Genomic DNA, 57,671 nt, shown 5'->3' on the forward strand with positions numbered 1-57,671 from the left:
TCCAAGGTCCAAACATCATTTCTTAATTCACCATCAAATCCCCCGATGACCCAGATATTACTGTCAAACACAATCGAGGTATGTGAAGATCTTTCGGTAAAGGGAACGGCTGAAGTAGGTTGAAGCCAATTCAGGCTATCAAAGCTATACCAAACATCTTTTTTTAATTCACCAGCAAAGCCTCCTATTACCCATATTCGGTTATCATAAACGACCGTAGTATGGTTATACCTTTCTAAAAAGGGGCTGCCGATGTAGCTTCCACCCAGTCGGCTCCATCGCTGCTGAACCAAACATCGTTTTCATAAATTGGGTTGAGACCGCTTTGAATCAATCCGCCTAAAACCCAAATTTTGTTGTCAAAAACAACACTGGTATGGTGTCTTCTTTGTTTGAATTGGGCGTTAGGCGTTGCTTCTTTCCATTGTTGACCGTCTGAGGAATACCAAACATCGTTTTTTGGCGACGCATCATGATCACCCGCAATGATCCATATCTTGTCATCGAATACTACAGAGGTATGGTTTTCTCTTTCGGAAAAAGGTGCGGAAGCCGTAACCAATTCCCAATCGACACCATTATTGCTCACCCAGACATCGTTAAAAGGGAGTTCTGCCGCATTGCCATCATAACCTCCGATGACCCATAGCCTATCTTTAAAAACCGTGATTGTATGACCCCTTCTTTCCGGAAAAGGATTCGTGGGAATAACCTCTGTCCACGTAACTCCATCAGAACTCTTCCAAATATCATTTTTCCAATGCCCATCATAGCCCCCTATTACCCATAATTCGTTATTAAAGGCCGTCGCGGCATGTCCGCTTCTTGCTGTAAAGTTGGCTTCATTGTTTACGGCTTCTGCTGGAAAATTCAGGGTTCGCGTGGTAAATTTATGAATGGCACTTTGTGAGGTTTTACCATCGGTATCCTTAGCGACCACTTTCCAATAATAGTCCGTCAACAAGTGCAACCTGTCTGTAATTTCAAAGGATGCATCATTAATATCGCCTTGAAATAAGGTGGTCGGGTTTACCTCCGATCCCAAATAAAGATCATAGGTAACCTCTCCCCCTTTAGGATTTTTGGCAGATTCCCAACTTAGGGTCGGGGTTACATCAACATCTTCTGAACCGTCGGGCACGTCAATTAAATCAAAACTCAGCGGCGGTTCGTTTTGAAGGGCGATTTGCACAGGTGGGGCGTCATCGTTTTTTTTGCAGCCCATGGAAAGGCCCAACAAACCTATTCCGATTATTACCATACATTTTTTCATAACTATTTTAATTTTTAGTTGCTGATTAATCCAAGGGCCATACCTCACTTTTAGCGCTGTTACTGCTGGTAAGAATTTCTTCTCCAATGACCCAGATCTTGTTATGGTGAACAACGGCAGTGTTAGGAGGTCTTCTTTCCAAAAAAAGACCTGAAACAGGTGCTTGTGCCCAATGGGTCCCATCATGACTATACCATACCTCATTTTCGAAAGGGGCCTCACCTTGGTTACCTAATCCTCCAATAATCCATATTTTGTTATCAAAGACCGCTGCTGCATGCCAACCCCTTTCTGAGAACTCGGCTGATTTTGTGGCTTGTGTCCAATGAACACCATCGGTACTTGACCAAACCTCATTCCTTTTACCTCCGGATTCAAATTCCCCGCCAATCACCCACATTTTATCATCAAAAATGACTGAAGCATGGCGACTTACCACCGAGAATTCTGCGGAGGCTGTGGCCATTTGCCATTCAAAACCGTTACTACTATACCAAACATCGTTTTTGAAACCGTTCGCATCTTTCCCGCCAATCACCCACATTTTGTTGTCATAAACCAAAGTAGAATGACCTTTCCTTCCAGAAAAAGAGGCATTATCGGTTGCCTCGTCCCAATTGATACCATCGGCACTATACCATACGTCGTTTTTCTTTTCCCCTACCATTTGTCCTCCAATAACCCATATCTTATTGTCAAAAACAGCCGAGGTATGAAGAATTCTGTCGGAAAAGGCAGCGTCCTTTGTTGCTTCTACCCAAGTAGCGCCATCACTGCTGTACCAGACATCACTTATAAGATTTTCAGTAACAGGATCTTCTCCGCCGATGATCCACATTCTATTGTCGTGAACCACAGAAGTATGTTGCGATCTTGGCGCAAAATCCGCTATGGGAGTTACAGGCTCTTCAGGGATGTTTAGACTACGTATTGAGAACTTCTGTATAGCACTTTGCGAAGTTTTTCCGTCAACATCCTTGGCAACGACCTTCCAATAATAGTCCGTCAGCAGGTGCAGCCTATCGCCAATTTCAAATGAAGTATCATTAATGTCGCCTTGAAATAAGGTGGTCGGGTTTACCTCGGTTCCCAAATAAAGATCATAGGTAACCTCGCTCCCCTTGGGATTTTTGGCAGATTCCCAACTTAGTGTTGGGGTCACCTCTACACCTTTTGCTCCATCCGCCACCTCGGTCAATTCAAAACTTAAGGGAGGCTCATTTTGAAGGGCGATTACCATGGGAGCGCTGTCATCCGAGCTGGAACAAGATGCGATAACAAAGACCAGATAAAGGGTACAAATTTTGTAGGTGCTTTTCATTATTTTTTAAGTTTTAGAATGTGGGAGAAATGAACCCTCCACAAGTTTTCAAGCGAAGGGTTTTATAATCTAATCCGGAATATCAAAGTGTGCTGCGATTTCTTCATAGGTCATTTTTGAGAAATCAATTGTAGCCGATTTGCCGCTAACTGGCATTCCGTAGGGGATGACCACATACCTGAACATACTTAGTTCTGGAGTGCCCAATACCTGATTGTTGGTCTCCCTTATCATAATTTTCAAAGTGCCCGGCTCGTCAACGGCGACCAAATAACTCTCAATGGTCGAAGTATTAAAGCGAGTTGTCGGCAATAGGGAAAATTGCCCGCCGGTCGTTTTGCCATAGGCCAAGACCAGTCCGGTATCGATGATCTCTTGGGTTATTTCGGGGGCATCGATAAAAAATTCGGCATAATCATCGTTTACAATGCCCCAATCGGCTTCGTACCAAAGGGAATAGATGATATTTACCGATCCTGTTTCCCCTTTTTCACCAGTTGCCCCGTTCAGGCCGTCTAGGCCATCGGCACCTGTTGGACCTTGCGGCCCAATGGGGCCGATCGGCCCGTCTTTTGTGCAGGCATATATAAGGCTTGCCACCAACAAGAAGCTAAAAAATCGCTTAATCAATTTGATCCTTGTTTTCATACCATTTTTTTAAGTTTTTGAATCTGAGGAAACCAACCCTCCACAAGTTTTCAAGCGTAGGGTTTTATGCCCTATTCCGGAATATTAAAGTGTGCTGCTATTTCTTCGTAACTCATTTTGGTATAGTCGGCCGAGGAAGCAGATTTTCCAGCGGAGGGAACGCCGCCCGGAATAGCTACCCAACGATATTGTTCGATGTAGGTTCCATCTCCAGCTGCGCCGGCGTCAAGCGATTCGACCGTAATTCGAAGGGTATCACCATTTAAGATCAAAAAGGAATAGATTTGTTGTCTTGTCCCTGAAAAGGTAATTGGTAATTGGTAGACGTAAGTTTCAAAAGGCGCTATGACTATTCTTCTTCCAAATACAAGTACGACTCCTTCACTTAAGACGGAAAATGTGCCATCAGGAAAGTCTACGTCAAATGAATCGTTCGGTAGGCCAATGGCATTGCCGAGTTCGGTATTGAACCAATTTGAATAAATGACATTCGCTGTGCCGGTTTCGCCCTGTTCCCCTGGGGATCCGTCCTGCCCGTCCGCTCCGGTTGGCCCTTCATTCCCTTCATTCCCTTGCGGCCCTGATGGTCCAGGTTCGCCAGTCTCCCCTTGAGGCCCTGCAGGCCCTTGTTCGCCTTGGGCCCCTTGTGGACCGATGGCTCCATCTTGGCCGTCTTTTGAACAAGCCAGCAGAAGAAATGTAATAAAGAATAGACAAAAAAAACTGCGGATAAATCTTATTTCTGTTTTCATAACTAATTATCTTTTAGAATTAATACTTTACAAAAAGGGGGAATATCAATAGACCTTTAAATTTGGGTCTTGAAAGAATTGCGACGAAAGGGAAGACGGTACTTTCTCAATCTTGAATACCAAAATGTGCGGCTAGCTCCTCGTAGGTCATTTTATAGTAGTTTATAGAAGATGCTGCTTTGCCACTTGTGGGGTTGCCCCCGGGTATGATGACATATCTAAATGCATCATCTATGAATAAATTGTCCAGGTCATCTCCATTAATTTCAGAAACACTAATTTCTAGGCTACCTGGGTCATCAAAAGTGAAATGATACGACTCATCTGTTGAAGTATTGTGCAAAGTAACGGGTAAAGCAAAAACTTGCCCATCGCTATCTCTGCCATATACAAGAATAGCCCCGGAATCAATAACTTCCTGAGTGATTTCAGGAGCATCTATTGAAAAATTGGCATTTTCGGTAGCTATTGGCTCATTAAACCCCGATGTTATCCAAGGTGAAAAGATTACGTTTGCCGTACCTGTTTCACCATCAGCCCCATCAGAACCTTGCGGTCCGGCCGGACCTTGTTCGCCCTGTGGCCCTTGTGGGCCGATTGCACCATCATTGCCGTCTTTAGAGCAGGCCGTTATTAGGCATGCGATAAAAAGAACACTAAAAAGTCTTTTTGCAATTTTCATTCTTGTTCTCATAACTATAAATTTTTAATGATTACGATTTTATACTATTGGGCTTTTGCCCATTTTTGGGGTTTGTTTTATTTTTAAAAATATGTAGTGCTTCGTGTATGTTGGTCTGGACTCTTTATTCAGTAATGTTGAAGTAATCGGCAAGTTCATGATAGGTCATCTTTTGATAATCTTGCATTTTACCTGATTTAAGCGGCAATAGTTTTTCGCTGGGAACAATTACAACCCTGAATTCAGCGCCCGCCGATGGACGAAAGAAAATATCTTGTAATCCGGACAGGTCCAAGGATGTTACCCTCAAGCGGGGTATAATTCCAAGCGCAACAGGGATAAATTCTATTATATAACTTTCTGCATCTTGGGGCATGGTCACTGGTAGAGGAAAAATATTGTTTCTCCTACCATAAACCAGGATGAGGTCTTTCTCTAAATCCAGATAACTGTTTTTGATAAGGGGCAGATTCCAGATTTCAGAGCTGTTCAAACTACTATTTGGAAATTGGGAGGTAATCCATTTTGAGTAAAGCACAGTGCTGTTTCCCTTTTTCTTTGTTTCGAAAGTCAAAAACGTTCCTTCCTCGATTTCTTCTGGTTGCGTTTCTTCTTTGGAGCAAGAGAGCGTTAAAATCAATATAGATATACCTGATATGAGTCTGATAATTTTCATGGCAATTGAATTTTAAATGGATTAATAACCCAAATGTATTCACGAACAAAATGAAAGAACTTCAGATATGTAACAAAGTACTTCTGAAATGTAACAAGAGGCATATTTAGCTTTCCTGAAGGGATTGTAAGTATTCCGAAGGGGTTTTTTTATAGGTCTCCTTAAAGCAGGTCATAAAATAAGAAGGGGTATTAAAACCCGTGGAGTATGCCACTTCATTTATGGTGATATCGGAGGTCTGCAGTAGTTGTTTAGCCAGTTGCAATCGTTGCGACCGTATGAATGCCGAGGTAGATAGGCCGGTATACGTCAATAACTTTCTATGCAACTGCATCCGGCTCATCCCGGCTTTTCGACTAAAGGCCTCGGAATTGAAGGAAGGGTCGGGGAGGTCTTCGTCTAAAATTTCCTGAATTTTGATTAGAAAAACTTCATCCGTGGGAGTAACAGCTACATCCTTAGGTCTCAAAAGGAATTCTTTGCCATACCGGTTTCTCAACGCTCTTCGAGTAGCTATCAAATTGGAAATACGCTGTTCTAAGATCCGCATTTTAAAAGGCTTGGTAATAAAGTCATCAGCTCCCGAAGCCAGACCCTTCAGTTCATTTTCTTCACTGGTACTTGCAGTCAACAAGATAATGGGTATATGACTCGTTCTTTCATCGGTCTTTAACCTATTGCACAATTGTATGCCATTGTACAATGGCATTCGTATATCGGATAAAATAATATCGGGTACCTCTGAAAGCGATATGGCTAGTCCTTCTTTCCCGTTTTCAGCTTCAAGCACGCAATATTCTTTTTGTAATGCTTGTTTCACAAAAGTGCGTATTTCCGTATTGTCCTCTACAATTAATAGGATAGGAAGATTTTCATTTGGTGCCGGTTTGTCTTTCGGATGAAGGTTCGAGGATTTATGCAAAACGGGAACATCTAAAAGAGTATCGTTTTTTATAACAATATCCTCATCTTCAAAGGTACCACGACCCAAAGGAAGGCTTACGCAGAAATGAATGATTTCGTTTGTTTCTAGCTTCGCTTCAATGTGCCCGCTGTAAAGTCTGACAAGATCCTTTACCAATGACAATCCTACGCCCATGCCCTCGTAAGATGAATCCCCTTGATAGAACCTTGTGAATAATTTTTCGATTTGTAGCGCCGACCTATCCCGCACGGTATTTTTTAGGTGGATTTCAACACAATTTCCAACCCGTTCCGCGATGAAGGAACAAATTCCATGCTCTGGGGCATATTTGAAGGCGTTGGAAAGTAAATTGGTAATTATTTTTTCCAGGATGTCCTCGTCGTACCACACCTTACCGATTTCTCCAACATGAAAAGAATACCGAAGCTGCCGTTGTTCCGCCTTGTATTCAAAAGCTTGGCATATAAGATGCAGAAACAGGTCTAAGTTGCCTTCGATGATCTGTAAACGAAGTTTACCGTTCTCCAAAGTTGCCAACTGCAATAGCTGATCTACTAAACAGGTCAGTCGTGTAGCATTTCGTTGAACCGTTGAAAGATCAATGTAGGCTTGATCAGAAATAGTTCCGTCCCTTAGCCTTTTCTCAATGGGCCCCGCAATTAGTGTCAAAGGGGTTTTGAACTCGTGTGCTATATCTGTATATACTTTTGATCTAAAATCGTTTAACTGTTTCAATCGCTCGGCTTCCTCTACTTTCAATCTCAGATTGAACCGCATCTTCCATCTCCATTTTAAATAGCGATAAATCCCCCATAGGGAGGCTATGAAAAGCAATATATATATGGCTTTGGCAATTTGACTAAGGTACCAAGGAGGGGCAATGTATATCTCAAGGCTGGCTATGTTTTTGTTGTTCGGAATACCGTCATAGAGTGACTTCACTTTGAGGGTATGTTTTCCATACGCAACTTTGGTAAAATAAGCTGTTTGCAAATCGGTTTTTTTCCAAGGGTCATTGTCAAGCGTATAACTGAATCCGATTTTTTCTGGGGCAATAAAATCCATTGCTGAGAAACTAACCGAGAAATCGTTTTGGGAGGACTCTAAGTTGACGCCATCCAAAAAAGGAATTTGTGATGGGGTAAAAGAAGTGTTGGCAGAGGCACTATTCACCTGAAAGTTTGTAATATTGGGAAAAGTGGAATCTTCTTTCGCGAAGGGCTTTGATAAATCTATTTGTTGCACTCCTGCGTCTGTACCCAATAACATATTTTTTCCCATTTCATCAAAGTGCCCCGAACCGTATAAAAATGCATTGGAGATTAATCCGTCATTGGTGGTAAAATGACGCAACGTTTCTTCTTTTTCGCGGTAAACATAAATTCCGTCATTTATGGTAGTGATCCAAAGGTTCTGGTCACTGTCCTTATTTAATACCATTACCTTTTTGTCAAAGAGACTTCCTTGATACCGCAATCTGCAAAAGTTATCAGTTTCCTCTACGTATTTTGCCACACCAATGTCGGTTCCAAACCACAATTGACCTTGATGGTCTTCTTCGACCGTAATAATAATATTGGAGGTTAGCGAAGTGTCGTCTTCACTTATATTCCTATAATTAATGAGCTGCGGAGAACTTGATTCGGGGTGGCTATTTGAAATATTTTCAATCTTATAAATGCCATCACCGGACGTAATAACCCATAATCGGTCTTTTTTATCTAAGTAAATATTGATGATCTGTATCTGGCCAACGTTAATTCCCTCATCCAAAGGGACGAGGTCAAAGACTTGTTTTTGCTTATCATATATGTATAGGCCGTCCCAAGTGCCAACCCATAATCTTCCCTTACGATCAGTGGTTATGCCGAATACGCCTTCAATTGTATCTGGACTTATTGGTAGTAAAAGTGTGTCGAGAGGTCGGTTATTCCAGATGCTTAATATTTCCGTTCCATATGTTCCTGCAAAAATCGTATCTCCGACCGCGATTACCGACTGAATTGATTTGTCCTCGATAATCGAAGTGATTTGGCCTTCGTTAACACTGAATAATCCGCCAAGTCCTCCTATGTAGAGGTTTTCACTTTGCTTTAAAATGGATCTGGCATGTAGTGCTATCGTTTCGGATAAAAAGGAAGCATTATATTTCTTTTCTTTTAGTAATCCCTTGTCTGTTCCGACCCATAAAGTTCCTTGTCGATCTAAAAAAATAGATTCAATTTTTTGAGTCCGGGTATCGAAATCGATGGGCACTTCGGTTAATTGAAACAAGGAGGGATTAAATTTGAACAAGCTGGTCCGTGAGGCCATAAAATAATCACTTTTTCCGTTTGATGTGAAGTGGATGATGGCATCTTCCAATTCAATTTCTTCCACAATCGCTTGATCCTTGAAAAGGAGAAGCCTGTCTTGAAATCCGACCAGAGTACCTAGCTCAGGAATGTACTGTAAAAAGTAAATGTCTGAATCAAAGGTTTTTACATGACTAATACTTAAATTATCAAGGTCATACAAAAATAGATGTCGTGTGTCGGACAACCATAGCGAATTATCCATAAAGGCCATGCTAGATAAAAGACCACCAATGCTCAGACCCACCGACTCGTTGCTATTGATATCGTACAAATGAAAACCTTTATCCGAAACACTTAGAACTTGATTTTCTGAAACAGTTTCTACCCTATATGATTGTTTGCCCTGGGTAGGGCGCAGTGAATCTTCTTCAAAATTTAAAAAGGTCATGTCCTTAGCAGAGAATTTCGATATCCCCCCGCCGTAGGTGGCGAGCCAATAGGCGCCATTTTTATCGATGGCAATATCACGAATCCAATTTGCAGCTGGGGACTGTAGTTCTTCCGGCGAATTCCTAATGACTTCGAATTTGTAACCATCATAACGGTGAAGTCCGTCTTGGGTGCCTATCCAAATAAAGCCTAGCGAATCTTGTGTTATGGAGGAAATCCACTCATTAGCGAGGCCATCGCCCAACTTGGCGAAAGCCATTTGCTGACGCTCTTGTGCGATGGCCAAGGCGCAGGAGTAAATAAGAAATGTGAAACCAAAGAATAGGCGCATAGCAGTGTGAAAATTAGGTTCATTGCGATGTTATTTAAAGGCCATCAACAGCATAAATAATGCGATGGCCATCATAGCAACGAAAATCAAATCGGTGCCCTTGATATTCTTGATAATCATGTATTTTGCTTTTTCCATTATCAAAGATTTTATAGTGTTACTTGAATTTGCCACTATTGAAAATTAGTTTTCAGTTCTTCCAAAAGAAATATTTAGCATTGCTGGGCATTTTTGAAACGACCTTATGTTTTTTAGTTTTAAACTGGTCTGTTCCGTAGTTTTCAATAATTTCAGTTTTTATGAAGTTCAACCCAGGTTTAAAATCTAGGTCATATTCTTCCGTAGTCTCCTTTTCTTCTCCCGAGAAGGTTGCTCCTGTTCGTTTTTCAAAGACCCTCGTCGTACAGGCATTTTCGGTATAGGCCCAATACAAACGATATCCTTTATGCCCCCGATGTAAACAGCACGGAGCGGCCATATTGTATGCAACCTCAATGGCATTGCCCATATAGAGATGCCCTATAATTTTGTCTTTTTGCATGACCGGCAGGCTGAAATGGGAACGAAAAGGGGTATTGGGATTTGAATGCTCGATTTTTTCACGATCGATAGTGTGCATTTCAGGAATGAGCAGTTTTTCTATGGTACCATTGGTAGGAATATTATTAGGTAAATTATTGAGGTTTACTTGGCCCGTACCGCTGATATTACAGACCACAATTCCCGAAAGCACTATATTTGCGGCTCCGAACTTCCAACCGATCATTTTGCAGTTGGTATCGCTAGCCGTTGCATTGCGCCAGTAGAAATCACGATTGCTTTCCTTCACCGCTATCGCTTTTTCTTTTTCCTTTTTTGCTCCTCGCCCATCTCCTTTAGCTGATCTATAAAGCCTTCCATTCCGGCTTCGTTCATCAAACTATCCAGCATCTTTTCCATTTTTTCTTCCTGACTTATTTTTTCTTCCTCCGTCTGACCGTTGACGACGAATGAGAATAACACCAATAGACAAGAGGCCAAGATTATTTTCATTTTCATTTTTCTTGTATTTTATGGTTGCTCAATGGATATAGGATTATAGATTTCTAGCTATTGTATTTTTAACACCAACTCTCCCTTTTTTTAGAAATTACTTTGGCCTTGGCATTCCCCAGATCGAACGGGTCGTCTGGCGAAAATTGATCCCCCGGAAAGAATTGATTCCCCGGGAAAAATTGTTTGTTCGTGTACATGATGACGGTGGAACCCCTGACGGGGGTAATCGTATTTTTATTTAGTTCGTAACTGCCTTTGAGCAGGCCTATGTAAAACATGCTGTTGGGATATTCTTTTAGAATCACATCTTTTTCTTTTTTTGAAAGTTCACGAACAACTCCATACTTTTCACGGTTTCCGATTTTTCGTTGACGATAAGTACTACCTTGGTTTGCTTGGTCTTTCTACTCTGTGCGTAGGTTTGGCTTGTTCCAATAAGCACAAAGGCCATGGCGATAAGAATTTTTCCTTTCATCTCGTGGTTTTTGCCGATAATCGTCTTGGGACTGGTACTTTTAATCACACCCTTCTTTGTCAACATCGGCCTGAGCCTCTTTGATTTCCTGATCATATTCTGCTTTGCTAGCCCAGGAACACAGGTGGCCACTCCTTTTAATGCATTTAAATAGTCTTCGGCTGCTGCTTTGTAATTATTACAATTGGCTTCGGTCGGATCGTCTTCATAGGCCTGACCAGCGGCAACTAGGGCATTACTCTCGGTAATTATATTTTCTGACCAAACGCCCCCACCAAAACAACCGCCCAAGGGATTCAAGGGATTATTTTTACTGCACCCAATGCCCAATGTCAACACTAGCGTAATGCAACTGATAAGTAAAAGTTTTGTTCTCATTTTTTATTGTTTACTGATTTCAAAACCAAAATTACCCAAGGGCATTACAAAGACATGCTACATATGTAACAAGGTGTGCAACAGATGTAACATTGGTGAAATTACCTATGTTTGCTTGGATTGAAGATACTCGGTGGGAGTCTTATCGTAGGCCTCTTTAAAACATTTTATGAAATAGGAAGGGGTATTGAAGCCAACGGTATAAGCGACTTCATTAATGGTGGCATCGGAAGTTTCTAAAATATGTACCGCCTGTTTTAGACGTTGCGAACGAATAAAGCCTGTAGTTGATAGGCCTGTAAATGCCAGTAATTTTCTATGCAGTTGCATCCGGCTCATGCCGACCTCTTTACAAAAAATGGCTGCATTGAAGTCAGCATCGGACAAATGTTCATCAAGTACTTTTTGCATCCGATTTAAGAATATTTCGTCGGTAGGGGTAAGGGCAATATCTTTGGCCTTTAGCGTTACTTCTTGACTGTATCGGCTGCGCAACGCTTTTCTGGTTTCAATAAGATTCTCTACTCTTTTTTCAAGAATACGTAGTTTGAACGGTTTGGTTATAAAATCGTCTGCACCCGATTGCAATCCTTTTAGTTCATCTTCCTCGCCCATACCAGCAGTAAGTAGAATAATAGGGATATGACTTGTTCGTTCATCCGTTTTCAATGTGTTGCACAGTTCGATACCACTAAATACGGGCATACGTACATCGGTGACAATCAGGTCGGGTACGATCCGTAACGCTTTGTTCATACCTTCCTTGCCATTCTGTGCCTGAAAGATTTGGTACTTGTTTTTCCATACGGAGACCAAAAATTCACGTACTTCTTTATGGTCTTCCACAATAAGTACAATGGGAAGTTCCTCCACACTCTCATTTTGCTCGGCATCCGCTTGTATATCTATGGTATTGGAAATAGCGGAAACAATCGGCTGTCTTTGGTCAGTATCATCTTTGGTTATTGCTTCATCATCGAACAATTCCTTTTTAACAGGAAGGGTTACCATGAAATGGATTATATTTTCGTCTTCCATTTGTACGGATACCTCTCCCTGATACAATTCCACCAACTCTTTTACCAGAGAAAGCCCGACCCCAGCGCCCTCGGCGTATTCATCCTGTTGGTAGAATCGGTTGAATAATTTGTCCAACTGCATATCGGGAAAATCGTCAACCGAGTTTTTTACGCTGATGCGCACCATACCGTCACCTCGGTCCGTCGCATTAAATTCGCAAGTACCATTCTCAGGGCTATATTTAAAGGCATTGGAAAGTAGGTTGGTCACGATCTTTTCCATGGCGTCTTCATCGTACCAAATGCCTTCCAAAGTATCTGTACGGAAACTAAACTCCATATTCTTTATTTCAGCACGGTATTCAAAGGAACTTGCCAGTGCCCGCAAGAACAGCCCAAGATTTCCTTGTTCGACTTTAAGTTTCAATTTCCCTTTTTCCAATTTGGCCATATGAAGCAACTGGTCGACAAGACCCATTAGACGTGTGGTATTGCGCTTGATCATGCTAAAGTTGGCAAAATCGGAATCAGACAACCTGCCCTCGCCCAATTTCGCATCCACAGGACCCGAAATCAAGGTAAGCGGAGTACGGAACTCATGCGAAATATCAGTGTACAGCTTTGATTTAAAATCGTTCAAGCGTTTAAGGCGTTGTGCCTCTTCCTCTTTTAGTTGTAGGTCCAACTTCATTCGCCATCGCCATTTTAGGTAGCTGTATATCCCAAAGATTATTGCCAGAAACAGTAACGTGTAAATGATTTTTGCGAGTACGGTGAAATACCAGGGAGGGGCTATGACAAAGGCAAAGCTTGCCGGTTTTGGGTTCCATACACCATCATAATTGCTTGATTTTACCTGAAATTCGTATTCCCCAGGAGGCAAAAAGGAATAACGTGCTGAATTGTTGTTCCCTGAACTTATCCACTCATCGTCATAATTTTTTAAACGATACTGATATTGGTTTTTCTCCGGAAGCGAATACTGCAAACTTGAAAAGGAGAAAGATACTGTGTTTTGATCGTGATACAAGCGCACATTGTCATTCATTGATTGTATTTCGTTAGAAACCATAAAACCAGTGATGTCGGTCTTTGGTAGAAATCTATTCTCCTGAATCTCTTCGGGTTTGAACCAATAGAACCCCTCAAGGCCACCGAAATATAAATTGCCATCCAAATCTTTGTGATAGGCACCCGTGTTGAACTCTGTGGCCAACCCTGCATAATTGTTGTAGTTGATAATTGTGGGCGCTACATCCAAGCTGTCTCCGGGGAGAATTTTGAAATCCCTTTATTGGAACTTAACCATAAGTTTCCCTCTTCATCCGGTAAAATACCGTAAATAACATTGTTGGCAAGACCGTCTTCTTCGGTGTAGCTATAAAATTTTTGGGCCACAATGTCAAAGGCATTAAGTCCGCCGCCATTGGTTCCTATCCAAAGGATTCCCTTTGCATCGTAATAAAGAGATTTGATATTGTCGTGTGACAGGGAATTGGACCCTTCTATTTTTCGATGAGCAGTGAATTTTTCCTCGGCCATATTGAATTTGGCAATACCATTCGCTTCGGTGCCTATCCAAAGATTGCCCTTGTCATCGTCGGTAATTACCCTGATATTATTACTTGGCGGACCTCTGTTGCTATCAATTTTGGAGGTATATTTTTTGATTTCGCCCTTTTCCTTATCAAACTGTATGAGCCCCTTTTCCCTTGTTCCTAGCCAAATCCTGTTTTTCTTATCCTTAAAAATGTTCCAGATAGTATTCGCTGACAATGGTATTCTTGATGTGTCATTGTAGTGGTCAAACCGATTTTCTTGTTCGTATATATTCAGCCCTCCCCCTTGTGTGCCGATCCATAGACCATTTTTATCGTCCACCAGCAAACTCATAATTCGGTTAGAGGAAACCGACTTTCCGTTTCTGTTATCCCTCGTGAAGGTTCGCCAACTATTTGATGCGCGTTCATACTGGGTAAGTCCCTTGCCCGAAGTTCCAATCCAAATGGCATCGTCATGGTCGACGGCAATGGAACGGACAACCTCTATACTGATATTTTCGGGGGTCTGATAATCGGTGAGGGAATTGAATTTCTCTAGATACTCATCATAGTAGCTGATGCCCGCCCCATCGGTACCGAACCACAAAGTACCCGAAGAGTCCTCGTAGATGCTCAAAACATCGTTATAGTGCAACGCCCTTGGGTTGTGTTTGTCGGCTTCAAAATGGGTAATCTTGTGCTGTCCGAAATCAATCATATAAAGCCCATTGCCGTAGGTGGCTACCCATAATCTACCTTTTTTGTCGAGGTGTAGGTCAAGAATATTGAGTTGTAACGGTAAGGGGTCCGTAAAAGGCAGTCGGTCAATACGTTGAAAAAAAGGTTGGTCTTTATCGCGAAAATAAAGCCCATCGCCAAAGGTGCCGACCCACTGCCTGCCATCTTCATCAAAAAGGATATCGCTAAAATTTGTACGTATAGGTTCGTCGTACATAGTTTTAGGAACGATAGTAGAAACCTTGGTCGTTTTGGGGTCTATTTCGAGAATTTTCGCTTCCGTCGTTAAGAGAATCTGCCCTGATGGTGCTTGGGCAATGTTGAAAATAACTCCCAATATTTCGGATGGTGGCATTATCTGCTTCGGAGTTTCCGAATCTTTCCCTAAACAGAAAAGACCGCTGGAGTATGTGCCTATCCATAGGTTTAGACTTTCATCCTGAAAAAGTACACTGGCATCATCAATACCCGAAAGCGGTTCAAAGGCGATGGAATCGGGATTAAACTTATATGGAACCTTATCTATGGGGATAATCCAAAGTCGCCCTTGCTTATCGGAATATACCTTGCCCAAATTGCTATAATCTGGTTTGGTAACATCGTCAAACGTAAAGTGAAATTTAGAAAACTTTCGCCCATCATATTTATTAAGACCGTCTTGGGTAGCGATCCATAGATAACCGGTACTGTCTTGAGCAATCGAAATGGCACTGTTCTGTGAAAGGCCTTCTTTAACCGAGAGTTGCCTAAAAGGAATCTGTGATTGTGAAAATGAATCTGTTAACGGGTACAACAAAAGAATCCCCAGGGAAATCAGTTTGTACAAATACATTCCGATTTTCCGACAAATATGATTTTTTGATTTGAAGTCCGATACTGCCATAGCCATAAAATGGGTATCACCTACACTCTTAGTAAGATAACAAACTCAGATGAGAATGACCTTAGGGAAATATATTATTTTAGACGGAAAGGAATACAATGAAAACGTAAAATTTGATCAAAACAAGGTGACCTATGATTTTTTTGACCGATATTCATACCAATATTTAACACTGACCAAATTTTAAAATGGATATCGGCCTTCTTTCCGTAAGCATGAACGTTTATTCTACCCGTAGAATAGCAGAAGAGGCCGAAAAACTGGGCCATTATATCGAACTGATCGACCATACCAAATGTTCGGTCAAATTGGGAGCCGACAAGCCTAGGATTTATCTCAAAGACGAGGATATCACCCAAGAGTTCGACGCGATAATACCCAGAATCGGGAGTAAAGTAACCCGACATGGGGCCGCCATTGTAAAACAGTTCGAGATGAACGGGGTATTTAGTACCGCTCGCTCATTGAGCATCACGCGCGCTCGTAACAAGGTTCGCACGCTGCAGATTATGGCCCGAAAGGGCATTCCGATTCCTGAGACGCTTTTTTCCATAAATCCCGACAACATTGAGGAACAGATAAAGTTATTGGGAGGTACACCGGTTATTATCAAATTACAGGAAGGCACCCAAGGGCTGGGGGTGATTCTGGCCGAGACCAAAAAATCGGCAAAATCGATTATCGATACCTTTTATAAGATGGATACCAGTATTCTCATTCAAAGGTACATTGAGGAAAGTAACGGTGAGGATATCCGGATTTTTGTAGTGGGCAATAAGATCGTTGCGAGTATGAAGCGCAAAAGCGGATTGGATGAATTCCGAAGCAATGTTCATCGTGGCGGCAGTACGGAAGCCGTAAAGTTGTCCGCCAAAGAACAGTTCATTGCCTTGAACGCAACGAAACATATTGGACTTGGAGTGGCGGGAGTCGATTTAATTCGATCTAAAAAGGGGCCTTTATTGATAGAAGTCAATGCTTCCCCTGGCCTACAGGGCATTGAGGCGGCCACGGGAGTGAATATTGCCAGGGAAATTATTTTATTTGTAGAACGGAATGGTCGAAAAAGAAGAAAATAGTGACATTGCAATTGGCGGCGAGACTGTTAAACCGGGCGAGACCAAACTTTTAAAGATCAGTATTGACCGTTTGCCCACGGGAACCCTCATCGATATTCCTGTTTACGTGTTCAATGCCAAAAAACCGGGGCCAACACTTTTGGTACAGGCGGGCCTCCATGGCGACGAAATAAACGGTATTGAAATCGTACGGCGTATGTTGGCCGAAAAAAGGTTCAATATTGAGAAAGGAGCTGTCATTGCGGTTCCCATTCTCAATATCTTCGGGTTCATCCATTTTTCAAGGGATGTGCCCGATGGAAAGGATGTAAATCGCAGTTTTCCGGGAACAAAAAAAGGCTCTATGGCGAGTAGGATCGCCTATCACTACATTTCGGAAATATTGCCACAAATAGATTTCGGCATCGATCTGCACACCGGGGGCGGGCAGCTGAACAATTTCGCCCAAATACGCTATACAAAAAACGACGAGCGAAGTCAACTTTTGGCAGAAATATTCAATGCGCCTTTTTCCTTTTCCTCCAGACTTATCAAAGGGTCTTTTCGCAACGTTACTTACCGAGCGGGAATCCCCAGCATCGTCTTCGAGGGCGGTGAAAGTATGCGCTTCGATGATTATTCCATTTTGGAGGGCATGCAGGGTATTTTGAATGTGATGAAACATTTTAAAATGATTTCTGAAATAGAACCTCAGTATATCGAGCGTTTCAAGACTATTCCACTTACTGATAGAAAATGGATACGGGCTTCTACGGCAGGGATGTTCATTCCCCACATTACCAATGGAAGCGAGATAAAAAAAGGACAGATTTTAGGTATTATCTCCGATACCTATGCCAAACAGACAAAAAATATCAAAGCTCCCTCAGACGGATTTGTTATTTGTGTGAACCATCAAGCGGTCGTTAATCAAGGGGATGCTTTATTTCATGTAGGTGTCCGTTCTTAGAATTTGTAAAATGGAATAAGGTCAATACGTATTTCTTTCGATTTTCGTTATAGTTTGCAACAACTTTCGAAATCATGCTCGAATTCTGGAAATCACTTGCCTATACCACCAAATTTTCGACCATTGCGTTTTTCATTACTGGTGCTTTAGGCCTGTTCAGCATGGGTTTTTTAGGATTGGGACTATATTATCTGGTTTCATTTCTTTTTCCCTCTTATCCAGATATTAACGATTGGCATGGCGATTGGGTCTGGCTGGTCATCATTGGTATAGGTATGTTATGGTCGTTTGGATTTGCTTTTGGCGGAGTTTCATGGCATTACCTTAGCAAGTCGATTACTTCTATAACCATATTACGTATTGTCTTTGTTCTTGTACTTTGGCTATGGGCGGCTTTTTTGTGGTTTTGTGTGCTAAAAGCGAACGAATATCGATTTGATATGTAAGTTTGGAGAATGGATTTTCCGACTGAGCGGTCTGATTTCTTGAATTTGGACGAGATGCCCTTGAATAAATAGGAGTTGACCGAAGTTTTATCGATCCTTATCGGATGCTATTGAAGCCACCCATGATTTATGGAAGAACAAAACCGACCAAGAAGTCGGTATACGTTTATTTACTCCATATCTCTTAACTGTATCGAAAGCGCCTTTGTCGAGAGCTGTACCTCGATCAAGGAAAGGATCAACGAGATCATCAGAAAAAAGAGACTGATACCAAAAAAGAGGTTCGCCGCTACATTCATTTCCACATAGATGAGGAACATGGTAATTGCGGCCAACAAGAAGCTGATAATTGCCGTGGCCTGCATGTTTTTGATGATGGTCAAGCGTTTACGCAGTTTTTGCACCTGCAACCCGATGGATTTCGATTCGGTCTCTTGATATTTTTGGTGCAGTTGACGGATGAGTGCGGCTATGGCCAAATACCGGGCGTTATAGGCCAACATGGTCAAAGAGATTGCCGGGAAGAGTAGTGCGGGGACAGTGAGGTTTAAATCCATTTTTTTATTACTAATATTTCTTTTTTATTGGAATCCATACCTCTTCTTCTGAATCAGGGGCATCGTTTTTATATTTCTCGCCCAAAATTTCAAAATGTGGCCTAACATCGATTACATATTCAGAATTAGGAAGCCATTGGCCAAAAATGAATTGAAATGTTCGCTTAAATTCATTAGCCGGCCCCTTATGGAGAAAAACGGCATATAAACCACCTTCTAATGTAAAAGACTCAAAACCATTCGGTATATTTTCAATAGAATTTACCTCTGCTGCTGCCCATTTGGTAAATTCCGTTTGTGGGTTGAAGTTCTGAAAATACTCTAGTTTGTCATAGACTTGAACAGAATAAAGGTCAGTGCTGATATTGTTTTTAATAGCGGTTCTATCAACCATAAAGCTTTGCCAGAGTTCGGCAGTTTTATTGTTGGTCAAAGACGTTCTGATAGACTTGCCTATTAAAAACTTTTTAGGAAGTGTTTCGATTCGGGGTTTCATTTCATTCTATTTTGAATTTAGTTTTTTCCGATGATCCGTTTCCTTCAATCTCAATAGTATATTCTCCTTTCGGTAAATAAGTCTTACCATCTTTGGCTTCTTTGAGCTCCTTCTTATTTTTCTTCAGATACGCCGATTTTCCCGATTTTGAAAAGGCAACATCGTAAGATAGTATATTGAAACCTTTGTCCGCTACGATTTCTGTTGCGCTCACTGGAATTCCATGCACGGTTTTAATGGTAGCTTCGAAGGTATCGGCTTCGGAATTATAAAAAACAACATCTAACCCTGGCGTATTGGGATCTCGCCAAGTGCTCCGTGCATTGCCCCAGCGTTCGTAATGTTTGATGTTTTCCAATTTAAAAACATGAAGATTTTTGCCAGTGATTTCTGGGGTCATTTGCTGAAACTTCGAAATATCGACTTTATAGATACTTCGACCATGGCTGCCGACTAAAAGATGTTTGGCTTCGGGTTGAATTACGAGATCATGAATGGCAACATTTGGCAACCCGTTTTGAAAGACTTCCCATGATTCCCCACGATTGAAGGAAACGTATAATCCATTGTCGGTTCCTGTGAATAGCAGATTTTCATTTTTAGGATCTTCGATGATTACATTGACCGGCGAATCAGGAATTCCCTCCCCAATATCTTTCCAAGTTTTGCCATGATCATCACTGGTGTATAAATAGGTCGTAAAATCATCCCAACGATAGCCACTCAAGGCAACATAAACCCTTTCTTTTTTATGTTGGGATGCCACAACCTGACTAATCCATATATCCTTGGGAAAAGAATTGGAAATAACCTCCCAACTACCGCCTCCATTTTTAGATACTTGAACAAGGCCATCATCGCTTCCCGTATATATAAGTCCGAATTGTAATGTCGATTCTGAAATCGAGGTTATCGTACCATAGGAGACATTCCCTTTTCTTCCCCGTTGGAAAGATCGGGCGAGATGGCTTCCCAATCATCACCTTGGTTCATCGAACGAAGTAACTGGTTCGCACCCATATACAGAATGTCCTGATTGTGCGAGGATAACAGAATCGGAGTCTCCCAATTGAAACGATATGAAGGAGTACCTATATCGTTTTTAGGCTGAATATACTTTCGCTTGTCATTTTCTAAATCCAACCGATAATAGAATCCGAACTGTGAACCCGTATAAACGATATTCGGATTGCGTTTGTCTATTTGTATTTGCATACCATCCCCACCCATAATGGATTTCCAAGTGTAATGACCATTCTGGTGCCATTCCGAATTTTCCTCAGCGTTGTGTGGCCCCATCCAAACACCGTTATCTTGTAGTCCGCCGTAAACATTGTATGGTTCTTGATGGTCGATATTGATGGCGAAGAAGGTACCCAAAGATTCGGAATTGAGCTTCGTCCAATGTTCACCGTCATCGTAGGAAAGGTTGAGTCCGCCATCATTACCGTTGATCAGATGCCCCGGTCTTTTGGGGTTGATCCAAAGCGAATGATGATCCACATGCACATTATCGCCATGGATGGAGCTATAGGTTTTCCCCGCGTCGTCTGATTTAATAATAGGTACGCCCAAAAGGTAAATTTTATCAGGATTGGAGGCATCTACTCGCACCTGTGCAAATACATATCCGTAGCTGTAAAACAAGTCTTCAATATAGTCTTGATTCTGCTTTTTCCAGGTCTTGCCCGCATCATCACTACGATATACCTCTGCACCGATTACAGGGGTATCAAAGGTTACCGAATTCTCATTTTCTAGATAGTTGGCCAGATCCGCAGGGTGTATTTCTCCCTTTTTTACCATTTCCTTTACCGTGTTAGCGGAATATTTTTTGGGAAAGCGCTTGGACTTAAGAAAATCGTCAAGTTTGGATTCATCCAATTTCAAAAAGGACTCTTTGGACATGTTCTTGAATTTCTCTTTTTTAAGCTCGTCCGATCCTTCTTCGGATTCTTCGGATTTCTCCCTGCGAAATTGGCTATCATGGACGGCGTAGACCGTATTTTCATCGTAGACCGCGAAACCTATGCGCCCGACACCTTCACCAATCGGGAACCCGCTTTCTTGCGTTGAGATTTTCGTCCAAGTAGCTCCTGCATCGGTACTTTTGTAAATTCCGGATGCATTGCCGTTTCCGATAAAGTTCCAAGCTTTCCGATCTTTTTCCCAAGCCGCGGCGTACATGATTTTGAAGTTGTTCGGGGCATGGGCGAGATCAATAATTCCGGTACTGTCGTTTATGTGAAGTGTCTTTTGCCAAGTTTCACCGCCATCAGGGGTTTTGTAGATGCCCCTTTCTTCATTCGGAGAATATAGGTGTCCGGTTACACCAACAACAACTTCATCAGTATTATTAGGGTTGATAACGATTCGCCCGAAATGGTGGGCATCGTTTAAGCCCATATTTTGCCAAGTTTTCCCCTTGTCCGTCGATTTTAGAATCCCGATGCCTGCATAGGAAGAACGAGAAGAAATATTTTCGCCTGTACCTACCCAAATAGTTCCGTTTTTCCAATCTACTGCGATATCTCCTATGTTTTGAGTTGGAGCATTGTCCATAACGGGAATAAAGGAAGTTCCGTTATTATTCGTATACCACAATCCGCCTGCGGCGTACCCCACATAAAACTCGATGGGGTCATCAGGATTGATATCGATATCGGCCACCCGTCCGCTCATAACAGATGGCCCAATATTCTCAAAAGGAACGTTTTTTACCAATGAAGCCTCCTCCATCTGTTTTTTCTGTTGGAGTGCCTGTTGTACGTTGTCCGCGGATGTTGAAACAATCTGGGCCGTACATACGATTGAAAGACCTAACAACAGGGGTGTAAGGATTTTTTTCATTTTAATCTATTATTCGAATTAGTCGGATGGAAGTTATGAATAACTTGGGGTGTTGACAAGAGTTAATGAGGAGGTGAACAAAAAGCACTGATTATAAATTCCATAATAAATTGTCCATAAATTGCACAGTAACTTAAAAATTTGTTAAATTTATATCATATAATCAACTAAACATTTTAAAATGGAAGAGTACTTACCGTTAATCATTCAATTAATTTCTGGTGCCCTTGGGGGTAACGTTGCCGGAAAATTATTAAAGAACCTTTCCCTCGGTACGTTAGGGAACTCGATTTCAGGAATTTTAGGAGGAGGCCTTGGAGGTTACCTTCTTGGTATGTTAGGCCTTGGTGCCGGAGGTGACGCTACGGCAGTAGCCGACGCGGCTGGAGGAATGGATCTATCAAGCATTTTGGGCAGTGTTGCCGGAGGTGGTGTAGGAGGAGGAGTTCTTATGGCCATAATAGGTGCCATAAAAAATGCAATGGGAAAAAGCTAAATTGATCAACTTTAAACTGAAGAGAGGCCTTATAGGCCTCTTTTTTTTATCTTTCCCTAAAAGAAACCGGGAGATGTATAAATTATTATTACCCATATTGTTTTTATTGACAGCGTGCCCAGACGACAAAGTGTACGAAGTCGGAGAGATTAAAACCCCGAACGGAGAGATTTTGGTGTGGTTGCATGATGAAACCCCAAATCATAAGAAGAGCTTTATTCAATTGGCCAAAGACGGCTATTGGGATTCGTTGACCTTTAACCGTGTCATCCCTGATTTTGTAGCCCAGGGCGGATGCCCGGATACCCCTGAGGGCTTCAACGATCCTGAATATCTTCTTGACCCGGAGTTTAATGAGAAGCTTACCCATGAATACGGTGCTTTTGGAGCCGGAAGGGATGGTAATCCGGACAAGCTTTCAGCACGTTGCCAATTCTATATCGTGCAGAACAAAGAGGGAGAACATCGACTTGATGGTGACTACACTGTTTTTGGTAAGGTCATAAAAGGGATGGACGTTGTGGATGCCATTGTAAACGTACCCAGAGATTCGATTGATCAGCCTCTGAGTCCGATATCATTGGATGTAAAAATTATATCCATGTCGGCAAAAGAATTAAAGGATTTGGATGTGTTAAAATGATTATCTCAAAACTTTAATCTGATATTTGGCCTGAAGCCTTAACATATTTTGCGCTGCTAACACTTCTGCCACTAATTCTATTGATGGTTTTTTCTCTAGGTCCTTTGTCGTTTCCATCGCCTTAAGGTACCAGTCTTCCCAAGCCTTAAGAATCTTTATTTCATCTGCAGGTCTATTGCCATTTTCGATACTGTTTTTGCTGAGGTCGAATTCCTCTTTCATACGTTTTTGGGCAGATACCGAAATAGTATTCAACACTTCAATAGCGGTTTCGGTATCTGCATTTAATAAGGTGAACGCACTCATCAATGCTCCGGTACCGACATTCTTCAAAGTCTCTTTAGATACTTTGTTGATACGATCGTTGTCGGTATGATAGAACTGGTCGGTAAAATGCCAAAGAAGTAATCCGGGAATGTCGGCATCCAAAAATGGCATGTGGTCGCTACCGCCCTCAAAGGGATTGGTATTTACTTCCCAATTGGTAAATTCACCTTGTTTTTTGAAGTTTTGGAACATAAAGTCATTCAGGTAATGGGGTTTCATGTCTTCCAATTTCATGACCTCGCCGCCCCATTCGGTGTGCTTGTCTTTCCCTCTGGTCCAGATAGCACTGGGATCTGGCATTTTTTCTATGAGGAAAGAGCCGCCTGTAATGGCCGTGTTTTCACCCACCATGTCAAGGCTGATGCCCCACTTGATGTCTTTGGCCCGGTCTTTATCCTCCTGAATATACCGATGGGTAGAAATGATTTCGTCGCCCCAGAGATAGGTCAACGTGCGATTGATATCGATTTTATTATCCTTGATAAGTTTGCCCGTTAGTACCGCCATTTCCAATTGTACACCGACTCCGGAAGCATTGTCATTGGCACCGGGTTCTTGAATATGTGCGCTAAAGACCAACCGCTCATTCGGAAGTTGGGTGCCTTTCACATCTGCCACAATGGTCAGTTCTTCGGAAGGATATATTTTAGTCTGAATATTTACCTCAAGTTCAACTTTTCCCTTTTCCAAAGCTGCTTTCAGTTTTTCCTTGGCTTCATTAGAAAGCGCGATGCCCCAAGCCTTGTTATTTTCTTGATACCCAAAACTGCGAAACTGAATGGAAGTCGTATTCTTTTCAGGCTGCAAATATTCAGGATTACTATACGTGATTATGCCCAAAGCCTTTTGATTTATAATCGCTTCCTCAAAAATGGGTCCTGCGGAACCTTCAATAAAGACAATCTTTCCGCCTAGGCTCAAATTTTTTAAGTCCTCAGGATTTTTGATATAAATAACCTCGGCGGTAACACCTTCTTTCGGGGTCGAAACAGAATTCAAGTACACCATGTTCCGGTTGGTGGATTGTTCTAATAAAGGCGTGTCTTGACCTTCAATTCTTACCGTAGCACTAACGGGCTCCCAAGTGGGGTTTTCCATGGGGCGCTTTTCAATTCTATAGGTCAGCCTATCGGTTTCGGCGGCCTTTTCTTCCAACACATACCCTGCTTCTTCCAATTTTTCAGCGATGCGATACACTGTTTTATTAAAACCTGTATTGCCCGCGACACGCCAATAATCTTCCACAAAATCGACGGTTTCATAGGCCAACTCTCCTGTATATAATGGGCGAACCAATTCAAAATACTCATCGGTATTATATTTTTGGGAATGGCCGAAGGCAAAACATAGAAGCGTGATGATTGTAGTAAAAAACTTTTTAATCATAATATTTTAAGGATATTTCACAGAAGTTCACAGAGGAATATATAGATATAAAATTCACTACATACTGCAACTGCCAACTACTTTTACTCTTCCCATTTCCAATCGTTGCCGATAATGAGTTTTTCCTTGAGGTCGTTCTTGATCATAAACTCCATTGTGGTCTCGCTGTCCATTTTGGTCGCCGGAAGTTTTTCTGCATTCGCCAGACCATAAAGCATCATAGTACCAAAACGTGACGTATTAGTGATATGCTCCTTATTGACCAAATTGAAATCATCACAATCGGAATGGTAACAGCCATAAATCGAACGCTCTAGATTGCTATGAACGGATAAAATCGGAACCCCTTCCAACATAAAAGGCTGATGGTCACTATGCAATCCGGATCGGTTTGAAAAACCATTTTTGTAAATGGAATCCTGTTGTTGAATGGCCTCACCCAAATCCTTGAAAAAAGCCTCGTTGTCCAATTTTCCTCCGGCGTTCATTCCGATAGGGTTGCCCGACATATCAAGGTTCATCATGTATTTTATGTTATCGATGGTTCCAGATTTTACAGCTTCGTTTACCATATATTTAGAGCCTAAAAGCCCTTGTTCTTCACCCATGAACATCACGAACTTGACGGTTCTTTTGGGTTGTAGATTATTTGCTTTGAAAGCGCGGGAAATATCAAGAACCGCAAAAGAGCCTATGCCGTTGTCGATGGCACCGGTAGCCAAATCCCATGAGTCGAGGTGTCCGCCAATGACGATTTCCTCGTTTGGTAGTTCGCTCCCCTTTAAAGTTGCAACGACGTTTCGAGCTTTGATGACATCGCTATTATTTGTCATTTCGATGGTGGCGGTGGCTTTTCCATTTTGCAGTTTTTCTTTCAATGCCATTCCATCTTCTTTCCCAATACAGACTGCGGGGATCGGAATCAATTCGCCCGTTACGGAAGCCGTCCCAGTCAATAAAACTCCTTCGGGCACTTGATTGATAATAATAATTCCTTTGGCACCATATTTAATGGCCAAAGCCGTTTTTTCACTACGGTGTAAATTGCTAAGGCCTTCTTCACTACCTTCTAAAATTCCGATATAGACAAATGAAATCTTCCCTTTGACTGCATCGGGATTAAGCTGATAGTCGGCTTCCAGCCCATTACCCATATCAACAATTTCTCCGGTAACATTCGCCTCCACGGGAGAATGTCCAAGGGTAACCACTTTTGTATCCTCATCATTGATTTTCAAGGAGACCTCACCACGCGACCAAGCCTCGACCTCGAAAGTCTGGTATTCGACATCCTCAAAGCCATATTCCTTGAATTTGTTATAGGTGTATTCTTCAGCCTTAGCGCCATTTTCAGAACCCGTCAAACGATGACCAATGGTTTTTGTCGCTTCTTCCAGCGTGCTATAGGCTTTTGAGTTTTGGCTGATTTCGGTATCGAGCCTAGCAAAAAGTTCAGCCTGGGTTTCTTCTTTCTTGTTTTCGGCACAAGAAAAAACGAGTAGTAAGAAAATTAAATAGGGTGTGATTTTTTTCATGGTTTTATTGAGTAGTTTATGATTTAATTTTTTTATCCAACTTTATCTGTAGCTCGCTATTTTTAAGCTGGGCATTCAGTTTTTTTACTTCGATGGTCATAAATTTCTTGAACTTCGTATCGACCTCTTCCAATCGTTTGTTGAAAATGGCATAGACTTGCCGTTGCTGGTCGGTCGGTTTGAAATCGATTCCGTTTCCGGTTATATCACTGGCGAGAGCGCTCAATCTACCATAGAGTTTCATGGGAGAACGAAACGCATCTTCACGTGCGCCGGTTAAATGAATGTCATACAAAGTACCTGCAATCGATACTGCCAATATTTGCAATTCTTCCGCTTTCTTGACATCTCCTTTATTTTTGAGCTTTGGAATAATTTCCGTCAATTCGGCCCTAATGCCCTCTATATCGTTGATCATGGTTACCGCCAAGTTCATGGCATCACGAAGTTCCAAGGAAAATGCGACCTGTTGTTTGATATCTTCCAAAGTGCCTTCGGATGTTGGGTCTTTCAAAACCACGACTTCCCTAACATATTCTTTGTCACCGACAATCAACTTCACTTTATAAGTATCGGGAACCACTTTGGGCCCGTATTGGCCGCGCATCAAATCGAGATCCCATGTGACCAAAGGCCGCCAGCCTTCACCATTGAGCTGTGCCCAAGGCCTTCCCGGGGAGTGGATTGTAATTTGGGCTTAAAAGTCGGTTCAAAACGCAGATCCCACATGATCCTATTGATTCCGGGTTTATTTTTTCCTTCCAATGTGCGTACGATTTCTTCCTCAGAGGTTAAAATCTGGATTTCGATTTTTTGATCGGTACTGTCCTTTAAATAATAATTAATCTCGGCCCCATAAGCGGGATTCCTTCCTGAATTCAAACTCCGCCCATCGGTCTTGATGCTTTGAACATCTTGAAAACGATAGGCAGGTCGAAGGCTGAAAAGATGCGCCTTCTTATCCATGGCATCGAGATCATACTCCCGCAAAGGCGAAATATTATCTAAAATGTAATATCCCCTTCCATAGGTGCCAACGACCAAATCGTCGAAACGCTCCTGTATTTCCAGCCAATACACCGGAGCGGGAGGCAAATTGTTTTTCAACCGCATCCAACTTTCGCCATCGTTGGTCGTGATGTAAATTCCGTTATCTACGCCGAGATATAACATGCCCTCCTTTTTCGGGTCTTCCTTGACGACATGTGCAAAACTGTGAACGGATTTTGGAACTGACCCGCTAATCATTTTCCATGATTGCCCATAATCCTCGGTCTTGTAAACATAAGGGTCAAAATCACCCATCTGGTGCAGGTCGACTGTAATGTAAACAGTTCCTTTTTTATAACGGGAAACTTCTATATTGGTGATGGTGCCCCATTTTGGAAGATTAGGAATATTGGCGGTTACGTTTGTCCAATTCTTGCCCCCGTCCTTGGTCAACTGTACTTGGCCGTCGTTACTGCCTGTCCAAATAAGTCCGGGTTCTAAAGGCGATTCGACGATACTGAACAGTACCGAGCCATCAAAGGTCATCAAATTATCAATGGCAATTCCGCCAGAACTTTGTTGATGCGTTTTATCGTTGAGGGTCAAATCAGGACTAATGACCTGCCAACTTTGGCCATTATCATCGCTTTTGTGTACATACTGGCTTCCTACATAGACGCGATGTTTGGTATGTGGTGAAAACGCCAAAGGAAAATTCCAGTGCCAGCGGTATTTCAGTTTTCCGGGTTCCCATCCGTAGCCGGCTTCCGGCCAAACACGCACATCTTGGGCATGGCCCGTTTTAGCATTGAATCGTTGCAGCCCGCCGTCATAACAACCGGACCAAACAATGTCGTTGTCAAAAGGGTTGGGTTGGGCGAAACCGCTTTCGCATCCACCTACATCTGTCCAAAGACCCAATGGAATATAACCTTGCCGACTGTTGCTCGGTCCTTTATAAGAATACCCATCTTGGCGGTTTCCGTAAACATTATAGGGAATCTGATCATCCACTGCAACATGGTACATCTGCGCAATGGGCAGTACGATACGCTGAAAACTCTTGCCGCGGTTCATGCTGATACTGGCACCACCATCATGGGCGACCATCAACCGATCCGCATTCGTCGGATCTAACCAGATATCGTGATTGTCGCCACCGGCGCGATAGCCTCCTTCAATGGTCTTTCCACCATCTTTTGAGGTGCTGAACTTTACATTGGCAAAATAGAGTTCGTTCGGGTCGCTTGGTGAAACGGCCATTCGGATATAGTACGGAGCGCGCTCGCCGATATCGTGGTTTCGGGTCTGTAATGTCCATGAGTTTCCGAAATCTTCGGAACGGTACAGGGCCGGACTTTCGATTTCAAATAAGGCATAAACAATGTTCGGCTCAGAATGGGAAATTGCAACTGCGGTTTTCCCTACCGGATTTTCTTTTCCTCCGGGGAGTCCATATTTCGAAAGCGATTCCCAAGTTTCGCCACCATCGGTAGTACGATAGACGCCACCTCCCGGGCCACCACTATTCAGTCCCCATGAATTGATATGGATAGACCACATGCCCACCAAAAGCCTATCCGGATTTTTTGGGTCGATAGCCAGTTCGGCCGCCCCGGTACTTTCATCCACGAAAAAAATACGTTTCCAATTTTTTCCTCTATCGACGGTTTTATAGACACCACGCTCTTGTTGTGGCCCGTAGGTATGGCCAAGGGATGCAGCATACACAATATCCGGATTTGTAGGATGCACAATAATCCGACCGATACGCCCTGTTTTTTCAAGGCCCATGTTCTTCCAGGTCTTTCCGGCATCTTCTGATTTATAGATACCATCTCCCATGGCATGTGCGGGCCGAATGACAAACGTTTCTCCTGTACCCACCCAGACGATATCAGAATTGGTCGGTGTTATCGCTACTGAACCAATGGAAGATACATCTTGATCGTCAAAAATAGGGTCCCAATCGAGTCCTCCATCCGTGGTTTTCCAAAGTCCGCCAGAGGCCGCACCAATGTAGTTGACCATCGGATCACCGGGAACACCGGCAATGGCGATGGTCCGATTTCCCTCCGGTCCGATAAATCGGAACTTTAGGTTTTCGAAAACGGATGGGTCGGTTTGTGCGGTGGCTGAAAATGAGATAAGAAGTAGTAGGGCAGTCTTGAGTAGTTTAGCTATCATGTTTGGAAATTATAATCGAACAGGCATAAAAGTACGAATATTGTACAAAGGGAAGGATGGCAAATTTGTACCTCATTTTCAATGGGAAGCGCTTGGATATTATTAAATTTAACGCATTAACATGATACCGATGAAATACGAACAAATTCCCAACACCCTTTTTAAAAAGAATCGCAAAAAGTTTATGGCCCAGATGAAGCCCAAAAGTATTGCGGTTTTTAATTCCAATGATATTTATCCCATCAGTGCCGATAGTACCATGCCGTTTCAGCAGCATCGGGATATCTTTTATCTAAGCGGCGCTGATCAAGAGGAGACGATTTTGGTGTTGTTTCCTGAAGTGATGGATACAAAACACCGGGAAGTTTTATTTGTTCGAGAAACCAACGATCATATCGCCGTTTGGGAGGGAGCCAAATTGACCAAAGAACAAGCGACCGAAGTTTCAGGTATCGAAACTATTTATTGGCTTTCTGATTTTGATAAAATCTTTTTCGATTTGATGACCGAGGCGGAGACGATTTACTTCAACACCAACGAACATTACCGACAGGCCGTGGTCACCCAGACCCGAGAAGACCGTTTTATTCAAGACTGCAAACGGAAGTTTCCGGCACATCAGGTCGCCAAGAGCAACCCGATTTTGCAACAGATCCGAGGGGTCAAGGAACCCGAGGAAATCGAATTGATGCAAAAGGCTTGTAATATCACGGAAAAAGGATTCCGACGTGTTCTTGAATTTGTTAAACCAGGTGTTTGGGAATACGAGATCGAGGCCGAATTGTTGCATGAATTTATCCGCAACCGCTCAAAAGGATTTGCCTACACACCAATCATCGCTTCGGGGAATAATGCCAACGTCTTGCATTATGTGGTCAATAATGAACAATGCAAAGACGGCGATTTGATCTTGATGGATGTCGCCGCGGAATACGCGAATTACTCAAGTGACCTGACCCGCACCATTCCCGTTAACGGAAAATTCACAAAACGCCAAAGGGAAGTATATGAAGCGGTACTCCGCGTAAAAAAGGAAGCGACCAAAATGCTCGTACCCGGAACTATTTGGGCCGAATATCATAAAGAATGTGGGAAAATCATGACCTCTGAGCTTTTAGGATTAGGCTTGCTCGATAAAGCCGATGTTCAAAACGAGGACAAAGACTGGCCCGCCTATAAAAAATACTTTATGCACGGCACCAGCCATCATATTGGGCTTGACACCCATGATTATGGCGAACTAAAAACGCCGATGAAGGCGAATATGGTCTTTACCGTGGAGCCGGGCATTTATATTCCCGATGAAAAAATGGGCGTGCGGTTGGAGGATGATGTTGTGATCCAGGAAAAGGGGGAGCCGTTTAATTTAATGGGGAATATTCCAATCGAAGTTGAGGAGATTGAGGGACCAATGGCCGGGTAGTCCTTTTTATTAGGATGGTAAATGATTTTGGATTTAGAATTATTTCTCCCCCCGTTCCTCCCGCTGCTTTTTAACCATGTCCTCAACATCACGAAGCAACTGTTTGGCATCGTACACAATACCATCTTTTATAGTGTATTTTACCCCACCGACTCGCTCTACTTTGCCAGTTTCATCGTTCAACCTTGGAAAACCTGTACCGTATAGTACCTTCAGATTTTCAATCGGGTTTTCTTCGATGATGATGAGGTCGGCCAAGAGTCCGGGTCGTACAATACCGAATTCAATAGGTTTTCCTTTTGGTTCGAAAATGGCTTCGGCGGCATGAAGAGTGGCGCCTCGAATGACTTCCAAAGGATGGAAACCAGCTTCTTGGAGTAGTTCCATTTCTTCAATAACCCCGACACCAAAAAGATTGTAAATAAAGGAAGCATCATCACTTACGGTCACTCTACCCCCGGCATTTTTATAATCGTTCAAAAAGGACATCCAGACCCGATAGAAATTCTTCCAGGCGACTTCTTCCCATGTGGTCCAATTGTAAAAATAAGAGCCGTGATCTAGACGATTGGGTTCGTAGAAATCATGTAATGAAGGAAGTACGTATGGCTCCATCCAATCGGCATTTCGCGCCTTCATGACATCGCGCCCGGCCAGATATGCGGTCATGGTCGGATCCAGAATAAAATCCTTTTCAAGAAAGAAATCAATGAGTTCGTTCCATTCGTCGCTCCCTCTCGGATGGATTTTATCCCACTGATGGGCTACCTGACTGAAACGGTCTTGTTCATCGTTATATTCTAAATCCCGCGGCCAGTGTTGAATGTCCTCGTCCTTATATAATGATTCGAAGAGCCCGTAGAAATGGGTAAGATTATGAAGTCCCATCTCAGAGGCTTCACGAGCGTTTACCCGACCCACCATTAATTGAGACAGGTGCGCAACGGAACCCATTTTTAGTTTACGGGATTCGTCAATAGCTGCCGCCATTATTTCAGGATCGAGATTAAAGATTTTGATTCCCTCTACCCCTTTCGAGTTCGCCCATGCGACCCATTCCCTTGTTTTTTCAGGGGTCAACAGAGGTCCTCCTTTCCATTCCTTGCCCGAACCGGGCACTTGAAAATTCACGATTCTGGGAGCTACGATTTTATTCGCAGCACTGCGCTTCTTTTCATTTTCCACCCAATTTACTTCCCCTGCAGGCACCCCTCGAATCGTAGTAATGCCATGGCCCAACCAGAGTTTATAGGCATATTCCGCTTCCGGTGCTTTAGGGCCGCCATCCACATGACTGTGGATGTTGATAAAGCCGGGAAGCACGTAGGCACCGTTGGCGTCTATTTCTTTTGTGCCTTTGGCGGGTCTATCCTCTGAATTAATGGGTACATGAGGGGTACCTACCAACACCACTTCCTTAATTCTGTTGCCTTCGATTATGATATCGACTGGCCCGAATGCCGGAGCGCCTGTTCCATCAATAAGATTTGCTCCACGTATGACCATTCTGTCAAAAGGGCCTTCACCTTCATTGGGTCCTCTATCGGGAGCGGGTTGTACTTGAGCGACTATAAAAAGTGGAAGGGTTATAAAAAGTAATTGGATTAATCCTTTCATAAGAGTTTGGTTTTCGCAAGGAGTATTTAAATGATGACCAACATGCTGTTCATTAGAATCTTAAATATAGTAAATAGGTAGTTAACTGGGCTTAGAAATTTGATTCAACCAAGTTAATTAACTAACCTAACAATCGAGCAAGATTCATCTTATATACCTTTCCAATAGGCATGGTTTGTTTCCCGATATGAATTCGGTTTCCCTCAACACTTTTAATATGATTGGGTGCCACAGCAAATGATTTATGAACTTGCAGCAATTGCGCGGATGCTAGTGAAGAAAGTAGGTCCGAAAATTTTTCCCGAATCGTGATCGTTGCATCTACGGTAACGATCTTTGTATAGTTTCCTGCCGCTTCAAGATATTGAATGGCATTTAGTTCCACCTGAATGTATTTTTTATTTTCCCGAAGGAAAATAGTTTTATGGTTAGCATCCAATTCTTTCGAAGTAACCTGTTGGGTTGGCACCTTTGAAGATGAACCTACCGCTTTGTTAACCGCCTTCAGAAAACGTTCAAAACCAAAAGGTTTCAATAAATAATCAACAATATTCAATTCGTACCCTTCTAGCGCATGTTCTTGATAGGCCGTGGTTACGATGACTTTTGGTGGATTCGAAAGCGTTCTTAAAAAGTCAAAACCTTTTAATTTGGGCATGTTGAGGTCAAGAAAAATCAGATCTACTTCGTTGTTGTTTAAATATTCGAAGGCCTCCAAAGCGTCATAGCAGTTTTTTTGCAATTTCATATTGGGTAACAGGTCGCAATAGCTCTTGATAATATCATGAGCAATGTGCTCGTCGTCAATAATCAGATATCGAATCATAATGGCTTTAATGATAATTGGGCTTTATAATTTGTACCTTCTTTTTGGAAGGATAAAGAATGGTTGTCAGGATATGCCAGTTCTAATCTTCGTTTGAGGTTTTTTAATCCTATTCCTGGTTCCTCTGCTACTTCCGAAGCATCAAAATTATTGGTTACCGCAAAACGAATTGCCTTTTCATCGGCCGACATTTCTATATGCACAAAAGAATTCTCTCGTAAATTCTCGACACCGTGTTTAAAGGCATTTTCCAGAAGCAAGATAAAGAGTAGAGGCATAATAAGATATCCTTCTTTTTTGATATCAGTATCAAATTTCACATTGATGGTTTTATGGTACCGCATTTTGTGCAACTCGATATAGTTTTTCAGATAGGCCACCTCCTCTTCTAGGGTTACAAACTCTCGCTCTCCTTCATAAATGCTATAGCGCATCATATCTGAAAGTTTCAGGATGAGTTCTTGTGCTTTTTTAGGGTCTTTCCCCACTAAGCCATAAAGATTGTTTAATGTATTGAAGAAGAAATGCGGGCTTACCTGGCTTTGCAAATGCAATAATTCGTTTTTTGATGTTTCATTCTTTAAGGCTAAAACAGATTTCAATTGTCCGATGATCCAAATGATTCCCATCAAAAGTAATATGGCATAATAAACGACTACGACAATACCTACGGCAGACGGATAATCGCCAAGAAATACCACCGAATCCTTTCCCAATACGATGAACTCGTAAGCAGTAATACTCAGAGGAACGGCGATAGTTACGAGGACTATTATTTTGGCCAAAAGCCAATTATTACGCTTTAAATTCTTAATCATACCTCAAAAATAAGGGAATCAGTAGGCTACAGAAGTAAAAGTGATAAACGATCATTTTACGGTGTCAAAAACAAACTTGTGTGTGACAAGATCCTTTCATCTTCCTTCTAGGGATTTCCAGGTACTTTGAGAGCGTGTTGGTCACATTTCTTTTTTCATGGCATATCCCAATAGTATGTTTGCATCATCAATCAAAAATCGAACATCAATTATAAAATCTATTACGATGAAGAAAAAGATCTTGCGCTACTTAAAGCATATTTCTCTAACTTTTTCTTACTTGCGATTATTGCCATTTGTTTCGGTCTCTACCACGGGGCCAGTGCCAGTTATGGCCACAACCCGCTACGATTGACATTTGATGGCGATGGGCCTTACGCTTTTTATAAAAACGACACTACTTTACATGTCAACTATATAAAAGGAAATAAAGAGGATGGTTTTTATCTAGATCAAAAGGACTATGCCACAAACGAAGCGATACCTGCAAGTTGCTTTTTTCCGTTGGATTCGACTCGTTTTCAGTTTGCGATCAAAACAGATTTTCAGCCTCCAAAAACCACCTACAGTGATAGCAATAAAATATTGGCTATCTCGGATATCGAAAGCGGATATAAAACATTTCGGGACATTTTGATACATAACAAGGTAATCGACCAAAATTTAAACTGGACATTTGGTAAGGGCCATTTAGTTCTGGTCGGCGATTTTATGGATCGAGGTTTTTCGACAACGCAGGTGCTCTGGTTCATTTATAAATTGGAACAAGAGGCTAAAAAGCAAGGAGGGCATGTGCATTTTATTATAGGAAATCATGAATTGAAAAATATGCATGGTGATTATGAAGCGGCATCGCTCAAGTACACCTATGTGGCCTCGATTTTAGGAAAAACGCAAGCGAACTTATATGATACTAATTCTTTATTGGGTAAATGGTTGTCAAGCAAAAATGTTATAGAATCGATCAATGGTCATCTTTTTGCGCACGGGGGTTTGCATCCTGATATTATTAATATGGACCTGTCTTTGGAAGAAATAAACATGTTTTTAAGAGCCAATTATTATACGGCCCCATATCCGAAAGTCAACAAGCCCGAGACCGATATGTTGTTATCGTCAAAAAAAGGAATTTGCTGGTATCGCGGTTATTTCAAAGACGATCTAACGCGGGAAGAAATTGAAAGACCATTACAGAAATACGATGCCAAGGCAATCATTGTCGGGCACACTTTGCAATCAAGAGTAAAAAGCTTTTATGAAGGAAAAGTTTTCGGCATTGATGTGGCGCACCCCAAAGATTATCACAAAAATTGGCCCAGCAAAAAGTCCGAAGGTTTATTGATTGAGGATGAAAACTATTATAGGGTTTTTGACGATGGAGAGAAAAAAGCGATTTGACTGGGTAGGAAGAAATGGACAAATCCAAAATTAATTGTACTTTGATTCTGATTCGAATCTAGAAAACTTCACCTAACCTCTTTTCCAATTATATTAGTTATTCCAAAAACCACTCCCGCAGGCAATACCCAACCCAAACTAAATTTACTCAAAGGAATATAGGTTTGCAAACCTGTGATTGATTCCCCAAACCCAACACTACCCAAAAAATCAGGAACACTAAATAGAATAGTTGCAATGATGACCCACCGAAATACTTTTTCAGAGGCAAACCGTTCAGGTACAACATTGAGTAATATCAATACAATCGTAATCGGGTAGATAAACATCAAAGCGGGTACGGCGACGGCTATTATATAATGTACATCGAATTGCCCCATGGCCACCCCTAAAACGCACCCGATAATTGCCGTGATCCAATAAGCTTTCTGCGAACCGCCAAAACGGTGTTTGATAAAATCGGCGGTTCCGGTAACGATGCCGACGGCTGTGGTAAAACAGGCGAGACTGACCAGAATACTTAAAAAGAGGTTTCCAGCATTGCCCAAGGTCTTGGTGCTGAGACCACTTAATAAAGCCGTTCTCGAAATTTCAGAATTAAATTCGTCGCTCATCAAGGCTCCGGTCAAGATAAGGCCAGCATAGATAAGGAAGAGTCCAAGGCCGGCGAGCCATCCAGCGCGGCGAATCAATTGTTTCTTTTCCTGAAACGAAGCTTTTTTGTTCTTGATATTGATAGAAATGATGATTACCCCGCCGACGACCACCGCCCCAATGGCATCAAAAGTTTGGTAGCCTTCCAGAATACCATTCGTAAACGGACTTGTAAAGTCGGTTTCGCCAAATTGAAAGTCATACCAGACTAGTGTAATCCCTATAATGGCAAAAAGAATAAGAATGATGGCTGGGGTCAAGAGCTTTCCTATGATATCCAAAATCTTGGAACGGTTGATGACGAATATAAAGACCAGCGCAAAATAGATTAGGCTGGTCAAGATCGATGGGCTATCAAAAAAAGGCTGTATTCCTATTTCATGGGTTACCGATGCGGTGCGTGGAGAAGGCAGGCTTATTGAAATCGCATAGACGATATAACAATAAACGATACTAAAGGTCGGAGAGACCTTATTCGCAAAATCGAGCATGGTGCCTTGTAATCGAGCGTGTGCTAGGATTCCAAAAATCGGAATGAGTACGGCGGAAATACAAAACCCCAAAGTGACGAGCCACCAGAGTCCGCCTGATTTGAAACCCAATAAGGGTGGAAGAATCAGATTGCCCGCCCCAAAGAAAAGTGAGAAAAGGGCAAAAGCCGTAACAAAGGTCTCTTTGGTTCTGTGCATGGTTGTTTAATCGGAGAAAGATAATGAATTCTTGATATGAGATATATTCTTTTAAAGCATAGCAATATTTATTTAGGAATCCATCGTTCAATGAACGGTAAAAAAGAACCCTTAATCGAAAAAAATACCGTTCATCGAAAATACGGCCTGAATAACAAATCAAAGCCAATAAAAAACTGTATCGAGGCGTTCTAGTTTTCGAAGTGTTTCATGAACCACTTCAACGTACAAACTGAAATTATCCGAATGCACCTCACGGCCCCCAAATCCCGAAAGTGCAGCCTAAAACCTACATCATGAAGAAAGTATTTTGCAATATTTTTGGCCACCACTACGCGGTGTCAAAAAAAGTTACCTCCCATATCAAAGAATATAAATGCATCCATTGTGGACGTGAAGTGACCACCGACGTCGGCGGCCATCTTTCGACCTTGACCCCTGAATTACAGGATATCAATAAAACCTTGGAGACCATATATCAAAAAAGACATAGGGCCGCCGAACAGGCCGCTTAACTATGCTCTGGCAATAGATTCCGATTATAAACAGTCATCGGAATTTAAAAGTTATTCCTGGAAATCTAGAAAGCACCTTACCTCAACTGTCGTATGCCCCACAATAGTTACCTTAGGACTGCCCTTGATTTTCGGGAATTTTTTATTTCGCGAACTTTGTCAAAGTTATTTAATCGACATTTTTTCTAAAGTGCCGAATGATGGCATCCGTCAATTTCCGAATGGCCCAGTCCGGCAAATCGTGTCCCATATTTTCAATCCACAGACTTTCTGAATTTGGGATTGTTTCTGCCAACTTTTTACCATGCACAATCGGTATAACCGGGTCTTTAACCCCATGGATAATCAAGGTGGGAAGCTCTAATTTTTTTAATTCCTCAATACGCGATTTCGATGCTAACATGGCTGCAAAGTGATGCCTTGCCGACATCAAATTAAAACCTTCCCTTTTCTTCAGATTATAGTAGGCAACCTCGGCCAAGGTCTCGACATCGATGTCGCCTGTGGCCTCGTCCATCAATATTCTTTTCTGAACGATTTGTCGTTTGATCTGTCCCTTTTTGCTTCCGAAAAACCATGATTTAGTACTGCACTTATCATTTTGGGCAAAACTTCATCCGACATTGGCGGTAATTCGGGATCCATGACATCGCCTGAAGACATTATCGAAGTGAGGGTCTCCGTTCTTTCAGGGTGTTCCAAGGCAATAATTTGTGCGATCATGCCGCCCATCGAAACACCTACGATATTAGTCTTTTTAATATTCAGCGTATCCAATATTGCTATGGCATCGTCGGCCATATCGGTCAGGGTGTATGGATTTTTCTTCTTCCATTTTTCTCCGTATTCTGATAATCCCGTACCGCGATGATCGTGTCGTATGACTTCGTAACCTGCCTTGGTAAAGTTTGAAATAAAATCTGGTGGCCAACTCAGGGCATCCTGTCCGTTGCCCATAATCAAAAGTAACGTGCCCTTTATTTGCGATTTTGAAGGAACTTTCTCGAACCAAATCTTATTTCCGTCGTTCATGGCATAACCTGTTTCGCCTTTTACCACTTCAGGAAGCGGTTCATTCAATACTTGCTTAATCGTCTGTTTGCTTTCCTTGGATAGTTTTGGGATTGAGGCACAGGAATACGCCATACAACCTACGAAAGCATACGTAAAAAACTTTCCTGAAATTTTAGCTATTCCCCTTAACGGTTTTATTTGTATCAAGCTCCCGAATTTTAGACTTTGGATTATTCCTCCGATAAAAATACACGATAAATCCGATTGCCAACAAAGTTCCGAATACCGATGGCAGAATTTGGCTGTACGGATGGTAGTCATCATAAATGGTGCCTGTTGCCGCTGCCAAAAGTGCCGTAAAAGCAGATACCATTTTGTAAATATGTTCGTATAACCAAAGGTTTTTGTAGTTGTCTTTTGGAATTAAATAGCGCAGCAAGTCATACGCAATAACCAAAAATAGAGCACTCAGGGTTGCATAGATAATGGTGGGGGACCAAACCATACCAATGCTTTTCATATAGTATAGAAAATAGATGCCCGAGGAAACGGATAATAGCGCAACCAAAATATCTTGTCGGTTGACCTGATTGGTTTTGTTCTGCAAGACCCGTATGCCCGAATAGGCATTGTAACCACTTAAAATAGTGATGACCATCAAGAATTGGTTTACCTCAAAAATCAGGACGCCAAATAACCCCGTCACTACAACAATGGTCAGGAAATATAGGAAGAAGGATCCGCTTTTTCGGTGGGCCTTTCCTCCTTTTAGGGTTGAAAGGGCAGTGATGCCCAGCATTAGGGCAATCAATCCGGTAACGACATGAATGCTGATATTGATTTTGTGTAAAAATTCAAGATGTTCCATAGGATTAGGTTTTGGACAAATCTCCGTTTTAGAAGAATTCCCCACGACCCAACCTATCGGTTGAAACCTATTTTGCCTGTTTTTTCTTGAATTCGGAGGGAGAGACCCCGGTATGTTTTTTGAAATAGCGATTGAATGAGGATTTCGATTTGAAACCACATTCAAAGGCTATACCCAATATCGACAAGTAATCAAAGTCTGGAGAAAGCAGTCTTTTTTTGGCTTCTTCGATCCGGTACTGGTTTACAAAATCATAAAAGTTCATTTGAAAGTGTTGGTTGATAACCTGCGAAAGTTGTGCTTGGGAGATTTTACATTGTTCCGCAAGGGTGTGCAGACTGAGATCTTCATTTAAAAAGGGCTTCTCTTTTTTCATATGCTCCTCAAGTTCGTTAGCCAGGCTTTCGATTTTCTTGGCATCAAGCCCTGATTTGGCATAGACGGCCATCTGCGAATCTTTTCTTTCTAGAGATTCTATCTTATCGTCCCCAACGTTCAGATTGGAGAAAATTGCAGTTTGTCGAAATCCATAAAAACCAAAGGCGACCAGCATAAGACTTAATACAATACCCACAAAGGCAAAAGCCTCTTTCATGGGGAAGAGTTGAAACTGGGTCGCTCCGAAAATCAAGAAGGAAGCCAATATAAACAAGATAAAATAGGAATAGACCACGTAACGCACCCAGTTCAAGCTTATTTTCTCATCGAAAGAGAATAGGGCTACAATGTTTTTGCGATGTCGGTGTAAAAGCCATAAGTCCCAAATACAATATACAAGTCCGGATACGGCCAGCGGTATGGCGTAGTAAAGCATCCACTTTGGTGGATTTGGGGGAATCTGAATATAACCTTCCGAAGCCGTGAGGGTTACATCGTTATACTCTTGAAGAAAAAACAGGACTCCTACGAAAACAAAATAAACGCCAAGGTGTGCTATTATCGTCCACCATGAAACATGATGCCCCGTTAATGATAAAATGTAAAGAAACAAAAGCGGCCCGCCTAGTAATGGTAGCCCAAAACCGGCAATCGCCCAGAAACCATAAAACTCAAAACGGTACAGCGTAATTTCGTAAAATAGTATTTGCAATAGGGTGATTAGAATCCAACAAAGAAAAAAGTAATCTTTTCGATTTTTATCGCGCCTGAAGAGCAACAATAAAAACATAAGGATTCCGATGCCTAGACCTGCATTTAAAATGACCTCCATAAATCGGTTCGATTAACGCTATGACAAACTACGGATTTCCTGCGGAAGAAATGCGAGTTTATTCAGAGACATCGAAGGAATTCCACCCTTGCGCTGTCAGAGGAATCTTTGTATTTGCCCTCGTAATCAAATTGGCACCTTCGGAAGCGTCTGTCATATGACCTATCACGGTCAAATTGGGGTTGTCCTTTATTTTATCGAAATCTTTCTGATCTATGGTAAAGAGCAGTTCGTAATCTTCGCCGCCACTCAGGGCGACCATCGTACTATCCATTTTAAATTCCTCACAGGCTGCAATAACTGTTGGGTCGAGCGGAATTTTATCCTCGAACAAATTGCAACCGACTTTGCTGTTCTTACAGAGATGAAGAATTTCAGAGGAGAGTCCGTCACTGATATCGATCATCGCCGTTGGTTTGACCCCAAGTTTTTCGAGAAGTTCAACAATGTCTTTGCGAGCCTCGGGTTTGAGCTGTCTTTCAATAATATAGGAATACGGTTCTAGATCGGGCTGATTGTTCGGGTTGACCTTAAAGACTTCTTTTTCACGTTCCAGAACTTGCAATCCCATATAGGCCGCAGCCAGATCACCGGTAACGACAAGCAAGTCGTTGGGTTTTGCACCATCGCGATAGGTCAGCTGTTCTTCGGACGCTTCTCCAATAGCCGTTATGCTGATCAACAATCCTTTTTGCGAAGAAGTCGTATCACCACCGATCAAATCTACTCCGTATGTTGTGGTCGCCATTTGTATTCCGGCATAGAGTTCTTCCAAGGCTTCCAAAGGAAAGCGATTCGAAGCGGCGATCGACACGGTAATTTGTCTGGCCGTTGCGTTCATTGCATATATATCAGAAAGGTTGACCATGACCGCTTTATAGCCCAAATGTTTTAAGGGCATATAGCTGAGGTCAAAGTGAACGCCTTCGATAAGTAAATCTGTGGTAATGACGGTTTTTTTCTTTTCAAAATCAAGAACTGCCGCATCATCGCCGATTCCTTTTACCGTTGACGCGTGTTGGTTTGAAAAAGATGCCGTAAGGTGTTCTATGAGACCGAACTCCCCTAATTTTTCCAATGATGTGCGTTCTTGGTCTTTATCTTCTAGCATTTTGCAAAAGTAAGGAGTAAATACAATATTGGATATAAAAAAACTGGAGCTATTCGGCTCCAGTTTTACTATTTTTAAAATAGTTCGAGACTATCCTTTCGAGACTATCCTAAAGAATATCCTTCCCTATACGAACGTTTCACATACTTGTTGGCGGGTTCGAAGTTGGTAATCTTCATGTTTTCCGCATCCCAATTCAAACGTTTTCTGCCGTAATATTGAGATCCGCCTCCCCAGAAACCTTTGTTTTCGGAGGCCGGGTCAACTTCAAAGTAAGCTTTCAACGCTAAGTTTCCGATGAGTATACTTTCGGTAAACGGACCTGCATAATCGAACGAAGAACTGGTCTCGGCATTTCCGTATCCTGCCATACAAGCGTTGACCCACTGCAAATAATGACCTTCGGGTACTCTTTTGATAGTCTCTTCGACTTCAAATTGCTCGTTCAAGGTCAGAGGAAGCAATCTTGGGTTGGCCCCGTAACAATCGGCCAATAATTTACCTTTTGTTCCGATGAAAAGAACGCCTCCATCCCAGTTTCCTAAAGCCTCGTCGTCTCCTAATTCATCGGGTCGTTCAGGGAGAAGTCCACCATCCATCCAACTAACTTTTATCGTTCCCTTGCCATCCGTTCTTGGGTAGCTCAAATGTATTTTGCTCGAGTTCGGGAAGCTCTTCGGATACTCGGTATATTGAAAATTACCGCTAAACGAATCCGATACACTGCATTCGACAGTGCTAGGATACAAAATAGGAAGAATTCTGTACACAGGATCCATAATATGACAAGCCATATCGCCCAATGCCCCTGTACCAAAATCGGACCAGCCTCTCCAGTCAAAAGGTAAATAGGCATCATTGTAATCGCGCATTTCTGCCGTGCCCAACCATAAGTCCCAATTCAATCCCTTGGGCATTTTATCTTTTTTTGTTGGAGTTTCCAAGGCTTGGGGCCAAATGGCACGGTTGGTCCAGCACTTGACGGTATGTACATCACCGATAATTCCGGTATCATAAATTTCCTTCATTTTACGTACGCCATCACCAGAACCTCCTTGGTTGCCCATTTGGGTCACTACCTTGAATTTTTTGGCCGCTTCGGTAAGCATTCGGGCTTCCCAAATATCATGGGTCAATGGTTTTTGAACGTATACGTGTTTGCCCATTGCCATTGCCTGGTAGGCGGCTACGGCATGATTATGGTCAGGAGTGGATACCGATACGGCATCGATATTGTCCTTTTCCTTTTCGAGCATTTTTCTAAAATCTTGGTAATAGCTCGCCTTGGGGAAATTTTTTCGTGATTCAACAGCCTGTCTATCGTCTACATCGCACATGGCCACTATCTTGGCATTGGGGCTTTCTGCAAAGGAAGCCATATCGCTTCTTCCCTTGCCCCCGGCACCTATTCCTGCGATATTCAATGTATCGCTAGGTGGAACGTAACCTTGGCCTCCTAGAACGTGTCTCGGTACTATCATAAATCCTGCCGCCGCCAGGCCTGAGTTCTTGACGAAAGTTCTTCGAGATTCGTTTTTTAATTCGGTCTTCTTTTTGGACATAGTGATCTGGAATTTTATGGTTTAAAAAATGAAGTTCAATATAATCGATTTATTTGAATTGACAGAGCGGAGTTTCAATAATATTTGAAAAACCAAATAACCTCGATTGTTTATCTTTACATAGTAACACTAATACCATCGCTATGAAAAAGTTTACAGTTTTATCTATGCTACTGCTTTATGTTTTGGGCTGTTCCAAAAATAATACGGACACAGAACCCGAACCCGAAATGCAACCTGAAATGCAAGGGGGCGATCAGCAAGCTTCAGTGTCTTTCATGCCCTGCGAAAATGGAAAGGCGGGAGAGTACGCCTGCAATGGGTATGACTTTTTGGGCCAATTGGATTTGCGTGCCTTTGATGCGCAGGCAGGGAACGATATATGGGGATGGACAGACCCAACGACCGATAAGGAGTATGCCTTGATGGGCCTTGACAACGGAACGGCTTTTATTGATATCTCCGATACTGAAAATCTAATCTATTTGGGAAAATTACCGTCTGCGACTGGTTCAAGCACTTGGCGAGACATCAAAGTGTATAAAGATCATGCTTTTATCGTATCCGAATCGGCCGGTCATGGTATGCAGGTTTTTGACCTTACCAGGCTGCGAAACGTTACCAATCCACCTCAGTCTTTTACCCAAGATGCTCGATATACGGGTTTTGGTAATGCGCATAATATCGTTATCAACGAGGAGACCGGTTTTGCTTACCCCGTTGGAACCGCCCGTGATGATGCCTTTTTCGGGGGCGCTCACTTTATCGATGTCCAAGACCCGAAAAACCCGGTCGGTGTCGGTGGTTATGGAGTGAGTGGATATTCCCATGATGCACAAGTTGTTACCTATAATGGTCCCGATAATGATTATTCAGGTGATGAGATATATATCGGGTCAAATGAAACCAATGTAGCCATCGCCAATGTGACCGATAAGGACAATCCCTTTCAGATTTCGTCATTGACCTATGGAAACAGGGCCTACACACATCAAGGTTGGTTTACCGACGACCAACGCTATTTTATTCTTGGTGACGAGCTCGATGAAACCAATTTTGGAGTCAACACCAGAACGTTGGTTTTCGATGTCAGTGATTTAGATAACCCCGTATTGCATATGGAATATACAGGCTCAAATTCGGCTATTGACCATAATGGATATGTTAAAGGAAACGAATTTTTTCTTGCAAATTATACAGCGGGTGTCCGTGTATTGGATATTTCAAACATTGGGGCCAAAACGATTACGGAAACAGGATTTTTTGACACTTTCCCGACTTCCAATACGGCTAGTTTCAGCGGTGTGTGGAGTGTATATCCCTATTTCGAAAGTGGAAAGATTATTGTAAGTGATATCAACAGAGGATTGTTCGTGATCCAAAAATCGAACTGATGCGAAAACTGGCATTGCTTTTTTTGTTTTTTGTTTTCTCCTGTTCTACGGATGACAGTGGGGGAGGTGCTATCATCGGTCAGCAGGATGCTGCTTTTTTAGGCGAACTCGATCGGGTTCAAAGTTTTGGTGGATCGGGTGAAGATACCCCAAGAGATGTCATTGGTACTTCAGATGGCGGGTATGCCGTTTTGGGCTTCAGCAATAGTACTGATGGAGACCTTCAGGGCAAAAATCTTCCGGTGATGGACTATTGGTTATTGAAGTTCGATAGCGAAGGAGATTTACAATGGAACAAGACCTACGGCGGAAGCGGAGAAGACTTGGGCCAAAGTTTGATTCAGACAAATGACGGGGGGTATGCCTTAACGGGCTATGCCCAAAGTGCCGACGGTGACGGAAGTAATAATAATGGTTTTCATGATAATTGGATCATAAAGCTGGACGCGTCCGGAACAATAGAATGGGAGCGGAGTTTCGGTTTTTCGGGGCATGACCATTCCTACGATATCCTCCAAACCGAAGATGGTGGTTTTTTCTTTGTAGGCTTTTTGGATATTACTTCGGCCCGGGCGGATGGCTATACGGAAAAAGGAGGTTCACTCACACGACATGGGGTAGGAGAATTTTGGGGAACGAAAATAGATGCCCAGGGCGATATTGAATGGCGCAGGTATTTTGGCGGTACGAACAATGACAGGGCACATGCGGTCGTTCAGAGCGAAGATGGAGGGTTCGTGATGGCGGGTTTTACGGAAAGCAACGATTTCGATATCAAAAACAGCAGGGGAAGCTATGATTTTTGGGTTTTGAAAATCGACAATTCCGGTAATTTAGTTTGGGAACGGTCTTTCGGCGGGTCAGGTATCGAAATCGCCTACGATATTTCCAAAACGAACGACAATGGCTTTGTTATTACAGGAAACACGTTTAGTGATGATGGCGATGTTTCAACAAGCAAGGGAGAATCGGATATTTGGCTTATCAAAATAGACGATGGAGGGAACCTGCTTTGGGAAAAAACATATGGTGGTACCCAGTTTGATGCTGCCCAGAGCGTTCAAGAAAGTGCCGATGGTGGATTCATTATTACGGGCAACTCCAAAAGCACCGATGTCGATTTGATGGCCAATGTCGGCGAGAATGATTTATGGCTTATCAAGACCGATGCCTTGGGCAATTTGGTGTGGCAAAAAAGTTTCGGTGGCAATGCCATTGATTTTGGTTTTGACGCGGTTGAAAATGCGGATAGAAGTATTATTCTTGTGGGCGAGACTTCGAGCACCGATTTTCTTGAATTTCAAAACAAAGGAAAGTCTGATGTTGTTGTTCTTAAAATAAAGTAATGTGTAATTTTTTCAGGGATTGGTCGTTATGACTAAAACCGAGAAATGAAGAAATTTTTAGCTCTGTTTATTTTAATTCTCTTCCATAAATTCTCCTTTGGCCAAGACATAGGTTTTCATCTCGGGGTTAATTTTGCCAATCAAACACACAAAAAAATTCCTTAAGGTCTACCAGATTATAAAAGTGTTGAGGGTATTCGAATAGGTGTAGACTTAACAGAGGCCATTTCAAAAAACTTGAATTATAGGCTTGGGGTTGGCTATAGTCAACGAGGAGCTAATCGAGATTGGGATTTCACCGAAACGACTTTCATCTACAAAATAAGAAGTACTTTAGATTACATTGAAGTGCCAATATCCCTCATCTATCATAATTCAGAGAAAAAAACGACTCCTTACATTTCCGTCGGATCATATTTATTCATTTTTGATTTCAAGTCAATTTGCACCTCCCTCAAGATCGAATGCTTGGGAACTCTTTAATAAGAATGATTTTGGAATAAAATGGGGTGCTGGTCTTAAAGTTGATCAAGTCTGGTTTGAAATCACCTATGATTTAGGCCTGTCGAATGTCTGTTTATGTAACGACAGATTTATAATTAAGAATAGAAATTTGAGTTTGACCGCGAGATATTTTCCAAAATTCTTCAAGAAGCAGAAGAAGTGGTAATTTGATGTTGTGGTCTTCTAACGGAATAAAATCGGAATGTTTCGCTTTGACTTGTCCAAAGATGTCTTGCTGAGCTAAGCGCAGGGAGGCTTCCTAGAAAACGGCTAGTACTTTCGATTATTTAATAAATCCGCTTTGCTTTTCTCCTTCTTCCCATAAAAAATCCTTATCTACCTATACGTTATATTAATGTTAGGAAATGAGGTAAAACCCTACTAAACTTCTATATTTGTAAACTATTTAGAATCGAAACAAATAATGATACAGGTTTCAGAAACAGCTAAGAAAAGGGTTGTCAACCTTATGGAAGAAGAGGGTTTTGACGCTACGAAAGACTACGTTCGAGTTGGTGTGAAAAGTGGAGGGTGTAGTGGCCTATCGTACGAATTGAACTTCGATAATAAAGTTGATGATTCAGACAAGGTTTTTGAAGATAATGATGTCCGCATCATTGTTGACAAAAAGAGTTTTTTGTATTTGGTAGGAACGATACTCGAGTATTCGGGTGGCCTAAACGGAAAAGGTTTTGTATTCAATAACCCCAACGCTCAGCGCACTTGTGGATGCGGAGAAAGTTTTTCACTCTAAAAAAAGAACATGGCATATACCGAAGAGGAATTGAAAAAAGAACTCGAAACCAAGGAATATGAGTATGGTTTCTACACCGATATCGAATCGGATACGTTTCCCAATGGCCTGAACGAAGAAATTGTCATTGCCATATCCAAAAAGAAGGAAGAGCCTGAATGGATGACCTTATGGAGATTGGAATCCTTTAAATATTGGAAGGAAATGGTCGAGCCCGAATGGGCCAATGTACGCTATAAAAAACCTGATTTTCAGGCAATCTCGTATTATTCAGCTCCGAGCAGCCAACCTAAATATGATAGTTTGGATGAGGTGGATCCCGAATTGCTGGACACTTTTAAAAAACTGGGAATATCGCTTGACGAACAGAAAAAACTGGCCGGGGTTGCAGTCGATATCGTAATGGATTCGGTTTCCGTCGCCACCACGTTCAAGAAGACCTTAGCCGAAAAAGGAATCATCTTTTGCTCCATTTCCGAAGCCATCAGAGAGCATCCAGAATTGGTAAAGAAATATATCGGTTCCGTTGTTCCGCAAAAAGATAACTTTTATGCCGCATTGAATTCCGCAGTATTTTCCGATGGAAGCTTCTGCTACATTCCAAAAGGAGTTCGCTGCCCCATGGAGCTTTCCACTTATTTTAGGATTAATCAAGCGGGTACCGGACAGTTCGAAAGAACTTTGGTGATTGCCGACGAGGGCAGTTATGTAAGTTATTTGGAAGGCTGTACGGCCCCATCAAGAGATGAAAACCAACTGCATGCTGCGGTTGTGGAGCTAATTGCACTGGATGGCGCAGAAATAAAATACTCAACAGTACAAAATTGGTATCCAGGCGGAAAGGACGGAGTTGGTGGTGTATTCAATTTTGTGACCAAGAGAGGGCTATGCGAGAAAAACGCTAAGATTTCTTGGACTCAGGTCGAGACTGGATCTGCCGTAACCTGGAAATATCCTTCTTGTATTTTGAAGGGAGATAATTCTATTGGAGAGTTTTACTCCATTGCGGTAACCAACAATTATCAGCAGGCCGATACAGGCACGAAAATGATCCATTTAGGAAAGAACACGAGAAGTACGATTATATCCAAGGGAATATCCGCCGGAAAATCACAGAACAGTTACCGCGGTTTGGTGCAGGTAAATAGTCGCGCCGAGAATGCTCGTAACTTTTCGCAATGTGATTCCTTACTGATGGGTAACGAATGTGGGGCACATACCTTTCCATATATTGAGGTCAAGAACAAGACGGCGCAGATAGAACATGAGGCGACGACAAGCAAAATTGGCGAGGACCAGATTTTCTATTGCAACCAAAGAGGGATCCCAACGGAAAAGGCCATCGCCTTGATAGTCAACGGTTTTAGCAAAGAAGTCTTGAATAAACTGCCCATGGAATTTGCCGTTGAAGCGCAAAAACTATTGGAAATAAGCCTTGAAGGCTCGGTGGGATAAAATTTGTAGAACAAACACAAAATAAAATGCTTAAAATAAAAAACCTGCACGCCAGTGTAGAAGATAAAGAAATATTAAAAGGAATAAACCTTGAGGTAAACGCAGGTGAGGTACATGCGATAATGGGCCCGAATGGTTCTGGCAAAAGTACATTGGCCGCTGTTATCGCTGGAAAGGAAGAATTCGAAGTCACCAAAGGATCTATAGAACTCGAAGGCGAGGATTTAGAAGATGCTTCCCCTGAGGAACGGGCCCACAAGGGTATTTTTCTATCGTTTCAATATCCGGTGGAAATTCCCGGAGTTTCTGTGACCAATTTTATGAAAACCGCCATCAACGAAACCCGAAAGGCAAAGGGACTCGAAGATATGCCAGCCAATCAGATGTTGAAGCTCATCCGTGAGAAATCGGAGATGTTGGATATCGATCGTAAATTCTTGTCCCGTTCATTGAACGAAGGTTTTTCAGGTGGGGAGAAGAAGCGGAACGAAATTTTTCAATTGGCCATGTTGGAACCAAAGCTAGCGATATTGGACGAAACCGATTCCGGACTCGATATCGACGCCCTAAGAATCGTTGCCAATGGAGTCAATAAATTGAAAAGCAAGGAGAATGCGGTCATCGTGATTACCCATTATCAAAGGCTCTTGGAATATATTGTCCCCGATTTTGTACATGTGCTCCATGATGGTAAAATCGTAAAATCGGGTGGTAAAGAACTTGCATTCGAGCTTGAAGAGAAGGGTTACGATTGGATTAAACAGGAAACTGTGGTTTAGTTTCAGGTTTCTTGTTTCTGTTGTTTCAGGTTATGGCTACGATAAAACGTTTTGAGGATTTGGAAATATGGCAAGAAGCCAGAAGACTTTCGAAAGAAATTATAAAGCTGTCAAGATCAACTGATTTAAAAAATGATTTTAAGTTACGAGAACAGATCAAAAGTTCTTCGGGTTCGGTAATGGATAATATCGCCGAAGGTTTTGAAAGAGACGGAAATATTGAGTTTAGACAGTTTTTATCAACAGCCAAGGCATCCGCGGGCGAATCAAGATCACAGTTGTACCGGCTTTTTGATAATGATTATATCAAACAAGATGAATTGCAAAAATTAGCTTCGGAATATGAAACCCTGAGTAGAAGAATCGCAAACTTCATCAACTATTTGAACAAAAAAGATTTCAAGGGAACAAAGTTTAGGCACAACGAAGCTGAAACTTGAAACTTGAAACCTGAAACTTTTTTAAAGATGGACCTAAAAGACAAATTAATATCATCCTTCATGATGTTCGAGAACAACATCGATATCGAACATCCGGTACACGACGTTCGTGTAGATGCCATGAAGAACTTTGAAATGAAAGGCTTCCCATCCAAAAAAGAAGAGGCTTGGAAATATACTTCATTGAACAGCCTTCAAAAAGTCGATTTTAGTATTTTCCCAAAAGAAGTCAACGCACTTGAATATAAGGATGTCAAAAAGTATTTCATTCATGAGATAGATACCTACAAAATTGTATTTATCGATGGGATCTATAGTTCCTATCTTTCCGAAACCACCCATGACGGGGTCGATATTTGTCTAATGAGCTCTGCCCTGACGAAGCCGATGTACAAGCCCGTTATCGATGTGTATTTCAATAAAGTGGCCTCAAAAGATGAGTCGTTGACTACTTTGAACACGGCATTTAGCCGGGAAGGAGCCTATATCTACATTCCAAAAAATAAAATGCCGAAAAAACCTGTCGAAATCTTACACTTTGCGACAGGCAACGAATCGACATTAATGTTACAGCCCCGTAATCTCATTATTGTCGAGGAAAATGCAGAATTACAGGTAATCGAAAGGCATCAAAGTTTGACCAGCAATGAAGTATTGACCAATTCGGTTACGGAGATTTTTGCTGCCAAGAATGCTATTGTGGATTATTATAAGGTTCAGAATAATGTGGGTTCGGCATCTCTGATAGACAATACTTATATTGACCAAAAGGATAAAAGTGTTGTTAAGGTGCATACTTTTTCTTTCGGTGGAAAATTGACCCGCAACAACTTGAATTTTTATCAAAACGGTGAATATATCGATTCAACCATGAAAGGGGTTACGATTTTGGGTGAAAAACAACATGTAGATCACCATACCTTGGTGCACCACATTGAGCCCAACTGCGAAAGCCATCAGGATTATAAAGGTATTTATGGTGAGAATTCCACAGGTGTTTTCAACGGAAAAATCATAGTTGAAAAGTTGGCCCAAAAGACCAATGCCTTTCAGCAGAACAATAATATTCTGATCAGCGATAAGGCCACCATCAATACCAAGCCCCAATTAGAAATTTTTGCAGATGACGTAAAATGTTCCCATGGTTGCACCATAGGTCAATTGGATGAGGAAGCTCTTTTCTACCTGCAATCCAGAGGAATTCCGAAAAAGGAGGCCAGGGCTTTATTGATGTACGCTTTTGCCAATAACGTGCTGCAAAGTGTTCGTATTCCTGAATTAAAAACCCGCATCAACAAATTGATCGCCAATAAATTAGGAGTAAACCTTGGCTTTGATCTGTAAATCGAATTCAATAAAGAATAATGGAGCGAAAGCAACCTTGTTGTTTTCGCTTTTCTGTTTTTTAGTAACATTTAACATCGGTGCTCAAGATATCCATTTTGGAGTTAAAGGTGGATTGAATTATTCTTCAATAATCGGTAATTTGACCGAAGGACTCAAGTTTCGTTTTTCAGGGCATGGGGGTATTTTTTTGCAAATGGAGCTTTCCGATAAATTCGCTTTGCAGCCTGAAGTATTGTATTCCTCCCAAGGATTTCAATATAGTACAGATCTGGCGGCTATTCAGAATGGCACCGTCATTGCAGGGGATAACGATTTTCGCACTAATGTACAATTGAACTACCTAACCGTACCTATTTTAGGAAAATTTGCACTTGGCAACGAAGTCACCCTCGATTTTGGCCCCCAATTCGGATTTCTCTTGAACCAAGTTACGAAAATCAAGAACCTTGACGAACTTGAAGATTCGAATACCGATGAACGTAACTTGGTATCGGGTGATTTTCAACTGGATTATGGCGCGGCCATCGGTCTGGGTATTAAAGTCAACGAACAGTTTTCGGTGTCGCCGAGATTTTATATAGGTTTACGCAACAGGCTCAACGGTTTGCCCGATACCATGCAGAATTATAATGTTGCTATTCAGCTTTCGGTAAATTATACCTTTCCTTGAAAAAGGGAATTTTATTTAGGCATGCGATTTTAAATTTTGTTGAATGAAGTGATTTATGTTCCGAATTCCAAAGCAACCCAAATAGCGTTTAGGCATCTTTATTGCAGACATCCTTAAATGCTATTTCGATGCATCTAAAATCAGTGATTCTTTTGTTTTTTGGTTCGTTCATTTGTAATTCGATACTGCACGGCCAAGAAATTCATTTGGGCGTTAAAGCGGCCATCAACTACACCGATGTGCTGGGAAATTATTTTTACGAAAATGTCAAGGCCAAACCTTCATATGAAGCCGGTATTTTTGCCGAATTTCCGGTACGTGGCAAATGGACCTTTCATCCAGAAGTATTATATGTTTCTAGGCGCACATCAGTCGATTTTCTGGACCCTAGAAATTTTCAAGAATTTTCGGTCGATAGAAAAGTGGACTTTCATTCACAGCTTTTGGCAGTTCCCCTGATTACCAAATACACTATAAACGATTCTTTCAGTATTGAACTCGGGCCGCAGCTGAATTTTCTTCTCAGGGCGGAGGGCAAGTCTTCAGGTATTGAATTTGAGGACGATGATGAGCTCTCTTTCGATATTGGCCCGACCTTAGGCGTCGGCTATGGCCTGAATGATCGGTTTAAATTACAATTGCGTTACTTTATCGGTCTTTCTGACGTGTTTAGAAAAGAAAATATTGTCGGCTATGAAATCAATAGAGACCGATATACCAGTGTCTTCCAACTTGGGCTGGGCTATGTGATTTTCTGAGGAATAATAGCGTAATCCTACCTATATTTATTGCATACCCAGTATCTTTGCAGTTCATTTGAATTGCTATGTTCAACGTTGCTAAAATCCGAAAAGACTTTCCTATTCTGAACCGTCAGGTCAACGGAAAACCTTTGGTATATCTCGACAATGCCGCCACTTCCCAAACTCCGAAACAGGTCATCGATGTAATTGTAGATTATTATTCGAACTATAATGCGAACATCCATCGTGGCGTTCATGCCCTTTCACAAGAAGCCACGGATAAATATGAACAAGCGCGACAGAAAATACAAAGACACTTCAATGTAGCCAAGTCGCATGAAGTCATTTTTACATCGGGCACGACGCACGCCATCAATTTAGTGGCGAACGGATTTTCATCCATCCTAAAGAAAGGCGATGAGATTTTGGTTTCGGCTATGGAACATCATTCGAATATTGTTCCGTGGCAGATGCTCGCTGAACGGACCGGAGCCGTATTGAAAGTGATCCCAATGAATCAGGAAGGTGAATTGTTGATGAACACGTATCAAGAAATGCTGTCCGAAAAGGTAAAACTGGTTTTCTGCAATCATGTATCCAACGCATTGGGAACCATCAATCCCATTGAAAAAATCATAAATATGGCCCATGATGTTGGAGCCGCCGTCTTAATCGATGGTGCGCAAGCCGCTCCACATATCAAAGCCGATATGCAAAAATTGGACGTTGATTTCTATACCGTATCCGCCCACAAAATATGTGGCCCGACAGGAGCGGGAATGTTGTACGGAAAAGAAGAGTGGCTCAATAAACTTCCACCATATCAAGGTGGAGGCGAAATGATCGCCGAAGTGACGTTTGAAAAGACCACCTATGCCGATTTGCCACATAAGTTCGAAGCCGGAACCCCGAATATCTGTGGAGGAATCGCTTTTGGCGGCGCCCTAGATTATATGAATGCCATAGGTTTCGAGTCTATCGCGGAATATGAACATGAACTTTTGGACTATGCGACCAAAAAGCTTCTGGAAATAGACGGATTAAAGATTTACGGTACCGCTAAAAACAAGACTTCGGTCATTTCGTTCAACATCGATAACATTCACCCCTATGATATTGGGACCATTCTAGACAAATTGGGTATAGCGGTGAGAACGGGTCATCATTGTGCCCAGCCGATTATGGATTTTTATAAAATTCCCGGTACGGTACGGGCTAGTTTTTCCTTTTACAATACCAAAGAGGAAGTCGATATCTTGGTCGAAGGGGTGAAAAGGGCGAAAAATATGCTGCTGTAACCATTTGTTATCATTCCCTTAAAGTATTGAATCCCAGCTGTACTTATCGTATTTTTGTTTAAAATCAATGCATGAAGATTAAAGAAATACAAGAAGAAATAGTAGATGAGTTTTCGATGTTCGAAGATTGGATGCAGCGGTACGAATATATGATCGAACTCGGAAAGTCACTACCGTTGATCGATGAAAAATATAAAACCGATGACAACATAATCAAAGGATGTCAAAGCAAGGTATGGGTACATGCCGAGCTTGAAGACGACAAATTGATTTTTACCGCCGATAGCGATGCCATTATTACCAAAGGAATCATTGCGATCTTGATCCGCGCTTTTAGCAACCAAAAGCCCCAAGATATTATTGAGGCCGATACCGAGTTTATTGATGAAATCGGACTCAAGGAACATTTGTCCCCGACACGGGCCAACGGATTGGTAAGCATGATCAAGCAATTGAAGTTATATGCGGTAGCGTACCAAACACAATTAAATTAAAAAAAATGAGCGAAGAAACTACAATGGTAGATACCCAAGAATTGGGCGAGAAAATAGTTAGTGTATTGAAGACCATATATGATCCTGAAATTCCTGTTGACATTTATGAACTGGGCCTGATCTATGATGTATTTGTAAACGAAGACAACGAGGTCAAAATTTTAATGACCTTGACATCGCCCAATTGTCCGGTCGCGGAAACACTACCGGTCGAGGTCGAGGAGAAAGTAAAGTCTTTGAACGCCGTTTCCGATGCCGAGGTCGAAATCACCTTTGACCCACCATGGACCCAAGATTTGATGAGTGAAGAAGCAAAATTAGAGTTGGGGCTTTTATAAACAAGAATTTTGTCATTTCCGCGAAGGCGGAAATCTATTGAACTTTAGGGAAAAGCCAGATGCAGGAAGAAATCATAAACCGCGTAGCCCAGAGCAAACTAATCACCTTTGATTTAGAGGATTACTACCCAGAAGGAAAAAGGGTGCTTTTAGATATTAAGGATTGGCTTCACGAAGGCTTTATTCTCAAAGAAAAAGAATTCAGGGCTTTCGTTTTGTCGCATGATTGGGAACAATATCAAAATACATATGTGGCATTACACTGTTCTACCGATGCGATCGTACCCGGTTGGGCTTACATGCTGGTGACTACAAAACTACAGTCTTATGTTGCCAAAGTCGTTCAAGGAAATCTTCAAGACCTTGAGACTTCGGTGTATCAATCTATACTAGAAAACTTGGATCTTTCGGAATTCAAGGATAAAATGGTCATTATTAAGGGCTGTAGTAAAAAACCGGTGCCGCCCAACGCATATTTGTTAATAACCTCAAGGCTACAACCCGTCGTAAAAAGTCTCATGTATGGCGAGGCATGCTCCTCCGTGCCCTTGTTCAAAAACAAATAATTGTTAATAACAGTGATTGTATATTGTTAACAATTCTTACATTTGCCCTTCATTAACACAATTAAAACACTACACATTATGAAAAGATTAGTAATTGGTATGTTGGCGATTTTAGCCTTTTCGACATCATACGCCCAGACCATTGATGAACTAAAGACGGAACAAGCCACCAAAAAAGACTCGATTGCCGACATTCAAGGCAGGGTCGATGCCCTTCAAGGTCAAATCGATGCTTTCCCGGGATGGAAAAAAGGAATTTTTGGCACCATTGGGGCCAATCTTTCCGGATCTAAAAACTGGTATTCGCAAGGTACTCCAAATAACTCCTCTGGAAACATAGGCATTGGGGTAAACGCATTTGCGAATTTAGATCGTGATAAGTTTTTCTGGCGAAATTCAGGAAACGTCAACCTGCAATGGGTAAAGTTGGACAACAAGGATATCGCCACCGATAACGATAGTTTTAACGGTACTACCGATGTTTTCAATATTACCTCACTTTATGGCTATAAACTGAGTAAGAATTTTGCGATTTCGGCCTTAGGGGAATATCGTACCTCTATTATCAACAATTTTAATGACCCTGGATATTTAGATTTAGGGGTCGGTGCCACTTGGACACCCATTACCGATATGGTCGTGGTGATACATCCATTGAACTACAACTTTGTTTTTGCTAAGGATGATGCGACCTATCAATCTTCTTTGGGAGCGAAAATTGTAGTAGACTATACCAGACAGATTGGAGCGATAAACTTTAAGACCAATTTCTCGACCTTCCAGAGCTATGAAACGAGTAATCTTTCAAACTGGACATGGATCAATTCTTTTGGATATACCTTATGGAAAGGTATAGGACTCGGTTTTGAGTTTGGCCTGCGTAACAACAAACAGGAAGAACTGGCAAATGCCTTGGCGCAAACTCCTGTTCCGACACCTGCACCCACTTTTGATAATATCGACGTGAAGACGCAGAGCTATTGGTTGTTCGGTCTGAACTATTCTTTTTAGCAACTATTATAACCTCTTCGAAATAAAAAACGCCCCGTCGTCGGGGCGTTTTCGTTAAGTAGGATCGTTAAATTTGGTTAAACAGTCAAAAAAATTAAACCCTTAGGTCAAGCTCAGATTTGGGCAAATCCAAATATTAGTTATTGGTTAAGCTGAGGTTTGTTTGAGACAAAACATCAAATAATAAATACATGGCGAATGTATATGTACCGATCCGCATTGCTAAATTTTTGTTGTGAACATATCAAAAGCTGTTGTGAAGTGCGTTAAAGTGTGTGGTATGATCGATGAAATACTATGGTATTGAAGGTTTTGAGTAAATAAAAAAGCCCCGAGTTCTCGGGGCAATTTTTTAGTTAAGTAGGTCTATTCATAAAATTTGGTCTAAGCTTTTGTAGGTTCTAAAAGTTGGCTTTTGGCGAAACCGGTTTTTAGATTTTCAGTCAAGTTCACAGTGTGATTTGGGGTCAACACTATCACTTAATTACATTGTAAATCTAAGCCGGTTTTCGGATGTATCTAAATTATTGTTGTGAACCTATCATATAATGTTGTGAAAAATATGAGTGGTTTCCTTTCTTCGATGAATGGAACTATTTTTTCACGAAAAGGAACTAGAGTATTAGCACCAATGGTATGTTCTGCTTTATAATTGATATGATACTAGTTAAGATTAGGTATCTTTAATAATACAATACTTTAGGAGATGAACCGATTGCTTCTCCCCCCTTGTTACTTATCACTTCATTGTTGACCTCACAATCAGCGGGGGATGGTATTGAATTGGGCGACCCTTTTATTCGCAATTATACGACCGAAGAGTATCCAGGTCACATGCAGAATTGGTCCATTACGCAAGATAGAAATGGTTTCATCTATGCAGGCAATGGCAACGGTGTTTTGGAATACGATGGAGAATCTTGGAGGCTCATACCGCTTGATGACCTGAATGCAGTTCGGTCAATAGCTATTGATGAAAACAACGTAAAATGGGTGGGTGGCGATAGGGAATTGGGGTATCTGGAACCCGATTCATTAGGATTTCTCCGATACATATCCCTAAAAAATAAAATCCCGCCATCTCATGCTCTAACGGCGAATGTTTGGAATGTATTCACCACAAATGTAGGTGTTGTATTTCGGGGAGGCGATACAATATACATTTGGAGAAACGGAGTATTTCAAATAATCCCGAATAAGGGAAGAATTCATACGGGTTTTCAGGTTGGCGAAAGAATATTTTTTAGGCTATACGAAAAGGGCCTATACGAATTACAGGATGGAAAATTAAATCTGATTCCGCAAGGAGAAGTATTCAAGGATATTCGTGTCTATGCCGCACTGCCATTTAAGGACAATTCCATATTGCTGGGCACGAGAGATGCCGGACTTTTTGTTTACGATGGAACTTCCGTAAGCAAGTTTGAAAATGAGATCGATGACTATCTTATAAGCAACCGTT

At 41.9% G+C, this 57,671-nt stretch carries 53 protein-coding genes and 1 pseudogene (2 of these 54 only partly in view); 23 read left to right on the top strand and 31 right to left on the bottom strand.

Going from position 1 to position 57,671, the window contains the following annotated elements; genetic code table 11:
- The 14 genes from N8A86_RS09210 to N8A86_RS09275 form a co-directional block, all read right to left on the bottom strand.
- A protein-coding gene (locus N8A86_RS09210; RefSeq protein ID WP_273568788.1) for a DUF6242 domain-containing protein crosses the window boundary here: on the bottom strand, positions 1 to 293 show its 5' portion. Its footprint begins 4 nt before the window's first position; only the first 293 of its 297 coding nucleotides appear in the window; the start codon lies at positions 291 to 293; its stop codon lies beyond the left edge, outside the window.
- Positions 236 to 1,273: a Kelch repeat-containing protein gene (locus N8A86_RS09215; protein WP_273568789.1), complete on the bottom strand. Its 1,038-nt coding sequence runs from the start codon at positions 1,271 to 1,273 to the stop codon at positions 236 to 238. The genes N8A86_RS09210 and N8A86_RS09215 overlap by 58 nt, the downstream gene beginning before the upstream one ends.
- A gap of 25 nt (positions 1,274 to 1,298) precedes the next feature.
- A complete protein-coding gene (locus tag N8A86_RS09220; RefSeq protein WP_273568790.1) occupies positions 1,299 to 2,594 on the bottom strand; it encodes a Kelch repeat-containing protein in 1,296 nt (431 codons plus the stop codon).
- Positions 2,595 to 2,663: 69 nt separating this feature from the next.
- Positions 2,664 to 3,242, bottom strand: a complete 579-nt coding sequence (locus N8A86_RS09225) for a collagen-like triple helix repeat-containing protein (protein WP_273568791.1) — start codon at positions 3,240 to 3,242, stop codon at positions 2,664 to 2,666.
- A gap of 71 nt (positions 3,243 to 3,313) precedes the next feature.
- A complete protein-coding gene (locus N8A86_RS09230) occupies positions 3,314 to 3,994 on the bottom strand; it encodes a hypothetical protein (protein WP_273568792.1) in 681 nt (226 codons plus the stop codon).
- Positions 3,995 to 4,100: 106 nt separating this feature from the next.
- Complete coding sequence (locus N8A86_RS09235) at positions 4,101 to 4,688, bottom strand: hypothetical protein (protein WP_273568793.1); 588 nt, start codon at positions 4,686 to 4,688, stop codon at positions 4,101 to 4,103.
- A 112-nt stretch (positions 4,689 to 4,800) separates the two neighbouring features.
- Positions 4,801 to 5,352, bottom strand: a complete 552-nt coding sequence (locus N8A86_RS09240; RefSeq protein ID WP_273568794.1) for a hypothetical protein — start codon at positions 5,350 to 5,352, stop codon at positions 4,801 to 4,803.
- 106 nt (positions 5,353 to 5,458) lie between these two features.
- On the bottom strand, positions 5,459 to 9,355 hold the full coding sequence (locus tag N8A86_RS09245) for a hybrid sensor histidine kinase/response regulator transcription factor (RefSeq protein ID WP_273568795.1): 3,897 nt from the start codon (positions 9,353 to 9,355) through the stop codon (positions 5,459 to 5,461).
- Between the two features lie 190 nt (positions 9,356 to 9,545).
- A complete protein-coding gene (locus tag N8A86_RS09250) occupies positions 9,546 to 10,184 on the bottom strand; it encodes a hypothetical protein (RefSeq protein WP_273568796.1) in 639 nt (212 codons plus the stop codon).
- A 2-nt stretch (positions 10,185 to 10,186) separates the two neighbouring features.
- Entirely contained in the window at positions 10,187 to 10,393 is a 207-nt protein-coding gene (locus N8A86_RS09255) for a hypothetical protein (RefSeq protein WP_273568797.1), read from the bottom strand.
- A 62-nt stretch (positions 10,394 to 10,455) separates the two neighbouring features.
- Positions 10,456 to 10,695, bottom strand: coding sequence for a hypothetical protein (locus tag N8A86_RS09260; protein WP_273568798.1), 240 nt, complete (start codon positions 10,693 to 10,695; stop codon positions 10,456 to 10,458).
- Entirely contained in the window at positions 10,692 to 11,243 is a 552-nt protein-coding gene (locus N8A86_RS09265; protein WP_273568799.1) for a hypothetical protein, read from the bottom strand. Before N8A86_RS09265 ends, N8A86_RS09260 begins: the two co-directional genes overlap by 4 nt.
- Before the next feature lie 105 nt (positions 11,244 to 11,348).
- Complete coding sequence (locus N8A86_RS09270; RefSeq protein ID WP_273568800.1) at positions 11,349 to 13,523, bottom strand: hybrid sensor histidine kinase/response regulator transcription factor; 2,175 nt, start codon at positions 13,521 to 13,523, stop codon at positions 11,349 to 11,351.
- Complete coding sequence (locus tag N8A86_RS09275; protein WP_273568801.1) at positions 13,514 to 15,367, bottom strand: ligand-binding sensor domain-containing protein; 1,854 nt, start codon at positions 15,365 to 15,367, stop codon at positions 13,514 to 13,516. Before N8A86_RS09275 ends, N8A86_RS09270 begins: the two co-directional genes overlap by 10 nt.
- Positions 15,368 to 15,612: 245 nt before the next feature.
- Here N8A86_RS09275 and N8A86_RS09280 point away from each other — a divergent pair, with 245 nt between their 5' ends.
- The 3 genes from N8A86_RS09280 to N8A86_RS09290 all read left to right on the top strand — a co-directional run bounded on the left by N8A86_RS09280 (position 15,613) and on the right by N8A86_RS09290 (position 17,898).
- On the top strand, positions 15,613 to 16,503 hold the full coding sequence (locus N8A86_RS09280; protein WP_273568802.1) for a RimK family alpha-L-glutamate ligase: 891 nt from the start codon (positions 15,613 to 15,615) through the stop codon (positions 16,501 to 16,503).
- Positions 16,481 to 17,452: a succinylglutamate desuccinylase/aspartoacylase family protein gene (locus tag N8A86_RS09285; RefSeq protein WP_273568803.1), complete on the top strand. Its 972-nt coding sequence runs from the start codon at positions 16,481 to 16,483 to the stop codon at positions 17,450 to 17,452. Before N8A86_RS09280 ends, N8A86_RS09285 begins: the two co-directional genes overlap by 23 nt.
- 74 nt (positions 17,453 to 17,526) lie before the next feature.
- Positions 17,527 to 17,898, top strand: a complete 372-nt coding sequence (locus N8A86_RS09290; protein ID WP_273568804.1) for a hypothetical protein — start codon at positions 17,527 to 17,529, stop codon at positions 17,896 to 17,898.
- A 170-nt stretch (positions 17,899 to 18,068) separates the two neighbouring features.
- Here the strand turns inward: N8A86_RS09290 and N8A86_RS09295 are convergent, their stop codons facing one another.
- The 3 genes and pseudogenes from N8A86_RS09295 to N8A86_RS09305 all read right to left on the bottom strand — a co-directional run bounded on the left by N8A86_RS09295 (position 18,069) and on the right by N8A86_RS09305 (position 21,801).
- Positions 18,069 to 18,455, bottom strand: a complete 387-nt coding sequence (locus tag N8A86_RS09295) for a DUF2721 domain-containing protein (RefSeq protein ID WP_273568805.1) — start codon at positions 18,453 to 18,455, stop codon at positions 18,069 to 18,071.
- Positions 18,456 to 18,465: 10 nt separating this feature from the next.
- Positions 18,466 to 18,951: a GyrI-like domain-containing protein gene (locus N8A86_RS09300; protein WP_273568806.1), complete on the bottom strand. Its 486-nt coding sequence runs from the start codon at positions 18,949 to 18,951 to the stop codon at positions 18,466 to 18,468.
- 1 nt (position 18,952) lies between these two features.
- Positions 18,953 to 21,801, bottom strand: a pseudogene (locus N8A86_RS09305) (VPS10 domain-containing protein).
- A gap of 181 nt (positions 21,802 to 21,982) precedes the next feature.
- Between N8A86_RS09305 and N8A86_RS09310 the strand changes: the two are divergent.
- Both N8A86_RS09310 and N8A86_RS09315 read left to right on the top strand, forming a co-directional pair.
- Positions 21,983 to 22,297: a hypothetical protein gene (locus N8A86_RS09310; protein WP_273568807.1), complete on the top strand. Its 315-nt coding sequence runs from the start codon at positions 21,983 to 21,985 to the stop codon at positions 22,295 to 22,297.
- Positions 22,298 to 22,370: 73 nt separating this feature from the next.
- Positions 22,371 to 22,940, top strand: a complete 570-nt coding sequence (locus N8A86_RS09315; protein WP_273568808.1) for a peptidylprolyl isomerase — start codon at positions 22,371 to 22,373, stop codon at positions 22,938 to 22,940.
- On the opposite strand, the gene N8A86_RS09320 is transcribed toward N8A86_RS09315, so the two are convergent.
- From N8A86_RS09320 to N8A86_RS09335, 4 genes are all read right to left on the bottom strand, one after another.
- A complete protein-coding gene (locus tag N8A86_RS09320) occupies positions 22,941 to 24,653 on the bottom strand; it encodes a M28 family peptidase (RefSeq protein ID WP_273568809.1) in 1,713 nt (570 codons plus the stop codon).
- Positions 24,654 to 24,736: 83 nt separating this feature from the next.
- Positions 24,737 to 26,188 (bottom strand): M20/M25/M40 family metallo-hydrolase, encoded by a 1,452-nt coding sequence (locus tag N8A86_RS09325; RefSeq protein ID WP_273568810.1) that lies wholly within the window; start codon positions 26,186 to 26,188, stop codon positions 24,737 to 24,739.
- Positions 26,189 to 26,204: 16 nt separating this feature from the next.
- A complete protein-coding gene (locus N8A86_RS09330; RefSeq protein WP_273568811.1) occupies positions 26,205 to 26,819 on the bottom strand; it encodes a hypothetical protein in 615 nt (204 codons plus the stop codon).
- The gene (locus N8A86_RS09335; protein ID WP_273568812.1) at positions 26,795 to 29,365 is read right to left on the bottom strand and encodes a WD40/YVTN/BNR-like repeat-containing protein; all 2,571 of its coding nucleotides are present in this window, start codon (positions 29,363 to 29,365) and stop codon (positions 26,795 to 26,797) included. The genes N8A86_RS09330 and N8A86_RS09335 overlap by 25 nt, the downstream gene beginning before the upstream one ends.
- A gap of 130 nt (positions 29,366 to 29,495) precedes the next feature.
- Between N8A86_RS09335 and N8A86_RS09340 the strand changes: the two genes are divergently transcribed.
- On the top strand, positions 29,496 to 30,788 hold the full coding sequence (locus tag N8A86_RS09340) for an aminopeptidase P family protein (RefSeq protein ID WP_273568813.1): 1,293 nt from the start codon (positions 29,496 to 29,498) through the stop codon (positions 30,786 to 30,788).
- Positions 30,789 to 30,827: 39 nt separating this feature from the next.
- Here N8A86_RS09340 and N8A86_RS09345 read toward each other — a convergent pair whose 3' ends face one another.
- From N8A86_RS09345 to N8A86_RS09355, 3 genes are all read right to left on the bottom strand, one after another.
- The gene (locus N8A86_RS09345; protein WP_273568814.1) at positions 30,828 to 32,405 is read right to left on the bottom strand and encodes an amidohydrolase family protein; all 1,578 of its coding nucleotides are present in this window, start codon (positions 32,403 to 32,405) and stop codon (positions 30,828 to 30,830) included.
- A gap of 121 nt (positions 32,406 to 32,526) precedes the next feature.
- Positions 32,527 to 33,231, bottom strand: coding sequence for a LytR/AlgR family response regulator transcription factor (locus tag N8A86_RS09350; protein WP_273568815.1), 705 nt, complete (start codon positions 33,229 to 33,231; stop codon positions 32,527 to 32,529).
- The gene (locus N8A86_RS09355; protein WP_273568816.1) at positions 33,228 to 34,049 is read right to left on the bottom strand and encodes a sensor histidine kinase; all 822 of its coding nucleotides are present in this window, start codon (positions 34,047 to 34,049) and stop codon (positions 33,228 to 33,230) included. The genes N8A86_RS09350 and N8A86_RS09355 overlap by 4 nt, the downstream gene beginning before the upstream one ends.
- 351 nt (positions 34,050 to 34,400) lie before the next feature.
- Here N8A86_RS09355 and N8A86_RS09360 point away from each other — a divergent pair, with 351 nt between their 5' ends.
- Entirely contained in the window at positions 34,401 to 35,447 is a 1,047-nt protein-coding gene (locus N8A86_RS09360; protein WP_273568817.1) for a metallophosphoesterase, read from the top strand.
- Between the two features lie 68 nt (positions 35,448 to 35,515).
- On the opposite strand, the gene brnQ is transcribed toward N8A86_RS09360, so the two are convergent.
- The gene (gene brnQ / locus N8A86_RS09365) at positions 35,516 to 36,790 is read right to left on the bottom strand and encodes a branched-chain amino acid transport system II carrier protein (protein ID WP_273568818.1); all 1,275 of its coding nucleotides are present in this window, start codon (positions 36,788 to 36,790) and stop codon (positions 35,516 to 35,518) included.
- Between the two features lie 296 nt (positions 36,791 to 37,086).
- Here brnQ and N8A86_RS09370 point away from each other — a divergent pair, with 296 nt between their 5' ends.
- Positions 37,087 to 37,305 (top strand): DUF1660 family phage protein, encoded by a 219-nt coding sequence (locus N8A86_RS09370; RefSeq protein WP_273568819.1) that lies wholly within the window; start codon positions 37,087 to 37,089, stop codon positions 37,303 to 37,305.
- A 169-nt stretch (positions 37,306 to 37,474) separates the two neighbouring features.
- On the opposite strand, the gene N8A86_RS09375 is transcribed toward N8A86_RS09370, so the two are convergent.
- The 6 genes from N8A86_RS09375 to N8A86_RS09400 form a co-directional block, all read right to left on the bottom strand.
- Positions 37,475 to 37,822 (bottom strand): alpha/beta fold hydrolase, encoded by a 348-nt coding sequence (locus N8A86_RS09375; RefSeq protein WP_273568820.1) that lies wholly within the window; start codon positions 37,820 to 37,822, stop codon positions 37,475 to 37,477.
- Positions 37,822 to 38,526: an alpha/beta fold hydrolase gene (locus N8A86_RS09380; RefSeq protein ID WP_273568821.1), complete on the bottom strand. Its 705-nt coding sequence runs from the start codon at positions 38,524 to 38,526 to the stop codon at positions 37,822 to 37,824. Before N8A86_RS09380 ends, N8A86_RS09375 begins: the two co-directional genes overlap by 1 nt.
- Positions 38,492 to 39,187, bottom strand: coding sequence for a DUF2306 domain-containing protein (locus N8A86_RS09385; RefSeq protein WP_273568822.1), 696 nt, complete (start codon positions 39,185 to 39,187; stop codon positions 38,492 to 38,494). Before N8A86_RS09385 ends, N8A86_RS09380 begins: the two co-directional genes overlap by 35 nt.
- Before the next feature lie 67 nt (positions 39,188 to 39,254).
- Positions 39,255 to 40,397, bottom strand: a complete 1,143-nt coding sequence (locus tag N8A86_RS09390) for a helix-turn-helix domain-containing protein (protein WP_273568823.1) — start codon at positions 40,395 to 40,397, stop codon at positions 39,255 to 39,257.
- A 58-nt stretch (positions 40,398 to 40,455) separates the two neighbouring features.
- Positions 40,456 to 41,508: a thiamine-phosphate kinase gene (thiL, locus tag N8A86_RS09395; RefSeq protein ID WP_273568824.1), complete on the bottom strand. Its 1,053-nt coding sequence runs from the start codon at positions 41,506 to 41,508 to the stop codon at positions 40,456 to 40,458.
- Positions 41,509 to 41,612: 104 nt separating this feature from the next.
- Positions 41,613 to 43,070, bottom strand: a complete 1,458-nt coding sequence (locus tag N8A86_RS09400; RefSeq protein ID WP_273568825.1) for a Gfo/Idh/MocA family protein — start codon at positions 43,068 to 43,070, stop codon at positions 41,613 to 41,615.
- 143 nt (positions 43,071 to 43,213) lie between these two features.
- Here N8A86_RS09400 and N8A86_RS09405 point away from each other — a divergent pair, with 143 nt between their 5' ends.
- The 15 genes from N8A86_RS09405 to N8A86_RS09475 all read left to right on the top strand — a co-directional run.
- A complete protein-coding gene (locus N8A86_RS09405; protein ID WP_273568826.1) occupies positions 43,214 to 44,464 on the top strand; it encodes a choice-of-anchor B family protein in 1,251 nt (416 codons plus the stop codon).
- Entirely contained in the window at positions 44,464 to 45,810 is a 1,347-nt protein-coding gene (locus N8A86_RS09410; protein ID WP_273568827.1) for a hypothetical protein, read from the top strand. The genes N8A86_RS09405 and N8A86_RS09410 overlap by 1 nt, the downstream gene beginning before the upstream one ends.
- 928 nt (positions 45,811 to 46,738) lie before the next feature.
- Positions 46,739 to 47,068 carry a HesB/IscA family protein gene (locus tag N8A86_RS09415; RefSeq protein ID WP_273568828.1) on the top strand — a complete coding sequence of 110 codons (330 nt, stop codon included), beginning with the start codon at positions 46,739 to 46,741 and terminating at the stop codon, positions 47,066 to 47,068.
- A 9-nt stretch (positions 47,069 to 47,077) separates the two neighbouring features.
- On the top strand, positions 47,078 to 48,523 hold the full coding sequence (sufB, locus tag N8A86_RS09420) for a Fe-S cluster assembly protein SufB (protein WP_273568829.1): 1,446 nt from the start codon (positions 47,078 to 47,080) through the stop codon (positions 48,521 to 48,523).
- 26 nt (positions 48,524 to 48,549) lie between these two features.
- Positions 48,550 to 49,302, top strand: coding sequence for a Fe-S cluster assembly ATPase SufC (gene sufC, locus N8A86_RS09425; protein ID WP_273568830.1), 753 nt, complete (start codon positions 48,550 to 48,552; stop codon positions 49,300 to 49,302).
- Positions 49,303 to 49,334: 32 nt separating this feature from the next.
- Positions 49,335 to 49,742, top strand: a complete 408-nt coding sequence (locus tag N8A86_RS09430; protein WP_273568831.1) for a four helix bundle protein — start codon at positions 49,335 to 49,337, stop codon at positions 49,740 to 49,742.
- Between the two features lie 27 nt (positions 49,743 to 49,769).
- Positions 49,770 to 51,086 (top strand): Fe-S cluster assembly protein SufD, encoded by a 1,317-nt coding sequence (gene sufD / locus N8A86_RS09435; protein ID WP_273568832.1) that lies wholly within the window; start codon positions 49,770 to 49,772, stop codon positions 51,084 to 51,086.
- On the top strand, positions 51,076 to 51,759 hold the full coding sequence (locus tag N8A86_RS09440; protein WP_273568833.1) for a porin family protein: 684 nt from the start codon (positions 51,076 to 51,078) through the stop codon (positions 51,757 to 51,759). Before sufD ends, N8A86_RS09440 begins: the two co-directional genes overlap by 11 nt.
- 128 nt (positions 51,760 to 51,887) lie before the next feature.
- Positions 51,888 to 52,517 (top strand): porin family protein, encoded by a 630-nt coding sequence (locus N8A86_RS09445; RefSeq protein ID WP_273568834.1) that lies wholly within the window; start codon positions 51,888 to 51,890, stop codon positions 52,515 to 52,517.
- Between the two features lie 68 nt (positions 52,518 to 52,585).
- Positions 52,586 to 53,800: an aminotransferase class V-fold PLP-dependent enzyme gene (locus N8A86_RS09450; protein ID WP_273568835.1), complete on the top strand. Its 1,215-nt coding sequence runs from the start codon at positions 52,586 to 52,588 to the stop codon at positions 53,798 to 53,800.
- 71 nt (positions 53,801 to 53,871) lie between these two features.
- Positions 53,872 to 54,294: a SufE family protein gene (locus tag N8A86_RS09455; protein WP_273568836.1), complete on the top strand. Its 423-nt coding sequence runs from the start codon at positions 53,872 to 53,874 to the stop codon at positions 54,292 to 54,294.
- 5 nt (positions 54,295 to 54,299) lie between these two features.
- Complete coding sequence (locus N8A86_RS09460; protein ID WP_273568837.1) at positions 54,300 to 54,632, top strand: SUF system Fe-S cluster assembly protein; 333 nt, start codon at positions 54,300 to 54,302, stop codon at positions 54,630 to 54,632.
- A gap of 59 nt (positions 54,633 to 54,691) precedes the next feature.
- Positions 54,692 to 55,198 carry a DUF2480 family protein gene (locus N8A86_RS09465; RefSeq protein WP_273568838.1) on the top strand — a complete coding sequence of 169 codons (507 nt, stop codon included), beginning with the start codon at positions 54,692 to 54,694 and terminating at the stop codon, positions 55,196 to 55,198.
- A gap of 78 nt (positions 55,199 to 55,276) precedes the next feature.
- A complete protein-coding gene (locus N8A86_RS09470) occupies positions 55,277 to 56,209 on the top strand; it encodes a DUF3078 domain-containing protein (RefSeq protein WP_273568839.1) in 933 nt (310 codons plus the stop codon).
- 750 nt (positions 56,210 to 56,959) lie between these two features.
- On the top strand, positions 56,960 to 57,671 hold the 5' portion of the coding sequence (locus N8A86_RS09475) for a ligand-binding sensor domain-containing protein (protein WP_273568840.1). It continues 1,529 nt past the right edge of the window; only the first 712 of its 2,241 coding nucleotides appear in the window; its start codon is at positions 56,960 to 56,962; the stop codon falls past the right edge of the window.

Source organism: Maribacter halichondriae (genome assembly GCF_027474825.1).
Taxonomy (GTDB): domain Bacteria; phylum Bacteroidota; class Bacteroidia; order Flavobacteriales; family Flavobacteriaceae; genus Meishania; species Meishania halichondriae.

What these genes read in the sequence shown, in the direction of transcription:
- N8A86_RS09215 (WP_273568789.1), bottom strand. Translation starts at nt 1,273, where the DNA reads ATGAAAAAATGTATGGTAATAATCGGAATAGGTTTGTTGGGCCTTTCC.
- N8A86_RS09220 (WP_273568790.1), bottom strand. Translation starts at nt 2,594, where the DNA reads ATGAAAAGCACCTACAAAATTTGTACCCTTTATCTGGTCTTTGTTATC.
- N8A86_RS09225 (WP_273568791.1), bottom strand. Translation starts at nt 3,242, where the DNA reads ATGAAAACAAGGATCAAATTGATTAAGCGATTTTTTAGCTTCTTGTTG.
- N8A86_RS09230 (WP_273568792.1), bottom strand. Translation starts at nt 3,994, where the DNA reads ATGAAAACAGAAATAAGATTTATCCGCAGTTTTTTTTGTCTATTCTTT.
- N8A86_RS09235 (WP_273568793.1), bottom strand. Translation starts at nt 4,688, where the DNA reads ATGAGAACAAGAATGAAAATTGCAAAAAGACTTTTTAGTGTTCTTTTT.
- N8A86_RS09240 (WP_273568794.1), bottom strand. Translation starts at nt 5,352, where the DNA reads ATGAAAATTATCAGACTCATATCAGGTATATCTATATTGATTTTAACG.
- N8A86_RS09245 (WP_273568795.1), bottom strand. Translation starts at nt 9,355, where the DNA reads ATGCGCCTATTCTTTGGTTTCACATTTCTTATTTACTCCTGCGCCTTG.
- N8A86_RS09255 (WP_273568797.1), bottom strand. Translation starts at nt 10,393, where the DNA reads ATGAAAATGAAAATAATCTTGGCCTCTTGTCTATTGGTGTTATTCTCA.
- N8A86_RS09265 (WP_273568799.1), bottom strand. Translation starts at nt 11,243, where the DNA reads ATGAGAACAAAACTTTTACTTATCAGTTGCATTACGCTAGTGTTGACA.
- N8A86_RS09280 (WP_273568802.1), top strand. Translation starts at nt 15,613, where the DNA reads ATGGATATCGGCCTTCTTTCCGTAAGCATGAACGTTTATTCTACCCGT.
- N8A86_RS09285 (WP_273568803.1), top strand. Translation starts at nt 16,481, where the DNA reads ATGGTCGAAAAAGAAGAAAATAGTGACATTGCAATTGGCGGCGAGACT.
- N8A86_RS09290 (WP_273568804.1), top strand. Translation starts at nt 17,527, where the DNA reads ATGCTCGAATTCTGGAAATCACTTGCCTATACCACCAAATTTTCGACC.
- N8A86_RS09295 (WP_273568805.1), bottom strand. Translation starts at nt 18,455, where the DNA reads ATGGATTTAAACCTCACTGTCCCCGCACTACTCTTCCCGGCAATCTCT.
- N8A86_RS09300 (WP_273568806.1), bottom strand. Translation starts at nt 18,951, where the DNA reads ATGAAACCCCGAATCGAAACACTTCCTAAAAAGTTTTTAATAGGCAAG.
- N8A86_RS09310 (WP_273568807.1), top strand. Translation starts at nt 21,983, where the DNA reads ATGGAAGAGTACTTACCGTTAATCATTCAATTAATTTCTGGTGCCCTT.
- N8A86_RS09315 (WP_273568808.1), top strand. Translation starts at nt 22,371, where the DNA reads ATGTATAAATTATTATTACCCATATTGTTTTTATTGACAGCGTGCCCA.
- N8A86_RS09320 (WP_273568809.1), bottom strand. Translation starts at nt 24,653, where the DNA reads ATGATTAAAAAGTTTTTTACTACAATCATCACGCTTCTATGTTTTGCC.
- N8A86_RS09325 (WP_273568810.1), bottom strand. Translation starts at nt 26,188, where the DNA reads ATGAAAAAAATCACACCCTATTTAATTTTCTTACTACTCGTTTTTTCT.
- N8A86_RS09335 (WP_273568812.1), bottom strand. Translation starts at nt 29,365, where the DNA reads ATGATAGCTAAACTACTCAAGACTGCCCTACTACTTCTTATCTCATTT.
- N8A86_RS09340 (WP_273568813.1), top strand. Translation starts at nt 29,496, where the DNA reads ATGAAATACGAACAAATTCCCAACACCCTTTTTAAAAAGAATCGCAAA.
- N8A86_RS09345 (WP_273568814.1), bottom strand. Translation starts at nt 32,405, where the DNA reads ATGAAAGGATTAATCCAATTACTTTTTATAACCCTTCCACTTTTTATA.
- N8A86_RS09350 (WP_273568815.1), bottom strand. Translation starts at nt 33,231, where the DNA reads ATGATTCGATATCTGATTATTGACGACGAGCACATTGCTCATGATATT.
- N8A86_RS09355 (WP_273568816.1), bottom strand. Translation starts at nt 34,049, where the DNA reads ATGATTAAGAATTTAAAGCGTAATAATTGGCTTTTGGCCAAAATAATA.
- brnQ (WP_273568818.1), bottom strand. Translation starts at nt 36,790, where the DNA reads ATGCACAGAACCAAAGAGACCTTTGTTACGGCTTTTGCCCTTTTCTCA.
- N8A86_RS09370 (WP_273568819.1), top strand. Translation starts at nt 37,087, where the DNA reads ATGAAGAAAGTATTTTGCAATATTTTTGGCCACCACTACGCGGTGTCA.
- N8A86_RS09375 (WP_273568820.1), bottom strand. Translation starts at nt 37,822, where the DNA reads ATGGACGAGGCCACAGGCGACATCGATGTCGAGACCTTGGCCGAGGTT.
- N8A86_RS09385 (WP_273568822.1), bottom strand. Translation starts at nt 39,187, where the DNA reads ATGGAACATCTTGAATTTTTACACAAAATCAATATCAGCATTCATGTC.
- N8A86_RS09390 (WP_273568823.1), bottom strand. Translation starts at nt 40,397, where the DNA reads ATGGAGGTCATTTTAAATGCAGGTCTAGGCATCGGAATCCTTATGTTT.
- thiL (WP_273568824.1), bottom strand. Translation starts at nt 41,508, where the DNA reads ATGCTAGAAGATAAAGACCAAGAACGCACATCATTGGAAAAATTAGGG.
- N8A86_RS09400 (WP_273568825.1), bottom strand. Translation starts at nt 43,070, where the DNA reads ATGTCCAAAAAGAAGACCGAATTAAAAAACGAATCTCGAAGAACTTTC.
- N8A86_RS09405 (WP_273568826.1), top strand. Translation starts at nt 43,214, where the DNA reads ATGAAAAAGTTTACAGTTTTATCTATGCTACTGCTTTATGTTTTGGGC.
- N8A86_RS09410 (WP_273568827.1), top strand. Translation starts at nt 44,464, where the DNA reads ATGCGAAAACTGGCATTGCTTTTTTTGTTTTTTGTTTTCTCCTGTTCT.
- N8A86_RS09415 (WP_273568828.1), top strand. Translation starts at nt 46,739, where the DNA reads ATGATACAGGTTTCAGAAACAGCTAAGAAAAGGGTTGTCAACCTTATG.
- sufB (WP_273568829.1), top strand. Translation starts at nt 47,078, where the DNA reads ATGGCATATACCGAAGAGGAATTGAAAAAAGAACTCGAAACCAAGGAA.
- sufC (WP_273568830.1), top strand. Translation starts at nt 48,550, where the DNA reads ATGCTTAAAATAAAAAACCTGCACGCCAGTGTAGAAGATAAAGAAATA.
- N8A86_RS09430 (WP_273568831.1), top strand. Translation starts at nt 49,335, where the DNA reads ATGGCTACGATAAAACGTTTTGAGGATTTGGAAATATGGCAAGAAGCC.
- sufD (WP_273568832.1), top strand. Translation starts at nt 49,770, where the DNA reads ATGGACCTAAAAGACAAATTAATATCATCCTTCATGATGTTCGAGAAC.
- N8A86_RS09445 (WP_273568834.1), top strand. Translation starts at nt 51,888, where the DNA reads ATGCATCTAAAATCAGTGATTCTTTTGTTTTTTGGTTCGTTCATTTGT.
- N8A86_RS09450 (WP_273568835.1), top strand. Translation starts at nt 52,586, where the DNA reads ATGTTCAACGTTGCTAAAATCCGAAAAGACTTTCCTATTCTGAACCGT.
- N8A86_RS09455 (WP_273568836.1), top strand. Translation starts at nt 53,872, where the DNA reads ATGAAGATTAAAGAAATACAAGAAGAAATAGTAGATGAGTTTTCGATG.
- N8A86_RS09460 (WP_273568837.1), top strand. Translation starts at nt 54,300, where the DNA reads ATGAGCGAAGAAACTACAATGGTAGATACCCAAGAATTGGGCGAGAAA.
- N8A86_RS09465 (WP_273568838.1), top strand. Translation starts at nt 54,692, where the DNA reads ATGCAGGAAGAAATCATAAACCGCGTAGCCCAGAGCAAACTAATCACC.
- N8A86_RS09470 (WP_273568839.1), top strand. Translation starts at nt 55,277, where the DNA reads ATGAAAAGATTAGTAATTGGTATGTTGGCGATTTTAGCCTTTTCGACA.